This is a genomic window from Prevotella sp. P5-50 (assembly GCF_002251295.1).
Classification (GTDB): Bacteria; Bacteroidota; Bacteroidia; order Bacteroidales; family Bacteroidaceae; genus Prevotella.
The window spans coordinates 1-57671 of record NZ_NPJA01000051.1; the positions used below are offsets into that span (position 1 = coordinate 1).

Annotated in this window: 49 protein-coding genes and 2 pseudogenes (1 of these 51 running past the window's edge); 33 read left to right on the forward strand and 18 right to left on the reverse strand. The window is 44.0% G+C overall.

What is annotated here, in order from left to right; translation table 11 throughout:
- The first annotated feature begins 242 nt into the window (after positions 1–242).
- Positions 243–1406, forward strand: a complete 1164-nt coding sequence (locus tag CIK88_RS10550; RefSeq protein WP_254046349.1) for a glycoside hydrolase family 26 protein — start codon at positions 243–245, stop codon at positions 1404–1406.
- A gap of 671 nt (positions 1407–2077) precedes the next feature.
- On the opposite strand, the gene CIK88_RS10555 is transcribed toward CIK88_RS10550, so the two are convergent.
- The 5 genes from CIK88_RS10555 to CIK88_RS10575 form a co-directional block, all read right to left on the reverse strand.
- Positions 2078–2263: a hypothetical protein gene (locus CIK88_RS10555; protein ID WP_094436347.1), complete on the reverse strand. Its 186-nt coding sequence runs from the start codon at positions 2261–2263 to the stop codon at positions 2078–2080.
- 27 nt (positions 2264–2290) lie between these two features.
- Positions 2291–3853, reverse strand: a complete 1563-nt coding sequence (locus tag CIK88_RS10560; RefSeq protein WP_254046888.1) for a cellulase family glycosylhydrolase — start codon at positions 3851–3853, stop codon at positions 2291–2293.
- A gap of 140 nt (positions 3854–3993) precedes the next feature.
- Positions 3994–5265: a cellulase family glycosylhydrolase gene (locus tag CIK88_RS10565; RefSeq protein ID WP_254046584.1), complete on the reverse strand. Its 1272-nt coding sequence runs from the start codon at positions 5263–5265 to the stop codon at positions 3994–3996.
- A gap of 294 nt (positions 5266–5559) precedes the next feature.
- Complete coding sequence (locus CIK88_RS10570; RefSeq protein ID WP_094436351.1) at positions 5560–7041, reverse strand: cellulase family glycosylhydrolase; 1482 nt, start codon at positions 7039–7041, stop codon at positions 5560–5562.
- Positions 7042–8026: 985 nt separating this feature from the next.
- Positions 8027–8899 carry an ATPase gene (locus tag CIK88_RS10575; RefSeq protein ID WP_254046889.1) on the reverse strand — a complete coding sequence of 291 codons (873 nt, stop codon included), beginning with the start codon at positions 8897–8899 and terminating at the stop codon, positions 8027–8029.
- Between the two features lie 230 nt (positions 8900–9129).
- On the opposite strand from CIK88_RS10575, the gene CIK88_RS10580 reads away from it, so the two are divergent.
- On the forward strand, positions 9130–11457 hold the full coding sequence (locus CIK88_RS10580; protein WP_094436355.1) for a mechanosensitive ion channel family protein: 2328 nt from the start codon (positions 9130–9132) through the stop codon (positions 11455–11457).
- An 86-nt stretch (positions 11458–11543) separates the two neighbouring features.
- Here the strand turns inward: CIK88_RS10580 and CIK88_RS10585 are convergent, their stop codons facing one another.
- Positions 11544–12110 (reverse strand): outer membrane beta-barrel protein, encoded by a 567-nt coding sequence (locus CIK88_RS10585; RefSeq protein WP_094389621.1) that lies wholly within the window; start codon positions 12108–12110, stop codon positions 11544–11546.
- 239 nt (positions 12111–12349) lie between these two features.
- Here CIK88_RS10585 and kdsA point away from each other — a divergent pair, with 239 nt between their 5' ends.
- From kdsA to CIK88_RS10610, 5 genes are read left to right on the forward strand one after another with little or no spacing between them, the layout of a single operon-like run.
- Positions 12350–13111: a 3-deoxy-8-phosphooctulonate synthase gene (gene kdsA / locus CIK88_RS10590; RefSeq protein ID WP_094389622.1), complete on the forward strand. Its 762-nt coding sequence runs from the start codon at positions 12350–12352 to the stop codon at positions 13109–13111.
- A 17-nt stretch (positions 13112–13128) separates the two neighbouring features.
- A complete protein-coding gene (locus tag CIK88_RS10595; protein WP_094436358.1) occupies positions 13129–14076 on the forward strand; it encodes an SIS domain-containing protein in 948 nt (315 codons plus the stop codon).
- Between the two features lie 15 nt (positions 14077–14091).
- Positions 14092–17844 carry a two-component regulator propeller domain-containing protein gene (locus tag CIK88_RS10600; RefSeq protein WP_094436360.1) on the forward strand — a complete coding sequence of 1251 codons (3753 nt, stop codon included), beginning with the start codon at positions 14092–14094 and terminating at the stop codon, positions 17842–17844.
- A gap of 39 nt (positions 17845–17883) precedes the next feature.
- Positions 17884–19143: a phosphatidylserine/phosphatidylglycerophosphate/cardiolipin synthase family protein gene (locus CIK88_RS10605; protein ID WP_094436362.1), complete on the forward strand. Its 1260-nt coding sequence runs from the start codon at positions 17884–17886 to the stop codon at positions 19141–19143.
- Between the two features lie 10 nt (positions 19144–19153).
- Positions 19154–20344, forward strand: a complete 1191-nt coding sequence (locus CIK88_RS10610) for an acyltransferase family protein (protein WP_094389626.1) — start codon at positions 19154–19156, stop codon at positions 20342–20344.
- Between the two features lie 113 nt (positions 20345–20457).
- On the opposite strand, the gene CIK88_RS10615 is transcribed toward CIK88_RS10610, so the two are convergent.
- Both CIK88_RS10615 and CIK88_RS10620 read right to left on the reverse strand, forming a co-directional pair.
- Positions 20458–22605 (reverse strand): M48 family metallopeptidase, encoded by a 2148-nt coding sequence (locus tag CIK88_RS10615; protein ID WP_094436365.1) that lies wholly within the window; start codon positions 22603–22605, stop codon positions 20458–20460.
- A 14-nt stretch (positions 22606–22619) separates the two neighbouring features.
- Entirely contained in the window at positions 22620–23540 is a 921-nt protein-coding gene (locus CIK88_RS10620; protein ID WP_254046346.1) for an ABC transporter substrate-binding protein, read from the reverse strand.
- Between the two features lie 73 nt (positions 23541–23613).
- On the opposite strand from CIK88_RS10620, the gene radA reads away from it, so the two are divergent.
- Positions 23614–24993, forward strand: coding sequence for a DNA repair protein RadA (gene radA, locus CIK88_RS10625; RefSeq protein WP_094389629.1), 1380 nt, complete (start codon positions 23614–23616; stop codon positions 24991–24993).
- 205 nt (positions 24994–25198) lie between these two features.
- Here radA and queC read toward each other — a convergent pair whose 3' ends face one another.
- Positions 25199–25852 carry a 7-cyano-7-deazaguanine synthase QueC gene (gene queC, locus CIK88_RS10630; RefSeq protein ID WP_094389630.1) on the reverse strand — a complete coding sequence of 218 codons (654 nt, stop codon included), beginning with the start codon at positions 25850–25852 and terminating at the stop codon, positions 25199–25201.
- Positions 25853–25935: 83 nt separating this feature from the next.
- Between queC and CIK88_RS10635 the strand changes: the two genes are divergently transcribed.
- Together CIK88_RS10635 and pgk are read left to right on the forward strand one after the other, a co-directional pair.
- Positions 25936–28008 (forward strand): TonB-dependent siderophore receptor, encoded by a 2073-nt coding sequence (locus CIK88_RS10635; RefSeq protein WP_094436367.1) that lies wholly within the window; start codon positions 25936–25938, stop codon positions 28006–28008.
- A gap of 201 nt (positions 28009–28209) precedes the next feature.
- Complete coding sequence (gene pgk, locus CIK88_RS10640; protein ID WP_094436369.1) at positions 28210–29481, forward strand: phosphoglycerate kinase; 1272 nt, start codon at positions 28210–28212, stop codon at positions 29479–29481.
- 231 nt (positions 29482–29712) lie between these two features.
- On the opposite strand, the gene CIK88_RS10645 is transcribed toward pgk, so the two are convergent.
- The gene (locus CIK88_RS10645; protein WP_094436371.1) at positions 29713–31872 is read right to left on the reverse strand and encodes a translation factor GTPase family protein; all 2160 of its coding nucleotides are present in this window, start codon (positions 31870–31872) and stop codon (positions 29713–29715) included.
- Between the two features lie 123 nt (positions 31873–31995).
- Here CIK88_RS10645 and hemW point away from each other — a divergent pair, with 123 nt between their 5' ends.
- The 4 genes from hemW (at position 31996) to CIK88_RS10665 (ending at position 40341) form a co-directional block, all read left to right on the forward strand.
- Positions 31996–33099 carry a radical SAM family heme chaperone HemW gene (hemW, locus tag CIK88_RS10650; RefSeq protein WP_094436373.1) on the forward strand — a complete coding sequence of 368 codons (1104 nt, stop codon included), beginning with the start codon at positions 31996–31998 and terminating at the stop codon, positions 33097–33099.
- A 67-nt stretch (positions 33100–33166) separates the two neighbouring features.
- A complete protein-coding gene (locus CIK88_RS12825; protein WP_371591566.1) occupies positions 33167–36916 on the forward strand; it encodes a beta-L-arabinofuranosidase domain-containing protein in 3750 nt (1249 codons plus the stop codon).
- 40 nt (positions 36917–36956) lie between these two features.
- Entirely contained in the window at positions 36957–38318 is a 1362-nt protein-coding gene (locus CIK88_RS10660) for an MFS transporter (protein WP_094436375.1), read from the forward strand.
- The gene (locus tag CIK88_RS10665) at positions 38302–40341 is read left to right on the forward strand and encodes an amylo-alpha-1,6-glucosidase (RefSeq protein WP_094436377.1); all 2040 of its coding nucleotides are present in this window, start codon (positions 38302–38304) and stop codon (positions 40339–40341) included. The genes CIK88_RS10660 and CIK88_RS10665 overlap by 17 nt, the downstream gene beginning before the upstream one ends.
- 644 nt (positions 40342–40985) lie before the next feature.
- Here the strand turns inward: CIK88_RS10665 and CIK88_RS10670 are convergent.
- The 8 genes and pseudogenes from CIK88_RS10670 to CIK88_RS12650 form a co-directional block, all read right to left on the reverse strand.
- Positions 40986–41747 (reverse strand): 1-acyl-sn-glycerol-3-phosphate acyltransferase, encoded by a 762-nt coding sequence (locus CIK88_RS10670; protein WP_094436558.1) that lies wholly within the window; start codon positions 41745–41747, stop codon positions 40986–40988.
- A 3-nt stretch (positions 41748–41750) separates the two neighbouring features.
- The gene (locus CIK88_RS10675) at positions 41751–42713 is read right to left on the reverse strand and encodes a metallophosphoesterase (protein WP_094436379.1); all 963 of its coding nucleotides are present in this window, start codon (positions 42711–42713) and stop codon (positions 41751–41753) included.
- Positions 42710–43492: a vitamin B12 dependent-methionine synthase activation domain-containing protein gene (locus CIK88_RS10680; RefSeq protein ID WP_094436381.1), complete on the reverse strand. Its 783-nt coding sequence runs from the start codon at positions 43490–43492 to the stop codon at positions 42710–42712. The genes CIK88_RS10675 and CIK88_RS10680 overlap by 4 nt, the downstream gene beginning before the upstream one ends.
- The gene (locus CIK88_RS10685; protein ID WP_094436383.1) at positions 43489–44811 is read right to left on the reverse strand and encodes a dihydroorotase; all 1323 of its coding nucleotides are present in this window, start codon (positions 44809–44811) and stop codon (positions 43489–43491) included. Before CIK88_RS10685 ends, CIK88_RS10680 begins: the two co-directional genes overlap by 4 nt.
- Before the next feature lie 4 nt (positions 44812–44815).
- Positions 44816–45586, reverse strand: coding sequence for a DUF4369 domain-containing protein (locus CIK88_RS10690; RefSeq protein WP_094389640.1), 771 nt, complete (start codon positions 45584–45586; stop codon positions 44816–44818).
- An 88-nt stretch (positions 45587–45674) separates the two neighbouring features.
- On the reverse strand, positions 45675–46076 hold the full coding sequence (locus CIK88_RS10695) for a hypothetical protein (RefSeq protein ID WP_094436385.1): 402 nt from the start codon (positions 46074–46076) through the stop codon (positions 45675–45677).
- On the reverse strand, positions 46060–46413 hold the full coding sequence (locus CIK88_RS10700) for a septum formation initiator family protein (RefSeq protein ID WP_254046345.1): 354 nt from the start codon (positions 46411–46413) through the stop codon (positions 46060–46062). The genes CIK88_RS10695 and CIK88_RS10700 overlap by 17 nt, the downstream gene beginning before the upstream one ends.
- Positions 46414–46637: 224 nt before the next feature.
- Positions 46638–46854, reverse strand: a pseudogene (locus tag CIK88_RS12650) (hypothetical protein); the annotation flags it as partial.
- Positions 46855–46895: 41 nt separating this feature from the next.
- Here CIK88_RS12650 and CIK88_RS10705 point away from each other — a divergent pair.
- The 19 genes and pseudogenes from CIK88_RS10705 to CIK88_RS10795 form a co-directional block, all read left to right on the forward strand.
- A pseudogene (locus tag CIK88_RS10705) lies at positions 46896–47414 on the forward strand (DUF3871 family protein); the annotation flags it as partial.
- Positions 47415–47468: 54 nt separating this feature from the next.
- On the forward strand, positions 47469–47819 hold the full coding sequence (locus CIK88_RS10710; RefSeq protein WP_144269608.1) for a hypothetical protein: 351 nt from the start codon (positions 47469–47471) through the stop codon (positions 47817–47819).
- Between the two features lie 450 nt (positions 47820–48269).
- Positions 48270–48692: a hypothetical protein gene (locus tag CIK88_RS10715; RefSeq protein WP_094436391.1), complete on the forward strand. Its 423-nt coding sequence runs from the start codon at positions 48270–48272 to the stop codon at positions 48690–48692.
- Positions 48693–48704: 12 nt separating this feature from the next.
- A complete protein-coding gene (locus CIK88_RS10720; protein WP_094436393.1) occupies positions 48705–49220 on the forward strand; it encodes a hypothetical protein in 516 nt (171 codons plus the stop codon).
- A 36-nt stretch (positions 49221–49256) separates the two neighbouring features.
- Positions 49257–49859 carry a hypothetical protein gene (locus CIK88_RS10725; RefSeq protein WP_094436395.1) on the forward strand — a complete coding sequence of 201 codons (603 nt, stop codon included), beginning with the start codon at positions 49257–49259 and terminating at the stop codon, positions 49857–49859.
- A 14-nt stretch (positions 49860–49873) separates the two neighbouring features.
- Complete coding sequence (locus tag CIK88_RS10730) at positions 49874–50293, forward strand: hypothetical protein (RefSeq protein ID WP_094436397.1); 420 nt, start codon at positions 49874–49876, stop codon at positions 50291–50293.
- A 480-nt stretch (positions 50294–50773) separates the two neighbouring features.
- Positions 50774–51334, forward strand: a complete 561-nt coding sequence (locus tag CIK88_RS10735; RefSeq protein ID WP_094436399.1) for a hypothetical protein — start codon at positions 50774–50776, stop codon at positions 51332–51334.
- Positions 51335–51432: 98 nt separating this feature from the next.
- Positions 51433–51810: a LytTR family DNA-binding domain-containing protein gene (locus CIK88_RS10740; RefSeq protein ID WP_094436401.1), complete on the forward strand. Its 378-nt coding sequence runs from the start codon at positions 51433–51435 to the stop codon at positions 51808–51810.
- Entirely contained in the window at positions 51807–52985 is a 1179-nt protein-coding gene (locus tag CIK88_RS10745) for a penicillin-binding transpeptidase domain-containing protein (protein WP_094436403.1), read from the forward strand. The genes CIK88_RS10740 and CIK88_RS10745 overlap by 4 nt, the downstream gene beginning before the upstream one ends.
- 7 nt (positions 52986–52992) lie before the next feature.
- The gene (locus CIK88_RS10750; RefSeq protein WP_094436405.1) at positions 52993–53340 is read left to right on the forward strand and encodes a hypothetical protein; all 348 of its coding nucleotides are present in this window, start codon (positions 52993–52995) and stop codon (positions 53338–53340) included.
- Between the two features lie 16 nt (positions 53341–53356).
- A complete protein-coding gene (locus CIK88_RS10755) occupies positions 53357–53692 on the forward strand; it encodes a hypothetical protein (RefSeq protein WP_094436407.1) in 336 nt (111 codons plus the stop codon).
- Positions 53693–53785: 93 nt separating this feature from the next.
- Positions 53786–54181, forward strand: coding sequence for a hypothetical protein (locus CIK88_RS10760; protein WP_094436409.1), 396 nt, complete (start codon positions 53786–53788; stop codon positions 54179–54181).
- Entirely contained in the window at positions 54178–54555 is a 378-nt protein-coding gene (locus CIK88_RS10765) for a DUF1810 family protein (protein WP_094436411.1), read from the forward strand. The genes CIK88_RS10760 and CIK88_RS10765 overlap by 4 nt, the downstream gene beginning before the upstream one ends.
- 29 nt (positions 54556–54584) lie before the next feature.
- Complete coding sequence (locus CIK88_RS10770; protein ID WP_094436413.1) at positions 54585–54944, forward strand: hypothetical protein; 360 nt, start codon at positions 54585–54587, stop codon at positions 54942–54944.
- Between the two features lie 67 nt (positions 54945–55011).
- A complete protein-coding gene (locus CIK88_RS10775; RefSeq protein WP_094436415.1) occupies positions 55012–55629 on the forward strand; it encodes a hypothetical protein in 618 nt (205 codons plus the stop codon).
- 311 nt (positions 55630–55940) lie between these two features.
- Positions 55941–56363 (forward strand): DUF6717 family protein, encoded by a 423-nt coding sequence (locus CIK88_RS10780; RefSeq protein WP_094436417.1) that lies wholly within the window; start codon positions 55941–55943, stop codon positions 56361–56363.
- Positions 56357–56575, forward strand: a complete 219-nt coding sequence (locus CIK88_RS10785) for a hypothetical protein (protein ID WP_094436419.1) — start codon at positions 56357–56359, stop codon at positions 56573–56575. Before CIK88_RS10780 ends, CIK88_RS10785 begins: the two co-directional genes overlap by 7 nt.
- Before the next feature lie 169 nt (positions 56576–56744).
- Complete coding sequence (locus CIK88_RS10790; RefSeq protein ID WP_094436421.1) at positions 56745–57104, forward strand: hypothetical protein; 360 nt, start codon at positions 56745–56747, stop codon at positions 57102–57104.
- A gap of 393 nt (positions 57105–57497) precedes the next feature.
- A protein-coding gene (locus tag CIK88_RS10795; protein ID WP_094436423.1) for a hypothetical protein crosses the window boundary here: on the forward strand, positions 57498–57671 show its start. It continues 192 nt past the right edge of the window; the window shows 174 of its 366 coding nt (coding positions 1–174); the start codon lies at positions 57498–57500; its stop codon lies off the right edge, out of view.

The following is a 57671-nucleotide window of genomic DNA, read 5'->3' on the forward strand; positions in this document are numbered from 1 at the left end:
ATATAATACTATTTCACCACTATGTTAAAAAACACCAAATAATTAACAAACGATTGCACAGTGTTAAGGCGCACAACTAATAAGTGTATTTTTACCACTATATAATTACACAATTTACACTTTAAGTGGTTTTCAACAGCTGCAAAAACATATCTTATAAATAATACTATTTTTCACACACGATATTTGGTCAGTTGGAAGATTATGCGTACTTTTGCGCTCAAAACCCAAACTATCATAAAATGAAGAAATATCTATTGATGACGTTGGCATCTGCACTGATTCTGTCAGCATGCGGACCCAAGAAGGCAAGCGACCCCTTAGCAGACTCAGGTCGTACACAGCGCACGGAGAATCTGCTGACCAATCTGATGGCGTATGGTGACAGTGGTGTATATATGTTCGGACACCATGACGATACCGTCTATGGTATCGGATGGAAAGGGGACTCTGCCCGATCCGATATACATAGCGTATGCAACGATTATCCGGGGCTGTTGAGTTTCGACCTTGGACATATTGAACTGGGCGACTCGGTCAATCTCGACGGTGTTCCCTTTGATCGCATGCGCCAAGAAATCTTCACCCATTTCAACCGTGGTGGCGTAATTACATTATCGTGGCATCTGAACAATCCGCTCTCTGGTGGTACTGCATGGGTTGCCGACTCACTGAAGAACGTCGAAACCAAGACTGTGGCTTCGGTATTGGAAGGTGGACAGAAGCATGAGATGTTCTTAGGATGGATTGATAAAGTGGCAGACTTCCTCAACTCACTGGAAACACCATACGGCGTGAAAGTACCGGTTATCTTCCGCCCATGGCATGAGCATACCGGTTCATGGTTCTGGTGGGGACAGGAACATTGCACCGCTGCACAGTATAAAGCGTTGTGGAAAATGACCACCGACCGACTGAAAGACAAAGGAGTGGTAAATGCACTCTATGCTTATTCACCTGGCACAGAGATGGATGGCAATGAATCCAAATATCTGGAACGCTATCCTGGCGACGACATCATAGATGTCATGGGACTGGACTGTTACTGCTCCTCACCTGAGGCTGACACCGTAAAGATTGCCGGTTATGCTGCACAGTTGGATAAGAACCTTGCCACAGTATGTGCCGTTGCCAAGAAACACCACAAGGCTGCTGCTCTTACTGAAACCGGCTACGAGGGAATAAAGACTGCAGACTGGTGGACCAAGACATTACAACCGGTGCTCGACAAGCATCCCATCTGCTACGTACTGGTATGGCGCAATGCTTACGACAACCCACAGCATTACTTTGCTCCGTTCCCCGGTCAGATTTCCACTACCGATTTCGTAACGTTCGTCAACAACAAACATGTGCTGATGCGTAGCGATGTGAACAACATCTACTTTGTGAAAAAGAAAGAATAAGGCGACTTTCATACGTCCCTCTGCAACAAAGCCATCGTATGGTTCAATTCTGTCCCATGCGATGGTTTTGTTTTTTCTTTTGATTAAACTTACTATCTCACTTCTGCGGTAGGTTCCTTTTCTGACCGTAGTATCTCCCATCATTATCCTATTCCGCTCGTATATTGATTGGGATTTACTTGGGACTCATTTGGGATTCATTCGGGACTCATTCGGGATTCATTCGGGACTCATTCGGGATTCAATCGGGACTCAATCGGGACTCAATCGGGACTCATCACACACATGAATAAATGGAATTATGGGACTATAGCGACGCAAAGTGACAACACTATGTAATAAAACCATACCAAAACTAAAGTCGTTACGCCATTACAATATTACAGTATTACAGTTTTCAAAAACGATTTTTGATGCTCAACGAATAGATTTTTATGATTTTCAAGCGGTAAACAGGCTATAAATCCATATTTTTTTGCTTTTCGAAAACTGTAATACTGTAATATTGTAACAATCACTGCGCAATACACAAGTAAACATTTTTCCAAAAGAGTACATCTGATTATGAAGGTTTATATCACATCAAAGAAACCATACCTAAAACAAATACACTGAATTTGCTATAAATTCAGTGTATTTGCTTGTATGATCAGCACAATGGCTGAGTATAGTCAGTGTGTCTGCTCAGTAAGCGCGGTGGCTATACTGTTTCTGCTTGGTAGCCACATCTGCGAAGCCACCTGCTTGGCAGTTTGTCCGCTAAAACGCCCTTCCTTCTTGCTCTTAGCCTGCACGTCGGCCATAGTACTCCATGCAAGTGCAAGTACTACGAGGATAAAGAGAATTCGTTTGCTCATATCATTTATCGATTATTACAAATGCTATCAATACGGCCACTTTGCAGCAGCGACACCTTCGGTGACACCTGTCATCATATTGGTATTAAATACTTTGATGTTTGAACGATCGATAATACTCATGCCATTGCCAGTATTTACATCCCATGCATAAGGAATACAACCGTTGTTGATTGCATAACTTGTCACAGCAGCATACCAAGCCTTGATAGATGCATCATGGATAGGATCTTGTCCGATGGAGAAACGCTGGTCGGCTCCAAACTCTCCGATGATTACTGGAATGCCGTTGTCAACAAACGCAGTCTTCAGCTTCGCCATCTGGTTTTTGACATAGTTCTCTGTATAATTGCTGTTGGCATTGCGATTGGCATCCGAACCGGTATTGCCTTTACCCCAATAGTACCACATTTTTCCCCAACTCTCATCTTTGTTCATCATTGTGAACTGATAGGGATCATAGAAGTGAACTTCCATCATCAAACGACCGGTATGTTTGTCGTTCAACTTAGAATAATAGTTGTTCTTTACTGTCTTGTCGATATTGGTTTCTGGACCTTGAACCACCAATACGCGATATTCGTTATTACCGCCAGTGGCACGCACAGCATCGATAAAGGCCTGCTCATATTCAGCCAAACGGCTTGCCAACTTATCGTCAGCAATATTCTTGCCGTTGTCCTGATAGGCTCCACCGACACCAGGCTCGTTGAGACCAGCAAAGATAACATGGTCGTCATAGTCTTTGAAAGCCTCTGCAATCTGTGTCCAGATCTTGGTAAGCTGTTGTTTCTTGAGTGCTACGTCAGCATTCGCTGTGAATCCGTCGTGCTCCAGCCAACCGCCATCCCAGTGCTGGTTGAGTACTACGTAGAGATCAGCATCAACACAATAGCTAACAATTTCCTTAACGCGTGCCATCCATTGTGGATCGATGGTGCAGTTGTTGGTATCGGTAATATGTCCCATCACCCATGCACAGGGGATGCGCACACTCTTGAAACCTTGCGCCTTAATGAAATTGATGAGCTCCTTGGTAGTTGTAGTTTTCTGCCATGCTGTCTCTGTAGAAACTCCAACGCTCTTCCATGAATTAGTATTGCTGCCAGCCTCCATGGTATTGCCGAGATTCCATCCGGGATACATCAACTTTGCCACTTGCTTGGCATCATATTTGATATTGCCAGAAGGATCGGGATTAGAATCAGGCTTAGTCTCACCCTTCTCCTGTGTAACACTTACGGTTTTGCTCTCTGCACCGGCTTTTACGGTAATTGTAGCAGTACGCTGTTCGGTAGTGGTATTGGCTTCAACAGTTACATTGATAGGAGTGACCTTCAGCGTAGGAGTTTTCTCACCATTAGTCACCACACACCATGCAGCATCACTTGAAGCTGTAACATTCTGACCGGCACGTGCACTAATAGACTTCTGACCGCCATCTTTAGTAAACGACAGTGAGGTTGGGGTTACGGTTAATCCCTCTACGGCAGGGTCATCATCCGGATCATCATCGCCACAAGCAACAAAAGCCACCGAACCCAACAGGCACATTCCGACCTTCATCAGATAATTTGTAAGTTTTTTCATAGTTTTATTTCCCAATCGTTAGGTATTTTTAGTGTTGCACTAATTACTTATTTTCCGCGAGACAACCAAGCATCACCTTGTCTTTTTTTAAGGCTATTGGGGCATGATTATCAAGGTTTAGAGGTGGAGAAGTCCCATCCTTAAGGTTTGTTTTTTACCTTAGCCATACGATCCACTTGTTCCTTGACCACTTGCAAGGTAGTGGTATCGCCGGCAAAGACTGAGTTGAGGCCTTGTGCCTCTTGTGCAGGATCGTTGGTGTAGGGATCGCCCACCACCCATTGTTCGTGTAGCGGTTTGGCAAATCCTCCCCATCCCCAGAAGTTGCATCCTGCAAATTTTCCGCCGCTCTCGGCATTATCTGCCACAAGCGAGAACACATATTTATAATAGCCATCGCGTCCCTTTGTTGGGGTGCCGAGGTCATATTTCATACCATCGCGGGGATAGCCAAACTCTTCCATAACGAGCGGTTTGCCCAACTTATCGCAGATGGCGAGATGCTTGTCTATATACTCTTTGGTATTCTGACATGCTCGGTCGAGGTTTTCGATGAGTGAGTCGGGCTTTGCCCATCCCCAGTTATAAGGCCATAGGTGCACGTTGCAATAGTCTATATTCTTATCAGCACAAATGCGCTCATAGCAGTCATAGTCGTTTTCGCATCCCCATGAGCCTTCGCTACCTATACTGATCAGGTGATTTTTATCTATAGAACGGATCAGTGCAGAAGCCTCAGCAAGCCACTTCTCAAAGGCAGGCAGTTGTTCTTTAGCAAAGGCGCGAGGTTCATTACCTATCTGCCACGACATGATAGCAGGATCTTCTGTATATTTTTTACCCGTATAACGGTTGGTGCGTCCGAGGATAAAGCGCACGTAATCGTAGAAGAGTTCGTGGGCTTTGGTATTGCTGGCATACTGTGCCACAAAATTCATATAAGCTGGATATCCTTCTTCGTTAGGACGTGGAGCTTTTCCTGCACCGGCATGTTGCAGATAGAAGCTATATCCCCCACTCCATTCCCATGAATTGTTCAGATAGAGCACAGCTACCATATCGCGCTTACCCATCTCCATCAACAGATAGTCGAGGCCTGCAAGAATTGTATCGTTATAAACGCCAGGTGCTTCCTGCAGTGTTGGTTCCACCTTGGTCGTCACACCACGCTCACCATCGCTACCTACGAGGATGCGAAGATTGTCGATACCCATGCGTTTCATCTCGTCGAGTTCCTTGACGAGACGGTCGCGGTCACCTCCTTGTCCTTCGCTACCGAGGATAGCACCATACCAGAAGTTGGTTCCTACGTAATAGTATGGTTTACCATTACGCATGAAGTGTCCGTTTTCAACGCTAATATACTGTGATTCTTGCGCTTGCTGTTTGCAGGCACATAATGCAATAGCCATTACAAAAAGGGATAATAGTTTTCTCATTACGAAGTTATTGGTTTCAGCGAATGCAAAGATAGGAATTATTTTTGAAACCCACAAATATATTTTGTGATATTTATCATATTTTTAACATCTCACACAACAAATCACCATTATTTCTTTGCGTGCTATAACATTTTGTTATCTAGCGTTATAAATGCACCTTAAAATCGTCTATGATATAGATTGGTATTCAACAAAGGTGGGGCATAGAGCCCGTCATGGCCCCAGCCCCACCTCTTTTATTTCAGAGAAACGCTATGCGTATGATTATTTGGCTGCATTGACTATAGCGTCAGCCACTTCTTCCATGCTCCATTTGAAGCTTGATTCCTTACGATCGTTTCCATCCACAATGCCCATCCAGTAGAAGGCTGCTGCATTATACTGTTTGCAAAGGGTAGTCATGTCCGAAGCTTGCTTGCCGGCTTCGAGTTTTTCCTCATGGGTAGAGTTCTTGTTGATGGTGTCTTCATTTTTACCGTTTGAACCATATTCACCTATTACTACAGGATAACCTTGGTCCATGATATACTTTTTGAGCATCGCAAACATATTGGTGATTTCTCTCGTACACTCGTCAGTCCAGTGTTTATTATAGGTATTCACCCAATCATAAGGAGCATAGGTATGTACCTCAACGGCGAGGTGGCTCTGATTACCGCAGGGATCGGTGGGTATTACGAGTTTCTGCAGATTCTTCTCTACAGGTGATGCGGCATAAGTAGTCACGATAAGGTTGCGATATTTATTTTTGCCACCAGTAGAGCGTACCGCATCTACAAAGTCTTGCGCATACTTATTGATATAGTCGAGGTTGGCTTCATTGTTTGGTGTGTTCCATTGGGCAGAGCCATCACTTCCTGTCAACATCTCGTTGTATCCTTCAAAAACGAGTTTTTCACTATAGTTTTTGAAATGGTCGGCAATCTGTTGCCAGAGATACTTAAACTTAGCATTAGATGCTGCATAGGTAGTGCCATCGGCTTTCAACCATGCGGTATTTTCTGATCCTGTATCGTGGTGCACGTTGAGAATACAATACATATTGTTATCCAACACATAGTTGACCACTTCTGCCACACGGTTCATCCATGCCTCATCCACATTGCCTGCACTATCCATGTGATCTTTCCATGTCACAGGAACACGGATGGCGGTAAAGCCTTTTTCCTTCATCTTCTTCATCAGGAAAGCCTCGGTCTTGGGTTGTCCCCAGCAGGTTTCTTGATTCAAACCTGTTGAACCTGTAGCCCATGCATCGAGTGTATTGCCAAGATTCCATCCGGCTATCATATTCTTCACAGCAACCGAAGCCGACTCATATTCGTCGTTGCCAAGGTCAGGCTTTTTAAACATGGTAAAGCTGAAAGATACTGGCTCAGATGGTTTCGCACCATTATTAGATACTACATAACCTTGAGGAATGTTCACACCAATGGTCGCGCCTTCTTCCTGACAATCCAAATCGAATTCGAGTGTTGCCACTGAGAATTTCAAATTTGCTGGAGTTGACGTAGTTCCGGTGATTTTGATGTCATCGGCTCCTATTACGCGCTTTGACGGTGTGCTATAAACCACCTTCACGTGAACATTTCCAAGAGCAACATCTTTCGTTCCATTTGCGGGAGTTACTGAGATTGCTTTAGGAGCTGTTCCCGCAGGTGCAGGGTCTTTGGAATCGTCACCACCACAAGCTGCGACAGAGAGTATGATTCCAAAAAATGCCAAGAGGCACAATACTTTTTTCATAATAATATGTTTTTTTGTTTGTGAATAATCGGGTGTAAGTCTTTCGCTATTTCATTTAGCGCCTGCAAATATACTCATTTTTGCGTCAACTGCCAAGCTTTTCCTATTTAAAATATATTAAGGCGAAATAACTCTGATGCTAATAATAGTATCGGCACAGCAGAGCATCTACCTATACGCATATAGTTTTCAATGTAATGTATTTTTTCACAGAGTAACAATTGTTTCTTCTCGCGCACACGTGCACGCGACATTTTATTTTTGCTACCATCGACCACAACATGTTTCTTAAGCACTGTGACTCATCTACTTATATAATTCTTGATAAAAAATTATGACCACCAATCGACCACCAATCTGCCCATTTTCGTAAGATTCGACCATTATGTGCCTTCAAGATGGTAGAAAAACGAAATGTTGAGCATTTCTCTTTTCGGTAGTAATCTGTAAACTGATTTCACACAAAATGAATACGCTTATAGCTGACTTACTATTTTGCCAGATTGTTTTCCTACATTGCAATACCTTTGTCAAACGTTAGATCATACCTTTACCAAACGTTGAAAAACACTTGTGTCAAACGTTGAATAACACTTGTGTCAACGTTGGAAAATACTTTTATCAAACGTTGGATAACACTTTTACCAAACGTTGGATAATACCTTTATCAAACGTTGGATAATACCTTTATCAAACGTTGGATAACACTTTTATCAAACGTTGGATAATATTTTTATCAGGCATTAGAAAAGAGCTGAAAATACTATGCAGGCTGGGACTACCGCCCATCTACACATAAACCAATGCACATAAGCGGATGATTATATCTTTAGACAACGATGTTCGATGGGTGTTCGACAATTCGGCATTTCAGCCTTCAAACACCGATATAACCAACTGTATGATTGGATGTTACGCAAACAAGATGTTCGATGTTCGATAAAAATCTGAAAACTGAAAATTATGTATGCGACAACGGCAGACATCAGAAGTTTTCTGCCTGATGATAAGCAATCAATCCCTCCAACGGACTTTTCAAGACTGTGCCAACACAGTAACCTTCAGCCTCAGCAGCCACTTTCAACTCGCTACGATAGTGGAATGCCATACTTCCAACAAATCCGACAGGCAAATCTTGTCGTTGATACGCTGTCAGATTACGACGAAAGAACTGCCTGAAATTATCAATCACCATGCTGCGTACACCATCTCTATCAAGGTTTCGATGAATAAATAGTGACAATGATGCCAACCATCGATTGGCTAAAGGTTGGCGATAGACACGATCGATAACATCAGCCATCGTCAAATGAAACTCAGAAAGAAACGCTTCGCGCAAGGCGGATTGAGCAGACTCCTTAAATATAAGGTTGAGAAACTGCCGACCGAGCACTGCCCCACTACCCTCATCGCCAAGAATATAGCCCAACGGCGGAGTGTTCATCACAATATTTTGTCCATCGTACAAACCAGAATTGGCTCCTGTACCAAGGATACAGGCAATACCTTTTGTACGACCACATACCGCACGTGCTGCCCCCAGCAAATCGCCTTCTGCCTGCACATCGGTATGTAAAAATACCGACATAAGCAGTTGACGCATCATCGGTTGCAATTCGGGACGCAAACCGCTACCATAGAAAGCCACATGACCAACCGTAGCCTCTGGCGGAAGCAACGGAAGGAGCTCCTCACGCAACACGCGATCTATGACTTCAGCAGACTGATGAAAAGGATTGATACCTTGCGTCTGACATTGGCAGACAAGGGTTTCGCCTGCCAGCAGTGCCCAGTCGGTTTTGGTACTGCCACTGTCGGCAATGAGTTGGCAATGTGAATATGAGGTGGTCATCGGCATAGTTCTTATATTTCCTTGCAAAGGTACAAAACTTTTGTGATAATCATACGAAACAAAGAAATAATGAAGTTAAAAAGAAAAAATAAACCACTATCCAGAAGGATCTCATTGGATGTTTACGAATTTTTGTAGGCAGAATAGCGTTAAACTTCTTCATTCGCTTTATCGTCTCAACTTTTCTTTGTAACTTTGCGCCAATAATTACCCAATACAGAACCATCCGATTGAATATGAAAAGAATACTGACGGTGCTCATCGCACTGACCATCACGCTCGCCAGCCATGCTGTGCTGAAAGAGAAAGACCTTCCACAGACCCTACATATCCTGCGATCAGAGCTCACTGACTTTCATCGTGAGCTGACAGAACGGTTGGAGTTGAGCAAAACGCAAAACAAGAAAGTGCGCGACCAACTATTTGCAACCATGGAGCGGTCAAACCAAAATGCACTGATGCTCTACTCGCAAAAACAGGATTATGTATTTGACTTGACCTATGCTTGCCATGAAGCCACCGAACAGTATCATGAGTTTAGGCAGCAACAGTTGCCTTTTAACACGTGGATAAACAAGCTTAATAGCAACATAGCACGCTACGATTCACTCATCGTGTCACTTCGATCTATGCCTGTAATGATGCTCGACGACCATGCAAAAACCGACCGAAGCGTATGTCTCACCCTCGCCACCAACATTCGCAACAATTTGGAAGAAAGTCGTGGAACAATGAAAGAATACATCACCTTCTACGACATGACGGAGAAGCGGCTCGCCTATCTCAACGACTATGCACAGAAACGATACAACGACATACAAACCAGCATCTTCCGCAATGGTGGCGACAGCTATATTTCCATTCTTGCCAATTGGCCGCAACAATGGACTACCACCATGCAGACGGTCACAAAGAAATACCAACCCAATGCCAAATCGCAATGGGATAGCCGATGGATTGTGGGACTGCTTGTTTCTATCCTCATCTATGCCATCATCGCAACACTACTCAACTATGTGGTTATCCACTATGTAGTGCCGAAGCGATTCCGCACCAAGGAGTTTCTAAAAAAACAAGCCTGTATCACCATGGCCACCACCACGGTGACTTTCGGCCTCATTCTCGCCATCATGCTAACTGTATCACAGCAGCATTTCTTCATCATGGCATGCGGACTGTTGGTCAATTTTGCATGGTTGATGGGTGCCATCCTTATCTCACTCTTGCTACGTGTCAATGGCAGTCAGATTAAGAGCGCCTTCCGCATCTATACACCACTTTTAGCTGTAAGTTTCCTGGTCATCGTATTCCGTATCATTCTGATACCTAACGAACTCGTCAATCTGATATTCCCACCCATCCTCGTGCTCTGCGCCCTGTGGCAATGGAGCGTGATCAGACGCCACAACAAGAACATTCCGAAATCGGACATGTTCTACACCTATATCACACAAGCGGTATTTATCACATCTGTGGTATGCTCATGGATAGGCTACACTCTATTTGCCGTGCAATTACTCATCTGGTGGACGATGCAGCTCACATGTATCCTCACCATCACCTGTGCGTTGCAATACCTTAAAATTTATGGTATCAAGCACCACTACGAAGAGATGCCCATCTCCAAAACATGGACTTACGACCTACTCTATCAGGTATTACTGCCTGTGCTGGGGGTAATATCGGTCATGATCAGTTTCTATTGGGCTGCAGATGTATTCAACCTGACAGACCTATGCTGGAAGATATTCTATGCCAAGTTTGTTGACCTCAGCAATCTGAAACTCAGCATCGTATCGCTGGCATTTGTCATCAGTCTGTGGTTCCTATTCTCGTACATTTGTACTACTGTACTACAGTTTCTACGCATGCATTATCGCAGTTCCGACCCATCGACAGCAGCAAGCCGAGAAGTAATGGGAAAGAATGTAACACAGGTTTTGGTATGGGGCGCATGGTTCCTCATCACGATGAGCGTACTCGGTGTGTCGCTCGAATGGCTGATGGTAGTGACAGGCGGACTGTCAACGGGTATCGGATTTGCATCGAAAGATATCATCGAAAATATCTACTACGGTATTTCTCTCATGACAGGACGCATCAAAGTAGGCGATTGGATTGAAGTGGATGGAACCATGGGAAAAGTGACTACCATCAACTATACATCGACCATTGTAGAGTCAGTATATGGTGAGGTGATTACCTTCCAAAACTCACAGTTGTTCTCTAAAAACTACAAGAATCTGACTCGCAACCATGGGTATATACTGACAACTATACACTACGGGGTGGCATACGGAAGTAACTTGCAACAAGTGATGGAACTGGTTGACACGGCTGTCAACAATATGCACCACCAATGGACTGACCCTACCAAGACAGCAAAATCGGTTGTGGGCGAACTGGCTGACTCAAGTATCAACCTCAAAATATTCGTATGGTCGGAAGCTACCAAGCGTTCACATGTGACAAGCGATGTGCTCAAAACCATCTACGACACACTCAATGCCAACGGCATCGAGATTCCATTCCCACAACAAGATATACATCTGCACAACAACTAATACTCATACAGAATACAGTTCGCCCGGCAGTTCCGATGGAATTGCCGGGCGAATGATTATTGTAACGTATTAACTGTCGCTATACTTTAAAAATTGTAGTAGAGACCGAAAGTCAGATTGTTGCCATCAAGAGCTACACCATAAGTGTTAGTAGCTTTGGCACCATCGTAATCATCCTTTGAATTCTGATAACCCAACCAACCGAAATGGGTAACAAAGCTCAGTTTATCGTTCAGATTAACTGCTACTCCGGGACGTACACCAAGACCGAAAGTATTGTTCTTCACGCTACCATTATCAGAGTGGATGTAGTCGAGACCAGCATCAACAAAAACATCAACACACTTAAATTTCAGAGCGGTATAGCGCAAATAAGGGCTGATACGAAACTGCTTGTCCTTCTGAGAAACAGTAACTGTAGATCCTGCTACTGTCTTTTCAACAGACACTTCATCCTGAGCATAGCCAAGAACGATACCTACGGCAATGTTATCCTCAAGTTTGAAACCAAGTTCCGGCAGAATTTGGAAGTTGTTCTTGGTTGTTCCATCGTGTGAACTACCAATAAATCCAACACTACCACCCACATAAACCTGGGCACTTGCCACTGTAGCCACTACAAGAGCTACGAGAGTCATGAAACATTTTTTCATTGTTTTGTTGTTTTGAAGTTTAACAATTGAAGGATGGGAAAACCAATCTCCGAGAATAAAATCTGTTGCAAATATAGGGATTCTCACTATAAAAATAGCATATTTTGCTTTTTTTCGAGTGTGGCAATCATTTTGTTGACACAAAATAAGATTATCCGCGTTTTTTTGCTTAACTTTGCCACGTAATATAAATATAAAATAATTTGCTTAACTTTGCGTCTTAAAACATACAGGACAACATGAAAGCAACATTCATTGCAGGGCCTTGCGTTATCGAGTCAGCCGAACTACTCGATACTGTGGCTAAAAAACTGGTGGACATCAACAACCGATTGGGCACCGACATTATTTTCAAAGCTTCGTTCGACAAAGCGAACCGCACATCGATCCACTCTTTCCGTGGACCGGGTATTGACCGTGGACTGCAGATGCTGGCAGATGTAAAAACCAAATATGGCCTACGCCTACTTACCGATATACACGAAGCATGGCAAGCCAAACCGACAGGCGAAGTGGTAGATATAATACAGATACCGGCATTCCTCTGTAGGCAAACAGACCTTCTCGTAGCAGCTGCACAGACCGGGCGTATCGTCAATATCAAAAAAGCGCAGTTCCTAAGCGGACAGGACATGCGCTATCCCGTAGAGAAAGCACGCGAGGCCGGGGCTACAGACGTATGGCTCACAGAGCGTGGCAACATGATGGGATACAATAATCTGGTAGTGGATTTCAGAAACATACCCGACATGCTGGAGATCGTTCCCAACGTCATCATGGACTGCACACATAGCGTACAACGCCCAGGCGGTGCAAACGGAAAAACCGGCGGTGACAGACGTTTCGTACCACAGATGGCTATGGCGGCAAAAGCCTTCGGAGCCACAGGATGGTTCTTTGAAGTACATCCAGACCCAGACAACGGACTGAGCGATGCCGCCAATATGCTGGAACTAGACCGTCTGGAAGAACTGATAACAAAACTTCTGAAAAACGACTAACAACAACCAAACGAGCAATGACAACAAGAGAATACGCCATACAATGTATTAAAGACGAGGCACAGGCTGTGCTCGACATGATACCACAACTGGATGACAACTTCGACAAAGCCGTAGAACTCATCTACGACTGCCATGGAAAAGTGATTGTCACCGGTGTTGGCAAAAGCGGACACATCGGTGCAAAGATTGCTGCCACACTGGCATCTACAGGCACACCGTCGTTTTTCATCAATCCACTCGATGTATATCATGGCGACCTTGGCGTCATGTCGAAAGGCGATGTGGTACTCGCCATTTCCAATTCAGGACAGACCGACGAACTGCTACGCTTCATACCAATGGTACTCCACATGGAGATTCCTATCATAGGAATGAGCGGTAACCCAACGTCATTACTTGCAAAATACTCCACCTGTCACCTCAATGTTGCAGTAAAAAAAGAGGCTTGTCCACTCAATCTCGCACCTACCAGCAGCACAACGGCAACACTTGTTATGGGCGATGCACTGGCTGTGGCACTGATGGAAAAACGCCATTTCCGACCACAAGACTTTGCACAATTCCATCCCGGTGGCGAACTCGGCAAGCGATTACTGACCACTGCACAAGATGTGATGATTACCGAAAAACTCCCTATCCTATCACCCGATATGCATTTGGGCGATGCCATTATACTGGTAAGCAAAGGTAAACTCGGACTGGGAATAGCTATCGTAGATGGACAAATTGCCGGACTTATCACCGATGGTGACATTCGACGCGCCATGGAAAGATGGCAGGCCGAATTCTTCGACCGCACTGTGGCAGACATCATGACACGTACGCCAAAGAAGGTTTCGCCACAAGCCAAAATCTCTGAAGTACAGAAAATAATGAATCAAAACAAAATACATAACGTGCTCGTGGTCAATGAACAAAACCAACTTTTGGGAGTCGTTGACCGTTATGCTTGCGTATTGTAATAACAGATACTGACAATGAAAGTGCTGAAAAAACTATTAATCATCCTCATGCTGGCCATGCCAATCGCAGCAGCCGGCATCTATTTGTTTAAAACGCTTGATGTGCGCAACGGACTGACCAGTAGTCAGATTAACTGCATACTTAAAGACTCAAGAGGATATGTATGGATGGGAACACCTGCGGGGCTATACCGCTACGATGGCTATACCTTTAAGAGTTTTCAGAGCAACTCACAGGATGGTTCATCACTACCCGACAGCTATATCATCAGTCTGCAGGAAGCATTGGACGGTAACATCTGGGTGCAAACCCTCACTGGATTCTGCGTCTATCACCCACAAACAGAAACATTCGAACGAGATATGAAACAGGTTTATACCGCTATGGGCATTGAAGGACAACCCACCGTGGTATATTTCGATAGACACAAAAACCTGTGGGCAGCCATTCCAAACAAAGGTGTGGTAGCCTATAACATGCAACAACAATTGCTCTATGAATTTGGTTATACCAACGACGCACACGGCGTGCCACAGGGAACTATATGTTCAATCGGTGAATGTCGAGATGGCGCAGTCATCGTGTACAACGATGGACGACTGGTTTGCTGCGACGTAATGCACCAACAGCATACCGTATGGCAGACTGACTTTATTGCTCAACAACATCTGCGCCATACCTCTTCACTCAAAGTCTTTGCTGACAAAAACGATGTGATATGGCTCTACGGACAAGGCACACTGATGCGCTACAATAAAACCTCTAACACTTGGGATACTACCATAGGCAATCAACTGGGACTCACTGGTGTATCGGTGGATCACAGCGTCAATGGCATAGTGGGCGACAAAGCTGGAAATATATGGATAGGTACAGACCGTATGGGACTCATCAGAACAAATACTGAGGCACAAATCATGGAACCTGTACGTCCCACAAACGGTATCGATGCACGCACACAACAGGAAACTATCGGCATACAAAGCCTATACGTAGATGATACAGACCTGCTATGGGTGGGAACAGAGAAATCGGGTGTAGCATTCTACGGCGACAACATCTATAAATTCCAAAGCAATTTCAATGGCGATATCACTGCCATCGCACAGGACAACAGCGGTCGCATATGGTTTGGTACAAGTGACCATGGTGTAATAGGCTACGAGGGAACTCTTGCCAGCCAGAAGGTTTCGTGCATGACAACAACCTCTGACGGAAGCCTTTGGGTGGGTTCACGACAGAACGGACTGACTCGCATCAAAGATGGATATGCTAAGATCTTCTCTGTTGCCCGTGATAGTGCAAAGACGCTGATCGATGACCATGTCAATGCACTAACCAGCGATAAGTTCGGCAACGTATGGATTGCAACCAACGGTGGACTGCAGGTGTTCAACCCACAGATGAATACCTTCTCCTCATATACACGTGAAAATGGTATGCTCAACACCAACAATGTGACCTGTCTGTTCTACGGGAAAAACAACACAATGCTGGCAGGAACGGCAGAAGGTCTTATCGTATTGAACCTCTCTACACGTGACAAAACCGTGCTGACAGGAAACAAATCAAATCTAAAAACGTTTACCAACAACTATATCACACAGGTATACGAAGACTCAAGAGGATTGATCTGGGTTGGAACACGCGAAGGTTTGAATATTCTGAACTTGGAAAACGACACGCTCAACTATCTCACAGAGAAGAACGGACTCTGCAACAATTCTATATGCGGTATTACAGAAGATAAAAACCACAACCTATGGGTGACCACAAGCAATGGTATTAGCCGTATCGTAGTGCAGCGTAACCATGAAAATGGTACATTCAACTATGGTCTCTACAACTACAATACCAGCGACGGACTGCAAAGCAATGAGTTTAATATGGGTGCCATACTCACTAAAGCAGACGGAAATGTGCTCTTCGGAGGTCTCTATGGAGTGAACTGGGCAAGACAATCGGGCAAGAACGACCAGGAACGTTTACCAAAAGTGATGCTCACACAGCTCTTTGTAGGAGAAGAGGAAATACAGATAGGTCATGAATACGATGGACATGTGATTCTCGTACAAGCTCTCAACGAGAGCGGGCGCATTGAACTGAAGAATGGTCAAAACAACTTCACCATCAAATTCGCTGCAGGTAACTACAACCAAGGCGAGCGCCTGCAGTTCATGTACTGGATGGAAGGACGCGACAACTACTGGCGCAACGGCGATGCACTGCTTCACGGTGTGAAATTCCGCAATCTCAGCAGTGGAACATACACCCTTCACGTTAAAGCAGTAAGCGCCAATGGTGCTGTCAGCAATAAAGAGCGTACCCTCGAAATTGTTATCGACCGCCCATGGTGGTTGTCATGGTGGATGCTCACCATCTACGTTGTCATCGCCATCATCATACTATGCACTTGGCGATATGGATTCAAGAAGATGAGAACACTGATGCTCCACAAACGCACCGTTATAGACGAACTGAAACGACAGCGTGAAGAAATAAAACTGGCAAGTGATGACCTACGTCAACCTATGGCCAGAATGACAACAATCATCGGAAATCTTTCTGAACAAGAACACTCTCTTGAAGGAAAAGAACAACTCAACTCTCTCCACTTCCAAATGCTACAGGTCATCACCCGTATCTCAGAAATGCAAACTACACTGGAGCATCCGGAAGAAAAAGCCGAGAACAAAACCCATGACAGACTGGAGTTGGGTGCAAGAGGTAGTCTCGATTTGTCGCAAGTAGAAGCTCCTGCACTGACGGCAGATATCAAGCCTATACGCATCGAAACTACCACTCAACAGGATATTCACGTGATGATAATCGATGATAACCACGAGTTTTTGTTGTTCCTCAAAGCCCATCTGCGCGAAATTTACCATCTACATCTCTATGATGATATTAAGAAAGCACGGGCTGAAGTGGAAGCATTGCACCCTGACCTCATCGTCTGCAAAGATGACATGAACTATATGACAGGTAGTATGCTCTGCAACCAGTTGAAGAGTAATCCACGTACCGAGCGCATCAAATTCGTACTATTGACAGATCAAGTGATGTCTCAGGAAGATATGAACAACAATAATATCACGCTCTCGGCTGACGATTATATTGCTAAACCGTTTAACGTACAAGAGGCTGTCTCACGTTTCAACGTACTGCTCGGACTGGGTGCCGCTCTGGTAGATCACGACACTATCGAAGGCTATGAAACACGCCGACTGGAGAGTCAGAACTCCAGCATGACGACAGCTACGTTGACCAGCAAACCCAGTAGAAAGCCGATTGATGAAGAAGCTACAACTCCTGAGCCGTCAACAACTGACGAGCAAGAGCAGAAGCAAGAAGACAACCCCGTACAGAGCGGCAAGGAAATTGCACGTCAATACTATGGGGACGGTACTATCGGCGACTACTCTATGAGTAGCATCATGGACCAACAACTCATGAGAAATGTGGAACAATATGTACTGCAAAATATGAGCCGCGGACAAATCAGCGTAGAAGAGATGGCTTCGGCGATGGGTATGGGACGTGTACCTTTCTTCCATAAGATACGCAATATCACAACCAAGACACCTGCCGAACTGGTTCGCGAAATTCGACTGAAACATGCCTGCACATTGCTGGTCAACACCAACCTCAACCTCAATGAGCTGGCTATCAACATCGGATTCATGACTGCCGAAAACTTTATCAATATCTTCCAATCCAAGTATGGCATGACTCCACTGGAGTACCGAATGAAACACAGCAAGTAATAGTAACAAAACAATCCAGCAAGCAGCAAGAAAACAAACATGTTACGACATAAGGTTCTAACCCTGTTTTTCCTACTATCACAATCAGCGAGTGCTCAAACGAGCGACTCGCTGATTGTTCGTACACTCAAAGCAAACGGAATACGCTTCTCCCACGACAATAGTGTAACACTACTCATGTCGGGACAGGAGAAATTCGACGATATGTTCAAAGCTATCCGACAAGCAAAAAGCAGCATCCACCTGGAGTATTTCAACTTCCGCAACGACAGTATCGCATCGTTACTCTTTGATATTCTCAGAGAGAAACGTCGCGAAGGTGTTGAAGTAAGAGCCATGTTCGATGGATTCGGCAACGACTCCAATAACCAGCCGCTACGCAAACGTCACCTTAAGAAATTGCGTGCCGACAGTATCAATATCGTAGAATACTCCCCTATCCGCTTCCCTTGGATTAACCATATCTTCGGTCGCGACCATCGAAAAATTGTAGTTATCGATGGTAAAGTGGCTTATACAGGTGGAATGAATGTGGCAGACTATTATATAAAAGGTACGAAACAAGTAGGGGAATGGCGCGATATGCACTGTAGAATAGAAGGCGATGCCGTCAACGAACTGCAAGCCATATTTATCAGAATATGGAACCGTACTACTGGCGAAAATGTACATGGCGCAAAATACTATCGTGGCGGTACAGACACAAAATTTGCAGGACTCAAGCCCGATACGACAGCAACAGCAGGCCGAAAGACAGTAGCTATTATCAACCGTGAGCCCTATCGTACGCCAGCAATTATGCGTACCTTTTATATTAATGCCATCAATCAGGCACAAGATTCTATCAAGATTATCAATCCCTACTTCACACTCATTCCCAAAGTGACAAAAGCATTGACACGTGCTATCCGCAGAGGTGTAAAGGTTGAAATCATACAGTCAGCGAAAAGTGACATTCCCCTTACACCAGACTGTGCCTACTATCAGGCACATAAACTGATGAAGCGTGGTGCCACTGTATGGATGTATAAACCCGGTTTCCACCATTCTAAAATCATGATGGTTGACGGACGTTACTGCACGGTAGGTAGTACCAATCTCGATGCCAGAAGTTTGAAATGTGACTTTGAAGAGAATGCAGTCATCGTAGATCGTTGTACCACACGCGAACTTGATGAGATGTTTATACGCGATACAAAAAAGAGTTTCTTACTAACTCCAACAACATGGAAACAATTCCGTACCCCATGGCAGAGATTCGTTGGTAAGTTTGCCCATCTCTTAGCTCCACTACTCTAACTCCATTTCTATGCCACATAATACTGTCATATCCATTTGCAAAGCATTGGCCATCATACTGATGGTCATCGGACATGCCGACTGTCCCGATGCTTTAGGAGCGTTTCTTTATGAATTCCACATGCCACTGTTTTTTATAACAGCTGGCTATTTCTTCTCTGTGCGATACATCAACGACGAGGCGACCTTTGTCAAAAAACGCTTCAAAGGACTATATCTTCCTTTTGTCACATGGTCGGTATTCTTCCTTATCCTCCACAACACGATGTTTGACATCGGTATTCTCAATGAGCAATACGGCAACTGGACCGGTGGAGTGACCCATCCCTATAGTCCTCATCGCATACAACAAAACCTTTGGACTATCTTTACTGCTATGGGGGGATATGATGAGTTTCTGTGTGGAGCATTCTGGTTTTTCCGTGGTCTGCTTGTAGCAAGTATCGGTTTCTTGGTTTGCTATAAGATTTCAAATAGAATTATAGGTTGGACAGACAGCACGCTGCAACAGCATACAGCGGGCAATACAACTGACAATACTACATGGAGTTCAAGAATAAGGCTGGTAATCTGTAACCACCGAACAGTCATTACCACGCTCTTGGTATGCTTGATTGCATTACTGCTTGCAGGATGGAAAGCCTATGAAGGCCTTCGCATTATCACTTTGGTACAAGGAGGTTACAGAGAATTGATGGGTATGTTCTTCTTCGGATGCGGATTTCTGTTTCGCCAATGGGAAGGACATTATAAAGCCACATGGTGGTCAACACTTGTGTTTGGTGTTGTAGTATGGTTGTTTTCCCATTATCTCACTGCCAACATGAACTGGCGTTCCACCTACACACAGTTTTTATCACTTCCGATTCCAGCCTTTTGTGGTTTTCTTATGACCTATAATATCGCACGATGGCTTGACCGTCATCCTGGACGTATCCATCGTTTTCTTGTATATTGCGGTGACCACACCCTGCCCATCTTCGTATTCCATATCATCAGCTACAAGGTTGTAAGTCTATTGAAGATTGCCTACTATGATTTGGATTTCGCACAAATCGGTTGTCACATGGTAATCCACTACAATGCCAAGGAAGATTATTTCTGGATACTTTATGCCATAGCAGGAGTTGGCATCCCATTAGGATGGACCTGGTGTTACCATAAGTTGAAACCCGTATTAGACGGTTACATCAACCGATAACGGGTATATCCATAATCCCTATAATATAACACAATCAAAATAATCCAAAATGCTGTCAGGAGAAACGCTGACAACATTTGGGACGAATATACTTAGCTTATGAATATCTGTTGTTAGGAGAATACAAGGTCGAGCATAAACTGTATCTCCGTATGGTCAATACCTCTTTCGCCTAACATCTGTCGGTCGAAATAATCAACATCATAGATTTTCTTATCTATCAATGAAAGATGCTTTCTAAAACTATCGACAGCATCCTTTACCTTTCGTTGCAACCAAAGACAATAACCATGGTTCAGATAATCGTCTGCTTGCATCATCTCCATCTTTATCAGCCGTTGGTAGAAAGTATCAGCCTGTTGCTCCCGATGGTCACAAACCAGAGTCCATGCCAATATGCGCATCACGGCAGCATCATCGGGGTGTTCATAGTTGAGGCGATAGAGTAGTTGAAGACTTTCTTCATATCGTTTCTGATATAACAGACACACAGACTTATTGAGCATATAGCCCATTTTCTCTGGGCATTGTGCAATCAGTCGATCGTAGAGTTGTTCTGCCTTCTCATAGTCGGCATTGCCAAACAACTGTCGGGCATAGCCTGCTTCAGCGCGTTCATTATTGGAATCACACTCATAAGCCTTCTCGTAGTCACCTATCCACAGATAATACTGCAATCCGCGATGACTTTCTGCATAACTGTCGAGCAATATTCTGCTACTTTCCGCCATCTTGCGTCGGCGCAACAGTTGCACTACATCATCCTTAAGCGGCTCTATCTTTGTGTCTCTAAATACCTCTCGATCCATAAAGAGACATTCACCCATTTCGTGGTCATCGGTTACATGAAATGGGTTGCGATATTCGCTACGATAGGAATAAAGGCGGAAAAAACGATAAAGGTCCATAAGATATGATCGGCGCAATCGTTCAGCAGTGGGCTTAATACCCTGGTTGAGCATATCCAGCGGAACATCTCCCTGGTCCATAGTTTTCAACACTTCGGCAGGCATTGCATGGACAAACTTCTCAAAACCTAATGCCATCGAGTATTTGTCACTATTGCAAAACTCGCCATTTGCCACTATCTGTCGGAGGAATGGATGCTTATCGCATGCCGCTTTGAAGGATTGCAACTGCGGATGGTCTATAAAAAAAGGTACAAACCAATTGCTCATATCTCGGAAGAAATCGAAACGTTTCATCTGTGAGAAACCACCGAAGAATACATCCGAGCCTTGTTTCTGCATATCCACCATGCGTCCAAACGATTCTTCCATCTTCTGCATTTTATCATCAAACTCTTCCGGATGGATCATCTCTTCGATATCTTCCTCTTCAAGCGCCTCAGGTTTGATGTGTAGCGGTTTATTTTTCAGTATATCTGGAATTATTTCCTGTTGTATTTTTGTTGCGTCGCGCTCCGTACCCATACAATAGACCATCTGCATCTGCAGTTCGGTAAGTTCACGACATATGGTGTCTGACTGCAAGAGTTCTTCTATCATTTGGCGCTGTTCCGGATATACCTTATTCCACTGTTCGTCCATTCCCAGTACCCATCCCACAAGTGCTCTTTGCCGCACAGCCTCGTCGGTGCCATGGCGATAGACACGAATCATGGTTTTGAATTTTACAATATCAAACTGGATGAGCAACGATAGCGTAATTGCCGATACCAATATCTGCTGATCGTTTGTATCAACTGCAGGCGAGAGCAACAGTTCCTCTATATCTTGCCCCACCGAAGCTGGCCATGAATTGGTAGTCAACAAGAAGTTGAAAAGATTATTTATACGATTTTGGTGCTCCGCATAGAGTTGTCGGCTCTTCTGTTCTCTGACATGCGGCTGTTCGAGCGACAGCATGGCGGTATCTGCCACAAAGGATTCCAATTCTTGTCGCATTTGCCCAATAGAGAGTTTTGCTTTTTGGCTTCTTACCTCTGCGTGTATGGCTGCGAGATTTTGTGTATTGCTAATTTTATCATACAATGCGAGATTGGCATAAAGCACAAAGACACGTTGCAACAATTTCTGATAGATTTCCTTATAGACGGGCACATCCATATTGTCCTGCCAATCAGTGCACAGTTGACTATATTCGTCCTTAATGGCATCAAGTTTTTGGGCAGTATGCACCTGTGGCCACGCTGCCAGCAAATTCTCCATTTCTACAATGGCCATACCTACACTTCCGTATCTAAGTGGTATGGCGACCCTTGCCAAATGGCTGCCCAGCAAAGAAGTTTTGTCGGTCATCGGCATTTTTATCGTTAATGTTTTTTCTTCCACCAATTCTCCGCACGTGCCACATCCTTGTCTCTGACACCAGCAGCATGGCGATATTTCATTTCTGGTAGAGAGTCAACTACCTGCTCGGTTGTCCTGCAGTATTTTACTATCAGCGGTTTATAGTGCTTCACACCATATTTATTGATAGAGTCACATGCTGCATTATAGGCTTTCATAAAGAGTTCAAGCTGACGATGGCGCTCTGGACGACGCATCTCCACTTCTCTGAAAGCAAGTACACCCATCCATGCATCTATCTTCCGCGTATCAAGCAATACATTGTTTTTGCCAATCCTTGCTGCCGTAGCCTGCGGTTCGGTCATGAAAAAAGCATCGAGTTCATTGTTGCGAAGCATTTGCAAACGCACATCCACATCGTTGATTTGCACTCGGAAGAGCTTTTCCGACTTGATTTTAGTTGAATCAACCACATAGTCGCAAAGCCAGTCAGTAACAGAATAGCGCGTCATTGCCACCATTTTATCATCCAGCTGTTTGAGATGTTTGAGACGTGCATGACGATTGGCTACAAGTTGCCAATAGGCATTAGTAGCCGCCATATATCTCAATGCCGTACCTTGACGAGTCATACGGGTTGCTCTTATCAAATCGGTCATTACACCTTCCACTCTTCCACGCTCAATGGCTGTATCACAATCCATCTGCGCCATAAAGTATTTCAATCTGACACCGCCGTTCAGCGTATCATATAATTGGTGGTGTTGGGCTACAAAGAGAGGCAGACAGTCCATGGTGGGCATAACTGCAATCTTCAGCGCTGCCGAATCTTTGCGCATTGCTTCAACACGCTGTTTGCGTGTCAGTTTCTTCGTTTCCTCATACGATTGTCCACATGCTGCTACAAGCAGCACAAGAACCAAAGCGGGTATAATTGTTCTCATGTTAATCATTTGCATGCAAAAGTACGAATAAATTTTGTAACACCGAAAAAAAATCACTAACTTTGTGCCTATTATGGCAAAGGATAAGATAGCATACGTCTGCTCTAACTGCGGACAAGAATCGGCAAAGTGGATTGGCAAATGCCCATCATGTGGACAGTGGAACACATTCAAGGAAATCCGTGTGACTGACACGCGCCAACAGGCAGCGTCGGCTGCTGCGTCTGTAGGACATCAGTTGCGTAAAAGCAAAACACTGACCCTGCGCGACATCAGTGCAAAGGACGATCCTCGCATCGATCTGCACGATAACGAACTGAACCGTGTACTGGGTGGCGGTCTTGTACCAGGTAGCATTGTATTACTGGGTGGCGAACCGGGTATTGGCAAATCTACCTTATCCTTGCAGACCATGCTCCACCTGACCGATCGCCGTGTGCTCTATGTCAGTGGTGAAGAAAGTGCTCACCAGTTGAAAATGCGCGCTGAACGTATTCCACATGAAGAAAGCGACAATTTCCTGATACTCTGCGAGAACTCATTGGAGGCTATCTTTGAACATATTCGTGATGTACAACCCGAAGTGGTCATTATAGACTCCATACAGACTATTTCCACCGAAGATGTGGAGAGTTCTGCTGGTAGCATATCGCAAGTTCGTGAATGTGCCTCATCGCTACTTCGTTTTGCAAAGACCAGCGGTGTGCCTGTCATTCTTATTGGCCATATCACTAAAGAGGGCACACTGGCTGGACCAAAGATTCTCGAACACATTGTAGATACAGTGGTGCAGTTTGAGGGTGACCAACATTATATGTATCGCATTCTTCGCAGCATAAAAAATCGCTTTGGCAGCACCAGCGAACTGGGTATCTACGAGATGCAACAATCTGGTTTGCGCCAGGTGGCAAACCCTTCCGAACTGTTGCTCACCGAAGACCACGACGGTCTTTCGGGTGTTGCCATTTCATCCGCCATCGAGGGTGTTCGCCCATTTTTGGTTGAAACACAGGCTCTGGTTTCATCGGCTGCATACGGCACGCCACAGCGCTCTGCCACTGGTTTCGACCAGCGTCGTCTGAACATGCTATTGGCTGTTTTAGAGAAACGCGTAGGCTTTAAACTAATGCAAAAAGACGTTTTCCTGAATATCGCCGGTGGTCTTCGCGTCACCGACATGGCTATGGACCTATCAGTCATTGCCGCTGTACTGAGTAGCAATGTCGATACACCAATAGAAGAAGGTTGGTGTATGGCAGGCGAGGTAGGTCTTAGTGGCGAAGTGCGCCCAGTGGCTCGCATCGAACAACGCATTTCCGAGGCTGAAAAGTTGGGATTCCAACATATCATCATCCCCCGCTACAACCTCAGTGGACTGAATCAAAAGAAATTCCACATAGACCTTGTCCCGGTGCGCAAAGTAGAAGAGGCATTAAGAGCCTTGTTTGGATAATACAGAAATTTGAGTTTTAGAAAAATTTCGACCACACGGCCATACAAAAAGCATATTCACCTATATAGCAAACACTTACATTTGTGATCGAGTGGTCGAATATTTTAAAAAATCGAATTATTTGTATCTTCGCCTAATAGAATCACAATAGATTCAACAGTTGAATATCTCTATATCACTATCGCATGGACATTTCCACATCATATCAGTCATCATAAACGGTAGTATCCTCAATACCAGCCTCTGCTAATGCTTCGCGACGCTCCACACAAGTACCACATTTCCCACAATGGTGCTCAGTACCCTTATAGCAACTCCACGTTTCTGAATAATCTATGCCGAGTTCTTTTCCACGTCGGGCAATATCCGCTTTGGTCATGTTGGTATAAGGCGAACGCAGCCTTACGCCAACAAATGTTCCTGCCTTAGCAGCTGCATCGAAAGCCTCAACAAATTCTGGACGACAATCGGGATAGATAGTATGGTCACCGCCATGATTAGCCATCATGACATAAGCCAACGAGTGACTTTCTGCCACACCAACGGCAATGGAAAGCATGATACCGTTGCGAAACGGCACTACTGTCGATTTCATATTGTCATCATCATAATGACCTTCAGGAATAGCATCGGCACCTTCCAACAAAGAACTCTTGAAATACTTCCCCATAAAGTCGAGGGGAATGATTACATGGGGTATACCCAAGCGTTTACAATGCAGTTGGGCAAACGGAATCTCCTTGCCGTTGTGGTTACTACCATAGTCAAACGAGATGGCAAGCGCTATGCGTTCGTGCTCATCATATAATAAGGTGACGCTATCCATACCGCCACTCAAAATCAATACTGAATCTTTCATTCCTTTATCTGTTTTACACAATTTGGGTGCAAAAATACAAAAAAAAATAGTACCTTTGCGCCGTTTTATTTTTTTTTCACACAATGTACAAACCAAATTACAATCAGTGCAAGGCCATCCGCTTCCGTCATTTTTCACGGAAGGGATACGCTCTCTTTGCCTGTGTTGGACGTGTGGTTACCATCGGAATGCTGAGCGTAGCGACCTTGCAATCTGCAAGTGCTGCTGAAGTTTCAGCAAAAGAATCCGATACTGCAACCACCGACTCTATCCCAACCACCAAAGAGGCTCAGCTCGACGATGTTGAGGTGACTGGCTCACGCGCTCCACTTGCCAACGGGCAAGCTGCGAGAATGGTTACTGTACTGAGTCGCGACGAAATTCAAGCGGCGCCAGTACAAAGTATTAACGACTTATTGAAGTATGCCGTCGGTGTCGATGTGCGTCAACGCGGACCTATTGGTGCGCAGACCGACATTGGTATTCGTGGCGGAACGCAGGAGCAAATTGCTATCCTGCTCAATGGTATTAACATCTGTGACCCACAGACTGGCCACAACGCATTCGATTTTCCTGTAGATATCAGCGAGATTGAGCGCATTGAAGTGCTTGAGGGTCCTGCCGGCCGTGTCTATGGCACGTCATCTCTGGCAGGTGCCATCAACATCGTGACAAAGCGCGAGAAACAATCGTGTGCCGATGTACATGCCGAAGGTGGTTCGTTTGGTTATCTCACCGCCGGTGGTCGTTTGGTGTTACGCCCCGATAATTCGCCACTCACTTCGAGTCTGTCGGCCAGCATGACACGTTCAGATGGCTATAGTCGCTCTAAAGCTGGAAGTCTGAATAGCGACTATCAAGGAGGAAAAGTGTTCTATCAAGGACGGTACGACAGCAATCTATTGAACCTCAACTGGCACGCAGGGTTGAGTTCCAAAGGTTTTGGCAGCAACACATTCTACAGCGCCAAGTTCGATAACCAGTATGAGCGTACCACCAAATTCTTCACTGCACTGCAAGGAGAAACACGTTGTGGCGCTCTCAATTTCCGTCCTTCGGTATATTGGAACCGTAGCCAAGACCGCTTCGAACTGATTCGCGGTTCGGAAGAAGCTGTGCCCTACAACTATCACAGAACCGATGTGTTCGGACTAAGTCTCAACAGCTGGTTTGATTCACCACTTGGTCGTACTGCTTTCGGTGCAGAATTCCGTAATGAAGACATCATCAGTGGTAATCTTGGCGAACCACTCAATACACCCATACACATCCACGGTACAGAGCGTGACTACAAATATGGACTCAATCGTTCAAACCTCAGTTTCCACTTAGAGCATAATATCTTGCTGCGACAATTCACGTTGTCAGCAGGATTCATTGCATTCAAAAACACTTGGAACGAAATGCCGTTCACACTGTATCCCGGTGTCGATGCCAGCGTGCGCTTGGGTGATCACTGGAAAATCTATGCCAGCTACAACTCATCGCTACGTATGCCTTCGTTCACCGAACTCTATTATAGTGTAGGCGGTCACAAGGCAGACAAGTATCTCAAACCCGAAGAACTGCGTGCCTTAGAAGGCGGCGTCAAGTTCTATTCTGCAGCACTTTTGGTTCAAGCCAGCATATATCACCACCACAGCCGTAACCTCATCGACTGGGTGCTTGACCCCACAGCCGAAGAACCAATATGGCAGAGTGTCAACTTCACCAAGGTCAACACCATCGGAACGGAAATTTCTGCTCGACTCGATTTGGAACATCTATTCCGTCTGCCACAGTCCTATCTGTCGGTAGCCTATAGCTACAACGACCAAGACAAGGCCGACGAACATCAGTTGGAGAGCCAGTCAAAACTGGAATATCTGCGCCACAAACTGGTAGGAACACTTCAACTGACTCCTATCGACCATTGGAGTTTCCTTGTCAACTACAGAATGCAGAAACGTACAGGCACATATCTCACGGTAGATGGCGTCACCAAGCCCTACCATACCTACGACCTCGTTGATGCAAGACTGACTTGGAGTCAACCCACTTACAGCATCTATGCCCAAGCCAACAACATCTTTTCGCGCAACTATGTCGATTACGGCAATGTAGAGCAACCCAGTGCATGGATTGTGGTAGGAGCACGTCTGCACATCAATCTATAAGAAACAACAAACTTCCTTATAAAATATAGCAAAAAGGCGGAGTTGACTACATTTTGTCAACTCCGCCTTACATTATATCAGTAAATCGTCTAAAAAACTTAAAATTATCTATCGAAACAACCGCAATGTTTAATCTTTTTCGTAACTTTGCGTGCGATTAAATGGAAACATTAAATTCAACTAACAATATTATAAAGCATTATGAAAATCAAAGATTACAACTTTGCCGGTAAAAAGGCTATTGTCCGCGTAGATTTCAATGTACCCCTCAAAGAGGGTAAGATCACAGACGACACTCGTATTCGCGGTGCTGTTCCTACACTGAAGCTCATCCTCGACGAAGGTGGTGCACTCATCATCATGTCACACATGGGCAAACCCAAAGGAAAAGTAAAGCCCGAACTTTCACTGGGTCAGATTAAAGACGCCGTTGCTGTAGCACTCGGTGTACCCGAAGTAAAGTTTGCTCCCGACTGTGCAAAGGCTCAGGAGGCTGCTGCCGCACTGAAGCCCGGCGAAGTGCTCCTGCTCGAAAACCTGCGCTACTATCCTGAAGAGGAAGGCAAACCCGTAGGCATCGACAAGGAGGATCCCGCATACGAAGAGGCTAAGAAAGCTATGAAGGCCAGCCAGAAAGAATTTGCCAAGACTTTGGCATCATACGCTGACTGCTATGTTATGGACGCTTTCGGTACTGCACACCGCAAGCATGCCTCTACCGCTGTTATCGCTGACTATTTCGATGCCGACAACAAGATGCTCGGTCTGCTCATGGAGAAGGAAGTAGCTGCTGTAGATGCCGTTCTCGGCAACATCAAGCGCCCATTCGTAGCCATCATGGGTGGTTCAAAAGTATCTTCAAAAATCGGTATCATCGAGAATCTGCTCGGCAAAGCCGATAAGCTCATCCTCTGTGGTGGTATGACCTATACCTTCGCTAAGGCACATGGTGGCGAGATCGGTCAGTCTATCGTTGAGATGGATAAGCTCGATGTAGCGCTCAACGTAGAGAAGCTTGCTGCTGAGAAGGGTGTAGAGTTGGTAATGGCTCCAGATGCTGTTTGCTGCGACAACCTCGACTTTGCTACCATGACCATTAAGCCCAATTCTAAAATTGAGGTATATCCTTCAAATGCTATCCCTGCTGGTATGGAAGGTCTCGATGCAGGTCCAGAGGCACAGAAGAAATTTGCAGAGGCTATAAAGGGTGCTAAGACCATCCTGTGGAATGGTCCTGCTGGTGTATTCGAGTGCGATGAGTTCACCGCTGGTTCAAAAGCTATTGGTGACGCCATTGCTGCCGCTACAGCAGAAGGTGCATTCTCTCTCATTGGTGGAGGTGACTCTGTTGCATGCTGCACCAAGTTCGGTCTCACCGACAAGGTATCTTACATTTCTACTGGTGGTGGTGCATTGCTCGAAGCCATCGAGGGTAAGGTTCTTCCTGGTGTTGCAGCTATTCAGGGCGAGTAATCCGTCGAACAACATCATATCAAAATGGCTGGACTTTGGTTCAGCCATTTTCTTTTGTGTATTCATCAGATTCAATCTATACAATAAGTATTTTTACCATTATCGGATAATAACGAAGTAAATACTTGTTTACGTTATCTAACAAAGAAAAACAGCGGACTTACTCCCATTCAAGAGCAGTATCCGCTGATTAATTGTTCTTATAAAAAACTTATTATATCCGTTATAATATTATTCTTCTTCCTTAGTTTCAGCCTCATGCTGTTGGATAAGCTGCTGCTGAATTTCGTTCGGAACAAGCTCATATGACGCAAACTTAGTGGTGAACGAAGCACGACCGCCAGTGATAGAACTGAGAGCTATAGAGTAGTTACTCAGCTCCTTCAAAGGAATCTTAGCAGAAAGCTTCTGATAACCAGCTTCGCTGTCCATACCCATAATAAGTGCACGACGGCCTTGCAGGTCACTCATGACATCACCCATATAGTCAGCTGGTACATATACCTCGAGGTCATAGATAGGCTCAAGAACTTTTGGTCCTGCCTCACGGAACGCAGCCGAGAAAGCATTGCGAGCTGCGAGCATAAATGAGAGTTCGTTAGAATCTACTGGGTGCATCTTTCCGTCATAGACAATAACACGTACATCACGAGCATAAGATCCTGTCAGCGGTCCACGCTCCATACGCTCCATTACTCCTTTGAGAATTGCAGGCATGAAACGAGCATCGATAGCACCACCTACTACAGAGTTGATGAATACGAGCTTACCGCCCCATTCCAAGTCAACAACTTCCTGGTTTTTGACGTTGATACGATATTCCTGACCGCCAAATTTGAATACTGTAGGAGCAGGCATACCGTCGGCATAAGGCTCTACGATCATGTGAACCTCACCAAACTGTCCGGCACCACCCGACTGTTTCTTATGACGATAGTCGGCACGTGCAGCCTTAGTAATAGTTTCACGATACGGAATCTTCGGTTCAATATACTCAATCTTGATCTTCTCGTTGTTTTCCATACGCCATTTCAGTGTACGTAGGTGGAATTCACCCTGTCCACGAACGATAATCTGACGCAATTCCTTTGACTGCTCAACCACCCATGTAGGATCTTCTTGACGCATCTTAGTCAGGGCTGCCATCATCTTTTCGGTTTCTGCCTCGTTAATGGCTTTAACTGCACGTGAATATTTAGGATTTGGATATTTGATAAAATCAAAACGATTGTCGGTATCCTTGTCGTTGAGTGTGTTACCAGTCTTCACGTCCTTCAGTTTGACGGTACAACCAATATCACCAGCGTGCATTTCATCAACAGCAATACGGTTGGCTCCTGCACAAGCATATATCTGAGCAATGCGCTCCTTCGAGCCACGATCAGCATTCTGCAAATCTGCACCAGCCTTAAGTGTTCCGCTCATTACCTTGAAATAAGACACCTCACCAATATGCGGTTCCATACCAGTCTTGAAGAAATAGATAGAAGTAGGACCTGCGGTATCTGGAGAAATTTCCTCACCACGTGTATTGTGCAGTTTAGGCATTTCGCTAACAAAAGGTACTACATTGCCCAAGAATTCCATCAAGCGGCGTACACCCATATCCTTGCCTGCACAAACGCAGAACACAGGGAAGATGCTGCGAGTAACAAGTCCCTTGCGGATACCTTCACGCATTTCATCTTCTGTCAGTGATTCACTCTCGAAGAATTTCTCCATCAGTGTATCATCGTTGGCAGCGGCAGCCTCTACCAAGGCAGCATGCATTTCCTTTGCTTTATCCATCTCCTCTGCGGGGATGTCTTCAATGGTTGGTGCACCACCTTCGGGATTCCATGAGTATTTCTTCATCAGCAGCACGTCAATTACTGCATTGAAGCCAGGACCAGTGGCAATAGGATATTGCACAGGCACACACTTGTCGCCATAAATCTCCTTCATATTGGCCAACAGCGAATCGAAGTCGCAATGTTCGCGGTCCAACTGGTTAATGAGGAAGATAACAGGCTTGTTTAATTTGTCTGTATAACGGAAGGCATTCTGTGTGCCAACCTCTGGACCATACTGTCCGTTGATGAGAATCACAGCCTGATCGGTAACGTTGAGGGCGGTAATAGCACCTCCGACGAAGTCGTCAGAACCTGGACAATCGATAATGTTCAGCTTTTTGTTATTCCACTCCACATGGAAGACGGTTGAAAACACCGAGTAACCATACTCCTGTTCAACAGGGAAATAGTCGCTAACGGTATTCTTTTGTTCTACCGTTCCGCGGCGTTTGATAATACCGGCTTCGAAAAGCATACTCTCGGCAAGGGTGGTCTTGCCGCTACCCGCACTGCCGAGCAGTGCAATGTTCTTAATTTCGTTAGTCTGATAAACTTTCATAGGACTATAGTTTTATTAGGTTTTTACGTTTTAAGTTATCGGAGGCTAAAGTTATGAAATTATCTGCGAAAAACAAGCGTTTGCTTTTAAATATTAAACTTTATTAGTACTTTTGCACCCATTATGGCTGGTTTATATCTGCATATTCCGTTTTGTGCGAGCCGTTGTATCTATTGCGGTTTCTATTCTACTGTTGGTCTTGACCTGCAGCAGCGCTATGTTGATGCGCTATGCAAAGAGATGTCACTTCGTCCTACCGAAGAAACCATCACTACCATCTATTTGGGTGGAGGCACACCGAGCCAACTCAGCATCCAACAACTACGTCAGTTGTTCTCATATATAAAAAAGGTGTATCGCCTCCAGTTAGAGGAAGTGACCATCGAATGTAATCCTGATGATGTGACAGCACAATTGGCAGAAGCACTGAAGTCACTTCCTGTCAATCGGGTGAGTATGGGTGTACAGACCTTCGACGACCATAGATTGCAGTTTCTTCACCGTCGCCATAAAGCCAGTCAAGTAAGTACAGCGGTCAAACTACTACGGCAAGCGGGTATTGACAATATCAGTATCGACTTGATATACGGTTTCCCCAAGCAGACTTTACCAGAATGGGACGATGACATCAACCAAGCCATTGCACTCAATGTGGAACACTTATCGGCCTATGCCCTGACCTATGAGGAAGGTACCCCACTCTATCGCATGATGCAACGCGGTGAAGTGGAAGAAATTGATGAGGAACTGTCGAGACAGATGTACGAGCGTCTTATAGACCGTCTGACCGCAACAGGTTTTGAGCACTACGAGATTAGCAATTTTGCAAAACCCACACGTCGGTCGCGCCACAACAGCAGTTACTGGCAAGAAAAGCCATACATTGGATTAGGAGCCGCCGCCCACTCCTTCAATCTTTATGAACGTCTATGGAATGTGGCAGATATCCGACAATACATCGATAGTATAGAGAATGGGAATTTGCCTGTTGAGAGTGAGTCCATCGACGGAGATACCCGTTACAACGACCGCATCACCGTGGCCCTTCGCACCTGCGAAGGACTCGATCTTAACATCCTCACACCGCAACATCGTCAATATTGTCTCCAAGAAGCACAACCGTTTTTAAGCGATGGCCTACTGGAGCTTACCGGCCATCACCTGCATCTTACCCGTCGCGGACTGTTCGTAAGCGACTTAGTGATGAGTTCTTTGATGTTTGTCTGACGACAAAACAAGCCTTTGTCCGTCTTAAATATAAAATAGATATTAAGACTGACAAAAAAACAAGTATATGAAGAAAACGCTTTGTGCATTCCTCTTGACAGGATGCACCATGGCCATACAGGCACAAGGACTGACCGACACACGCAACAGCCAGCAAACCCATGCCCATAATTTGCCTATTGGTGCTACCCGATGGACAGGAGGTTTTTGGGGAGACCGTTTCAATGTTTTTGCATCAACCGGTATTTGGAACATGTGGAACACTTGGAACAACCCCGATCTTTCTCACGGCTTTCGAAATTTTGAAGTGGCAGCAGGAACCGTCAAAGGAGTACACCATGGACCGCCATTCCACGATGGCGACATGTATAAATGGCTGGAAGCTTGCGCTGCTGTCTATGCTGTGACCAAGGATAAAAAGCTCGACGAACTGATGGATCAGTTTATCCAACAGGTAGCTTTGGCACAGCGCAACGATGGCTACATCCACACACCAGTAGTTATCTCAGAACGTAATGCCGGCATCGACTCACATGCTGGCGACCATACCAATATCGGCATTGAAATAGGCAACGACCATAAAAAGGCCTTTGCCTCAAGGCTGAATTTCGAAACCTACAACCTGGGACATCTGATGACAGCAGGTATCATACACTGGAGAGCAACGGGAAAGAAGACACTTTTCAACTGCGCACAGAAAGCAGCCGACTTCCTTTACGACTTTCTTACCAACGATGCCGCCGAACTATCGCGCAACGCCATCTGTCCGTCACACTATATGGGTGCCGCCGAAATGTATCGTGCCACTGGCAATCCAAAGTATCTGCATCTCGCCAAAGGGCTTATTGCCATACGCGATTCGGTAAAAAACGGAGAAGACCACAACCAAGATCGCATACCTTTCCGTCAACAATATGAAGCCATGGGACATGCCGTACGTGCCAATTATCTCTATGCAGGTGTGGCAGACCTCTATGCCGAGACCGGAGAGGCACAGTTGATGAAGAACCTGACAGCGATCTGGGATGACATTATCCAGCATAAAATCTATATCATGGGAGGATGCGGAGCGCTCTACGATGGAGTATCGCCCGATGGCACAACCTACGATCAGCCCAGCATCCAACAGATACACCAGGCTTATGGTCGTCAGTTTCAGCTGCCCAATGAGGCTGCCCACAACGAAATATGTGCCCAGATTGGGCAACTGCTTTTCTCTTGGCGTATGTTTGAAAACACTGCCGATGCCAAATATATAGATAATGTGGAGAACGAGCTCTACAATGGTATTCTCAGTGGCATATCGCTCGACGGCAAGCGTTTCTTCTATACCGAGGCACTGCGTCGCACCGCCTCATTCCCCTACACCATGCGCTGGCCCAAAGAGCGACAGGAATACATATCATGTTTCTGTTGTCCGCCCAACACCCTGCGCACACTATGCGAAGCTCAGGAATATGCTTATGCTGTAAAAGGCGATACACTTTATGTCAATCTCTTTGGCGAAAATCGTCTGAAAACCGACCGTATCGACATCGAACAGCATACGGCTTATCCCTACGACGGACAGATAGACCTCCATATCCATCAGGCTAAAGGCATCCACACATTGATGGTACGCATGCCGTCATGGGCAAAGTCTGCCACGATAAACGGTCAACAGGCTACAGCCAACAGCTACACGGCAGTAGCTATAGACCAAAAGAAATCACAGACTGTCAGCATCAATATTCCATTGCGCCCACGCTTGATGGAAAGCAATCCGTTGGTTGAAGAAAATAAAAACCAAGTAGCCATCATGTATGGTCCATTGGTATATTGTTTGGAAAGCAACGATATTGAGGGTGGACATCACATCAACGACATCATCATTCCCGCTGACATCCTACTGACTCCCGTCAAGATGACCATCGACGGTCATGAAGTGACAGCCTTGGAAGGAGAGGCTTTGTTGCGCCAAGGCGAAGCATGGAACAACAATACCCTTTACCGAGAAATCACACAACCAGCCACAAAGACTGCCAAGATCCGTCTGATTCCATATTATGCATGGGACAACAGAGGCAAAACCGATATGAGTATCTGGTTGCCGCTGGACCGTACAGCACCTGTCAACCGCCAACAAACAGCCCATATCGCAGTAGGCCAAAACGAGTCGTTGACAGATGCCATCAGACAAGCCAGAGAGATGCATCGGTTGGGACAAGCCTCCAATGTCACACTGCAGTTGGCTGATAGTGCCACCTATTATATTGACCAACCCATCACCCTGCGACCAGAAGACAGCCATCTGACCATCACTGGAAAAGGAACTACCATCAGTGGAGGTCTCAACCTGTCCGTATGGAAACGGGAGGGGAAACTACTTGTGGCAGATGTTCCCGAAGTGAACGGTCGCCCCATCGATTTCCGACAGTTGTGGACCAACGGCAAGAAAGCTGTTCGTGCACGCGATGTGGCAGACTTTGAGCAGATGAACCGCATCATGACCTACGACAAGAAACGTCAAGAGTTGTGGATTCCGCGACAGGCAGCACAACGCATAGCCAAGGCGTCACATGCAGAAATGGTGCTTCATGAAATGTGGTGCACCTCAAATCTCCGCATCAAATCCATACGCTATGAGGGCGATTCAGCAGCAATCACCTTTCACCAACCCGAAGCACGCTTGCAGTTTGAGCACCCCTGGCCTTCGCCCATGACACCCGACACCAAACATCCATCGCCTTTCTATCTGACCAATGCCAAAGAACTCATTGACCAGCCCGGTGAATGGTATCACGACATACAGACCCACAAACTCTACTACATGCCCCGACAGGGCGAGACAGCCTCGTCATTGAAAGCCACCATTCCCCTTTTGGAAACATTGTTTCGTGTGGTTGGCACTGCCGAACATCCAGTGGAAAACATCACAATCCAGGGTATCAACTTCTCACATACCACATGGTTGCGTCCGTCAACACAAGGTCATGTGCCCTTGCAGGCAGGAATGTATCTGACTGAAGCCTACAAACTGCGACCACAGATTGACCGTCCCAACAACCACAAGCTCGACAACCAAGGATGGTTGGGACGTGCAGCCGCTGCTGTAGAAATCTATCACGGCGATGATATTAGTTTTAGCGACTGCCGCTTTGAGCATCTGGGAGGTTCTGGTCTCGACTATCAAATCGGCTGTCAGGGCGGTCGTGTCAGTCAATGTGTATTTACCGATATTGCCATGAACGGTTTGGTCTGCGGTTCGTTCTCACCTGAAGGACTGGAGACCCACCGGCCCTACAAGCCAATGGACCAACGAGAAGTATGTAGCATGCAAACAGTAGCGCAGTCAGAATTCTATGATGTGACCAATGAAGACTGGGGCTGTGTGGCTATTGCCGCCGGATATGTCAACGGAATGAATATCGAACACAACACCATCCACGACATCTCATACACCGGTATCTCGCTGGGATGGGGATGGAATCGCAACCGCACCTGCATGGGCAACAACCGAGTGAAAGGCAATCTCATCTATAATTATGCCCAACACATGTACGACTGTGCTGGCATCTATACCCTGGGCAACCAACCAGGCACTATCATTGAAGAGAATGTAGTGCGCGACATTGCACGCCCTTCCTACGTACACGACCCTGCCCACTGGTTCTATCTCTATACCGATGAAGGATCAAGCCATATCACCCTGCGCAACAACTGGACACCAGAAGAAAAATATCTGAAGAATGCCTGTGGACCGGGCAACACATGGGAGAACAATGGTCCATCAGTAAGCGAATCCATCAAACAGTCTGCTGGACGTGCCAAAAACTAATAGTAAATCCAATAACAAACACTTATAACACTTCGAAACAATGAACAAGAAAAACAGTTTAAAGAGTACTATCGCTGTATCACTGACCAACTATCTCGATGCGGGAGCCATTGTGGCTGGAGCCGCAGGACTGACACTCTGGAAAGACTATTTGCAACTGACCGAAGGTCATCTCGGATGGCTCAATGCCATCAGTGCCAACTGTCTGGGAGCAGCCATTGGTGCCATTATCGGCGGTGTACTTGCCGATAAATATGGCAGAAAAGTGATATACACCTACAATATGCTGGTATATATGACCGGTGTGCTGCTCATTCTCCTGTCCACCAATTTTCCCATGCTGCTGACAGGATTTCTCATCACGGGTGTCAGCGTAGGTGTGGGAGTGCCAGCCTCATGGACCTATATCTCAGAGAGTAGCGAGATAGGCAACAGAGGTCGCAACATCGGCATTTCACAGATGGCATGGGGTGTAGGTCCTACTTTTATCCTGCTGTTTGGAACCCTTTTGGCGCCACCCACAGCAGGTGCAGGAACAGAAGGAATCTGCTTTTATTTGGTAGAAGAACTGGCTGCCATGTTTGGTGTAACGGGTAGCGGAGCCGAGCTCAACGTGTATAGCTCACGTATCGTATTCGCCTCCTTGTTTCTCGTTGCACTGGTAGCATGGCTTTTACAGCGCCAACTCGACGAGTCGGCAGAATGGAAAGCCGCACAGGAACGCGAACAAGAGAAACCTTCAGTGGGTTCGGCATTCTCATTTGCCAGTTTGTTGACCAACCGTGTCAACATAGTGACCATCGCATTCCTTGCTGGCATGTATCTCACTTGGAATCTTGTGGCATCGGTGATGGGATTCTTCCAACCCCATATTTTCGAGACAGCCGGTGGCTTGTCTAATGCCGATGCCAACCTATTGACCGTAGGCCAATGGACGTTGATTATCATCACCACTTTCATCTTCTCCATGCTTGTAGATCGTGTCAATCAGCGCTGGCTGTTCTTCATGGGCGGCATATTTGCTATTGCTGCATGGGGAATGGTTATTACCGTAGGGGTGACAAGCATCTGGGGATTGATTATCTACACCGTATTGTGGGGCATACAGGCTGGTTTCTCTGCACAGGCTTTCTATGCGTTGTGGGCATCAGAATTGTTCCCTGCCAAATACCGTGCCGCAGCACAAGGAGTGATGTTCTTCATCGTTCGTAGCCTGTCGGCAGTATGGGGCCTGTGCTTCGTATATATATATGGTGAACATGGCGAAGGCTTTACCGTAGCTGCCTACTGCATGGTTGCCCTACTTGTCATCTCACTGCTCATAGGTACTATCGGTGCACCTGAGACAAGAGGAAAATCACTTGAACAAATCACACACGAACGCTATGGCGATGACATCTAATCCTATGCCGCACGCTACATGGATATGGTATCCTGGTGATTTTGAAGTGTGGCTCGGCAATCAATTCAATAACCGGCGAACAGAACGGGGGGCTATGTTTCCTCCGTTCTGGAAGCAGGATTCCCATTGGCCCACGGTAGAGTTTTCCACTACTGTAGAGTTGGCGGAGGCAGAAACCATCCACATCAAGGCCGAAGGACTGTTCAACTTCATGCTCGATGGCAAATTGCAGTTTGGCATGCCTGATGAATTTCTGATTCCGGCAGGAGCCCACCGACTGAATTTCAAGGTGTGGAATCAATCTACCCCACCCGCACTCTTCATCAAAGGTATGACCATACACAGCAATTCATCATGGTTGGCTACCTATGAAGATAAGATATGGATTGATGAAAACGGAGTAGCTCACGGTTCTGGAATCTATGTTCCGGCTGCGCAATGGAACTTTGACCGCATGGACACTCCACCGTCTGCCTACCGTCTGCCTACACTACGACAAGAACCTGTAGCACAAGAAAGTATTGGCGAAGGCATGCTCTACGACTTCGGACGGGAAACTTTCGGCTACGTCCGTCTGTCTGGACTGGTTGGTGTGGCACATCTATACTATGGTGAGAGTCGTGAGGAAGCACTCGACAAAGACCACTGCGAAACGCTCGACATTGTATCGCCCCATCAAGAACTGGGTAGCAAGGCTTTCCGCTATGTCTATGTGGAAACTGCAGACAATAGCCATTACGACAGTTTATCGATGGACTATGAATATGCGCCGTATGACGAAAGCCACAGCGGTACATTCGCTTGTTCCGACAAACTGCTCAACAAGATATGGGAAGTGGGCGCTTACACGATGGATCTCACCACACGAGAATTTTTCTTGGATGGTATCAAACGCGACCGATGGACATGGTCGGGCGATGCCATACAGTCTTATCTGATGAACTATTATCTGCGTTTCGACACCGAATGTGTGAAGCGCACCATCCGTCAGTTACGGGGCAAAGACCCTGTCACTGCACACATCAATACCATTATGGACTACACCTTCTATTGGTTTAAGTCCATTCTCGACTATTACCAATATACGGGCGACCTCACTTTCATCAGCGAGATGTATCCGAAGATGTGCACACTCATGGACTATGTTTTAGAGCGTACCAATAGCGATGGACTGGTGGAAGGCAAGGCTGACGACTGGATTTTTGTAGATTGGGTGGATTTCCCCATGCACAAACGAGGGGTATTGGCTTTCGAACAGATATTGTTCTACAAGGCTCTGATGACCATGCACACCTGTGCTACTCTACTCCATCAGACAGACCCCTATCAGCAACTGGCTGAAAATGTAATCGGCAAGACGCGAAAACTCTTATGGAACGATGATCGGCAGGCTTGGGAACATGCCATTGAAGAAGGCGAGATAAACCATCAGATTACGAAGTTTCCCAATATGTTTGCCATTCTCTACGATATTGTAGATGATGCTACGAAGCGCAATATCGTGGACAGCGTGATGGAAAACAATAAAATAGATCCTATCACCACACCCTATATGCGCTTTTACGAACTGGAGGCACTGTGCATGATGGGCAGGCAAACACAGGTTTTACAAGAGATACGCAACTACTGGGGTGGTATGCTTCGAGAAGGTGCCACTTCGTTTTGGGAAAAATACATTCCTTCTGAACAAGGCACAGAACATCTGGCAATGTATGGTCGCCCTTACGGTAAGAGTCTGTGTCATGCTTGGGGAGCGTCGCCGGTCTATCTGTTAGGGCGTTATTTTCTCGGCATACAGCCCACCCAACCGGGTTATGCGACATGGGAAGCACGCCCCAACTTGGCTGATTTGGAATGGATGGAGGGTCGCGTGCCCACGCCAAATGGCGTTATTCATATCCGGATGGAACGCCATTATGTCTGCATCAGAAGTGATGAAGGACGCGGGCGACTATACCTTGGCAACCGATGCTTCGACATCGAACCCAATACGGATTACCACATTCCCATCACATCTGTTTGATAACAGCAAAGCAATCCCACCCATCGGCCATCATACCGAAAGGTGGGATTGACTTATACTTATAGACTACCAAAAAATTAAGTTTTCACATAATCTTCGTGTGTTTAAATGATATGAGTTAATTATGACTGCAAAATTAGCAAAAAACGATAGCGAAAGCAAATCTATACATACCCCATAACTACCCTATCAATATTGTTTGGGGCAGCAAATCAATTTGTTTTCCTCAGCAAATCAATTTGTTTTCCTCAGCAAATCAATTTGTTTTCCTCAGCAAATCAATTTGATTTGCTCACCCACACACCATCTAAAGCGCACCAACAGCCTTTGTCTCTGCTTGTTACACATGTTCTGCAACCTATTGGCAAATATCACTTATACTTGTGTCAGACGTTGGATCATACTTTTGTCAAATGTTGGGCAATACCCGTGGCTAACATTGGGCAATACCCTTGTCAAACGTTATCAAAAGAAAATTGCTCAGTTTATTTCTGAGCAATATTCTTAATTCTTGATGGCTATATATGAGCATCGCGCATACGCTTACCATTTGGTAGTCGAGTGATCGAATATTTTTTAAAAATCGAATTTTATGGGTCTCCGCCTGCGCGTTACTGATTTGATGTCAAAGAGTCGCTTCAAGACTATTGGTCGGGATTTTCCACATAGCCCTGATATTCTGGAGTCAATGACGACATCACCGAATCATAGGCCTGGTGCATCGTGGCTTGAATATTCTGAGAACCCTGTCCAATAGGATAAATGGGCTGATGGATAGTGAGTTTGAGCGGATGCCATGTAGCAAAATGACAATCTTTCATGCGAGGCATGACATTGAAAGAACCATTGATAGTCAGCGGAACTACTGGCAACTGGAGTTCATCAGCCAATGCAAATGCACCTTTCTTAAACTTACCCATGTGTCCGGTGAAGCTACGCGCACCTTCAGGGAATACCACAACACTACAATTGCCATGCTGCAAGGTTTCGCGTGCTTTGTCGTAGGTGGCTTTCACATGACTCGGACCGCGCTTATCTACAAAGATTTGGTGAGACTTTCTGCAGGCATAGCCCACAAAAGGAATGCGGCCCAACTGATATTTCATCATCCATTTGAAATTACGACCGAGGAAGCCATAGATGAGGAAAATGTCGAAAGCACCCTGATGGTTGGCAACAAAAACATACGACTGGTTGGGTTCCAAGTGCTCACGTCCCTCTATAGTGACGGGCAACAGGAATATGCGGGCAATGACTTTTGCCCACCAGCGACCGGGGTAATAGCCCCAATAGTGACCATTGCCTAATGTGCAACCTACGCCAACAAGGAATGCTGTCCATATAGTCATCAGCACAGTAACGGGAAGTGCTACCAGGATTTGGTATATACGATAAAGGTATTTCATCATTTATAGTGTTTTCTTTAATGTGATTACTACTATTTCGCCTGATATGCCAAGGCGGAAAGGAATGAGTCCGCCAAGTCCTGTGGATACAAACAAGTGGCGACGGCCTTCATGGTAAAGACCTCCCCACTCATCGTATGTGAAGGATACAGGTGACCACCCGAACAGTCGGAGTTGACCGCCATGGGTGTGTCCGCTAAGGGTCAGTTGTGCCCATGATTCGGGCAGTATGCGCGCGCGCCAAGCCGACGGGTCGTGCTCGAGCATAACAACAAATGCACTGCGCTGCAGTCCAGCGAGTGTCTTGCCTACATCGCCACGATGGGGCATGCGCTTGGCAACACCCCAATTTTCCATTCCTGCAACGATAAGCGAATCGCTGCCACGACGTATCGTGCGGTGTTCGTTCAGCAACAGTTGCCATCCGGCACGGCGCTCGTATTCGCAGGTCAACCGGCAGTTGGCGGCTTTTGTTGCCGAATCTGCCTTTTGATAAACAGCATAGTCGTGATTGCCCAAAACCGAATAGACACCATCGGGAGCCTTCAGTCGCGAGAGCTGGGCAAGATGTTCGGGGAGTTCGTGTGATTCGATATTTTGCAAATCACCCGTAAACACGATCATGTCGGCTCGTTGATTCATGATACTGTCCACCGCTCGTTGAAGCATGGCTTTGCGCCAACCCGTCATCGTTCCGACATGGGCATCGGAAAACTGCACGATGCGATAGCCGTCAAAGGCCTGGGGAAGGTCGGAACAGACTATCGTCACAGGACGTACTGTCAATTGTTGCGAACCAAATGTCCAGCCATAAGCAGTCAAGAGGATGATCACTGCCGCACCGACGACGCCTATCTTGCATCGCCAGCGTCGTGGCAACAGCCAGCGGCAGACGCCATAACACAGCAAAGGTGCAATGACGAAACCTATCAGCAGGAATATCCCATTAACGTATTGAACCATCATAGATTAGAACTCAAGAATTTTCTTACTACCTCGACAGGAAGCCCACGCCTTTTGGCATAGTCAGTCAACTGGTCATGGCCTATACGTCCTATAGAGAAATAATGTGCTTGGGGCAGGGAAATCATCAGTCCGCTTACACTGGCATGGGGCTTCATCGCCCCACTCTCTGTCAGTCGGATGCCTATCTGCTTGAGGTCTATCATTTCGTCCAACACGAAATTGACACTCGTGTCAGGCAATGACGGATAGCCGATAGCCGGACGAATACCTACAAAACGCTCGGCATGAAGTTCGTCTATCGACAATTGTTCGTCGGGAGCATAGCCCCAATAGGTGCGTCTTACCGACTCGTGCATCTTCTCGGCAGCAGCCTCAGCCAATCGGTCAGCCAACAACTGCACCATCATTTTCATATAAGGATCGGTATCGAAATCACGCTCTAAACCATGGTCAACACTGGTGGCAAAGACACCAATACGGTCTTTCACCCCAGACGAAGACGGACGGATAAAATCGGAAAGACACAGACAATCGCCCGACTGCTGTCGCAATAATGGGATACGATGACCTCCTGCCATGATGTCATCGCCATCGGCATTGGCTTCCAACAGTTCAAAGAGCGCATAGACCTGATACTTTCCGTTGAGTTCTGCCAACACGGCTTCGGCATCCTTGCGTTGCCGCTGTTGAGCCTCAGCATCGCGCAACTGCCATGCATAATAGAAATAAATCCAATTGATGTATGGCACCAACTCACTTATCTCGTAGGTCAGCTTCATCGGAATGCAATCTCTTCTCCTATATAATCTGTATCAACCTTACCGTTGGCATACACCGTATGACCATTGCACAGGGTGCGTTCCACCTGCCAGAGATAGGTGTGTCCTTCCATGGGACTCCATCCACACTTGCTCTGTATGCAGTCGCGAGTCACCGTCCAGGCATGATCGGGACGTACCAATACCATATCGGCATGATAGCCCGGACGCAGGAATCCACGTTGACGAACGCTGAAAAGGCGCGCAGGCTGATGACACATCAACTCCACCAGTCGGTCGATGGTGAGTATGCCTTGATTGACAAGTTCGAGCATGGTGACCAATGAGAACTGTATCATCGGCATTCCACTGGCAGCCCGTTTGCATCCGCCTTCTTTCTGACTCAACAGATGGGGCGCATGGTCTGTACCTATAACACTGATGCGACCATCGGTCAATGCCTGTTGTAAGGCATGTCGATCGCCAACGGTTTTGATGGCTGGGTTGCACTTAATACGGGTACCAAGGGCATTGTAGTCGCGGTCACAGAAGTAAAGATGTGCCACAGTAGCCTCTGCGGTGATATGTGGATAAGCCACAGGATCGATAAGAGTCAGTTCCTTGGCTGTAGTAAGGTGTGCCACATGGAAATGAGTATCATACTTGCGAGCCAGTTCTACAGCGAGACGGGTACTCTCGTAGCACGCTTCTTCACTGCGTATCTCTGGATGATGCGTCACTTTGGGGTCAGGCCCATAAAGGCGCTGTGCCTCCGCCATGTTACGGCCAATGATTTGCGTATCTTCACAATGTGCCATCAACGGCAACGGTGACTCTGCAAAAATGCGCTCCAAGGCCGCCCGCTTATCTACCAACATATTACCGGTAGAAGAACCCATGAAGAGTTTGATACCCGGTATGCGGTGGATATCGAGCGAACTGAAAGTATCTACATTGTCGTTGGTAGCACCATAGAAGAAGCTGTAATTGACATGGCTTTCTTTACTGGCGCGTGCAAACTTATCGGCAAGAGCCTCTGGTGTGGTGGTCTGCGGAACGGTGTTAGGCATGTCGAAAAACGAAGTAACACCTCCGGCTGCAGCGGCACGGCTCTCACTGTCGATATCTGCCTTGTCGGTCAGTCCGGGTTCACGAAAATGCACATGGTCGTCAATGACACCTGGTAATACGTAGCATCCCGAAGCATCGATACACTCGTCATACGATGCTTCGGGATGATGGTCTGTCACTTCAAGGATGCGCCCGTCGCTGATGATGATATCAGCATCAAATACGCGTCCTTCATTAACAATGGTTCCTCCTGATATGATTGTTTTCATACTGTTACTTTTGTGGCACAGTAGTCAGCCGTGCTGACGGTTGCTGCGATGCAGGAGGGGCTGGAGGAGTTGGCGCTTCTTCCAGTCCATTCATGCGCTGCTCGTTTTCCTGTGCGGTCTTATAGTAGTTCTTGACATAAGGATCTTCCTTGAAAACCTTTGTGGCTTTCGACATCAAGTCTTCAATCTGCGGGGTAAGGATAGGATAACGATACTGGCTGGTAATCATCATAAACACACCAGGACCCAGCACATTATCGAAGTTAGCCTCTATGAATTTGGTGACAAGACGGTCTTCGTCGCTGGCTATCTTGGCGGCTTCTACCGATAGTTGCTCATTGATCGCAGCCTCGTCTATGCCGTCAAGCAACATCTGACTCTGCTTGTGCGAGAGCTCGTTCATCTGGTTTGACAAGCGGTTGTGTTCTTCTATAAACACATAAAGTGAATCGTTGAGCGGAGTGCCACTTACGATCTGGCGACCAGCCTCAATCTTCACTACGATGTCGCCCTTCTCCAGTACGATGGGCATCACACTCTCATCGTCCATATACAGACTGGCCATGCGAATACTGTCGAGTGTACCCGAGAAGTGAAATTCACCATGTACCACCTCACACGAGTCGAGATTTTTCAGTTGATTGTTCTTGATAGCTTTCAGATAAAGTTTACTGCCATCAAGGGCGGTAATCGACGATGAACCTTCCACATTATACGATCCGACACACGAAGTAAGTGCGGCCGCAAGAGCAAGAGTATATAGAATTTTCTTCATAGACAATTTCGTTTGTTGCTACAAAAGTACTACGATGGTATGAAAACACGGAATATTTTTGCGCAATTTAATATATTTGTGCAAATATTTAGAGTTTTTTTGCCTCTTTTTCCAGTTCGTGAGCTATTCTATGGGTTGTATAGAGTTGCAGTATGGCACCCAAAAGCACCAAAACAATCCAGTTGTTGTGCACATATTGCAAATAGACCAGGAAATCGAGACCGAGGAAATTGGAATTATTCGCCAACATCATCAAGCCTGCCAACAAAAACAGCACATCGCTGATGAGCATGATGCGGCGAAGGCGGCGCACAGTGATATTGGTTCCGTCATAACGCTGCTGCATCTGCATCGCAGCATACAAAAGTGCACCGGGGGCAAAGGCATAAGCCGCCCACGGCTGCAAAAAAAGGCTGGCGCCAGCGCCAACCACCATCAGCATACCACCTGCCAAAAGGAGGTAGCTCTCTATCTTATTCAGTTGTCTCATTATTACTATTAAATGGTGATTGCGTCCGCGGATCGTCACTCAACACAAAGATATCCTCATCGTCAGCCTTCATAAAATAGCGTTCACGGGCTATCTTTCTCATTGCATTAGGGTCACTGTCCAACAGGCGTATCTGCATCTGGTCATTATTATATCGGTCAGTATATTCTTTGATTTCGTCTTTCAGTTCAACGATACGGCGTTTATTGCGGTGAACATTCCACAAACTATTCTCGCCGACGACACCCAGCAATAGTATTGCGACTATCGTTACGATGCCGTATTTCAACCACTTACGGTGGTACAAACTGATCATTATCTCTTTCAGATGCTTCATCGGGAGGCAAAGTTACGAAAAAAAGTTGTAACTGATTACAGATTTTAGAAGATTAACGTATTTCCTCCTAAAATATCCGTAAACCCATCCCACTGCACTGCTCGATATAAGTGTTGGCGTCCCCCCTGTGGAGATTATAGAGAAGGAGTAGAGGGGAATGGAAAGGCATAGGCATGGCTTGCACCATTTGTTACTTGTTACTTGTTACTTGTTGATTTATCGAGCTATATTTGGCTGGTTCGTATATTTTCGCTGTCTTTACCCCAAATGATAGAATATATGAAGAAACTACTATGTATTATTGCGTTGGCATTGGATGTCCTGATCCGCTTGGCTGGTATAGAGACAAACCTGAAGACAAACGCTTTTATGCGACTTGTTGTATTGAGTCCGAACCTCTTTACGTCAAAGTCTTTGGATAATGGTCTTGTAGAAGTTACGTCAATGACCTCTTGACATGTTGGGGGTGATGCCATGGACCAGTCCCCGTGACACGACGCGTTGCTATCGGGTTAAAAAATACAGTATGTTGCAATATGTGTATTTTCACTGACGGCTACAAAGGAGAGTTAAGAGTTAGTAGTACAAGAGAACTGTATCAAAGAGATATGGAACTGTTTAGCATGTTCAACCCTGCAAAACAAATCCATTTGATGCAGCAACTGTGCAACTCTTCACTTTCGGAGCATCAATTTTGCCAGATTCTTGGTTGTATGCGTCTTTATCAGTATCTACCCATGAGACTGCAAAGGGATATACCACGTTTATTAATTACTGATACACAGATTAACAACGTGGCAAAGTCCTATATCTCAGATGAAGACTTTGGGAGCTATGGAACAGATATAAATATGTGGAACTTTTATAACCTTCTTACAGGTGCAAATAAATCCTCATATATTGATATGTTCTTAGACCGCTCACTTAATGCTTCAGAGATTGCTATGGGTATTAACGGAGCACTACACGGAGAAGAGCGTTATAAATGGTTCATTGATTAACTAACTTGAGGAATATCTCAGAAATGAGGTGTTCCCCTTAAATTTGGAAAGATTATGCAAACAATGAGTTTTAAATGGTGTTCCAAAGGTTGCTTTATTGAAGCTATCGAGGTTTTCTTAAATCCATACTTCTACCTAATTAATAATAAAAGTCCTAATTATAGCGGTTGGGAGACACATAAAATACAGTATGGCTTAAAAATCATATATGTAACGTTAAGAGCCAAAGAAGTAGATTATGACAAAGAAATGATTAAAACTGTTAAACAACCTTGGTTCGCTTACAATTCTGTGAAGTATGAGGTTAAACCAAACTCATACGGAATAGAAGAGATTTGGTTTCTTAGGGACAAAGGTTGCTTTGTTGTTGGTGAGAAGTTGGAACTATGGAGAGTTTATAGTTAATAATTGGGTGGGGCATCAAAAACGGTGCTCTACCTTACTGTTTTAATGCCGTTCTTCTCCGATCCAGAATCAATTTTATTAAAAATTGCTAATAATTTGTAGGTTTTGTGCTAAATATGAATTTCTTTTTGTATATTAGCGGCGAGTTTCAAGTGCTCCGTAGTGTTGGGGCGCGTTTTAATGGCTCAAACTTATTAAAAAAAGAGCGATTGTTGCTTATCCTTTACTGAAATCTGGACAATTTCGGCTACTTGGGATAAATACAATATGCTCACACTGTTTGGATTATTGTACCCGTATGGGAATGGTATATCTAAAAGGTGTGGGCTTTTGTCTATTATCAAGTAGCAGGTAGTCCAGAACCTCAATAAGATAGTTTTCAATAGTCCCACACTCTTTAACAATAATCCGCTTTTATCTTGGGAACTGAGAGCATAAATTGGAAACGACATGAAAAAGTTGATGATGATTTTTGTTGTGCAGTTGGTAACAATGACAGTTTCTGCACAAGTCCCTTTAGTTGGGTACAATCCCGTTATCGTTGATAACAATGGAAATCGTGTAAATATTGATGGTTCACCGTACAATCAAGAGTACAACAACCAGTATAATCAGTATCAGCAGGCTCCCTCAGAAGTTACAACAACACGTGGTATTTTTTACAGTAAGGCGGATAATGATTGGTTTCAAATTCTTATTAAAGTAGATTACTCTGGTCGCTATCCGAGATTAGTAGGAGTTAAGGGTAAATATGGCGAATGGGAAAAGTATAATGACAAAGCACGGGAGGTGTCATTTACAGATGACGAGTATTTAAGACGTAATTTCTGTCATAAAGTATATCTTCTACAATATGGTTGGATATATTTTTAGAGTCAATAAGTTATGAATAAGAAAAGATTATTTCACTTCGGACAAGTGGTAATAATATCACTTGCTCTACTGTTCGCCCCAACTATAAGTTACAATGTAGATGCTGCAACACAACAGGGTGGGGTAATGTATAGTTATGGTGTGCACAAAATTGACAAGTCAAAACTTATCAGGAATTTGCGTGGAAACGCTTCCTCTTATATAGATTATATGCGAAATCATGGATGGTCTTCCTACTATGTAGAAGAGTTCCAACATGCTTATACAAGATTTATGGCGGCATTAGATGATCCAAGGAATCCTTATAGATTTTATTCAGATGATTTCGGAAATATGACAGATACCAAAGGTGAGTTTAATAATCAGGATTATGATGATTATTGGTATGATAATAGAGGACAGAGGATTAGCGGATATGAATATAGCAACTTAAAAGAAAGCAAGAAGAAAAATTTCCACAAATTCAATGCTAATATGCAGTTTGTGAAATTTTTCAACCAAATAGCAGAGGAGATGATTAAGAAATAAAGTTGAGAGCATTATCATCTTTATAACTGTCATATTATGAATGATGAGATAAAGGAATGGATATGGTGGGGTATCTTGATAATTGTTGGGGCAATTATCTGGAGATCGTGTGAGTCTTGCGGTAAAACTCAGAATTCAAGCCAAGAGACCAATTCCTCTCCTACAGTATTTCAGACGCAAAAGAATCAGAATGCACCGGTAACGAGGAATAATAGCGCACCATCAAATAGTAGCGTAAATGAAAGCAACTCCACTATAACAATAACAGAGAGTTCAAGTTATTCTATTTCTTCGACTAACAATGACTCAAATAAAAGTTATGTTAATTATGAGGAAACATCTGACTGTGTCGATGGCATCGTAGTATATGAGGGAGAAAATGATTACTATATTGTTGAAACACGCAAAGGCTGTTCTATTGTTGAAAGGTATTCTGGAAGACTGAATGAGGGTGATAAAGTAAGAGGTGAATTAAATAAATACAAATATCATTATCTTATTAATTTTGAGAATGATTCCGAAACAAAAATCTATGTTGAAGACTACATGCTTTCGGATGATCGTGCAATAGAATGGATGGGAGAGCACAGACAATTAAAAGTAGAAGATCAAAGGCAATATGATTTAAATGATGACTAATAAATGAAAATAGCATGAAAGGATTTCTTTGTTTTATTGTTGCCGCTGTTGGTTACTTAATTTTAGGGCTTATTGCGTGGAATATCGTTTGCTCAAATTTAGAGATTGGCAGTAAAACGCTTATAGAGTTGGCAGACTATAAATTGTACACTAATTCAGCTTTGACAGTTATTGTTTCTTGTTGTATTTGGGCTTTAACTGATAGTAACAAGTTCGTTTCAAGAAAAGATTATGATGCTTATCTCTGGATGATATTCATAGTTGCAGGCGTTGACTTAGGAATAGCTATTGCTGTGAATCATTGGGAAACGGTGTGGGACACGGTAGCGATAATTTTTACACTTTTATACAATGTAATCAATATCGGTCTAATAGCTCTTTATCTATTTATTCCAATGTCTAATGTTAAAAAGGACGGTTCAACAGATAGTTAAAACGGTAAAATTGAGGATAACAATTAATGATCCGTTGACTAATCTACTGAATAAAAACAGATATTATAAGGTTCGGCATTCTCGATAAACCGTATGTGTTGAGAATGCCATATCTCGAATGTGAAGTAAAAACGTTGATGGAATTAAGATCCGAAGTCATTCTTTGATAATGCTGGTTCTATTTCATACAACCAGACGCATATTTTATACAAATCTACATATAGTTTTATGCCTATTCAAATTATTTTTGTAATTTTGCCGAACTAAAAAAGGAATATGAAAGAATTAAATGAAAGAGCTAAAAGCCTTGGGATATTCCTTCAAGATATACAAAAAAGGTGGTCGGATTTGCCTAACTACCTCGAAGAGGCGAGGACCGTTTTAATCCGCCTGGACAATGAATCTACTTTCTGGTGAAAGTCAGTCAGTTAAGCACCTGGACTGCTGGAATAAATACAGGTGTATTTTAAAAACTCTCATATGATTATAATTAAAAACAAAAAGTGTTCAACTGACAAAATCAAGAGAGAATATCCTGATTGCGTCATTATTGATGTAACGAGTAAGGCTCAAGACGAGTTCCGAAAGCTTAGTCCTTTTTATCCACACAGTGGTATTCCTGTTAATCCTACCTCTGAACAGTATTTGTTTGGAGCATCAGTGGAAGGAATCTGGCAAGGTTTAAAAGTATTTGAAGATGAAGGACCTGATTTATATAGTCTTCATAATTCTTCAATGCGTGGATTAAAAAGAACAACTCGTGTACATGGTCGCTGCTTGGGACATGCTTATGGTGACATAATTGGTAAGAAATATATTTTACTTGGTTATGTAGAAGCTCGTAAGAAATTATATGTTCCAGCCTATAAATGGGTATTAGAGAATAAATGTGCCGATTTAGTTAATAAGATTCGTATTATTGCTCAACATAAAACAGTAATACTTCTTGATTATAATACTAATGAGGATATAGAGAGAGCAAGTAAACCTCTTTCTCATGCCTCAATCTTAAAGAGGTATATTGAAAATACCCTCGTATGACAGATTTCATACAACCAGACGCATATTATATACAAATAAAGCACATTCTTCATTGATATTTGAACCAAATCTATTAAATTTGCCGAAAAATTCAGATAGTGAGCAACAAAGTACTGATCATATCGAATGCCAACGAAATCGTTAGGGTAAGACCTGAGAGGATCGTTTACGTGGAGTCAGATGGTAACTACTCCACTATGGTGCTGCATGACAAAACGGAATATGTGTTTACGATGAATCTGGCTCATTGTCAGCAGATGATGGAAGATCAGCTTGGCAAAGAGGCTATAACATTTATCCGAATTGGTAAGTCGCTGATTGTTAATCGTGCGTACATCTTTAAGATTAATGTCAACAAGCAACAGTTAGTAATGTCAAACATGGACGTGAATCAGGCGTTTACACTACAAGCTTCAAAGGAGGCTCTTAAACAGTTGAAAACTCTGATTGAATCGGAAAAGGAGGGCAAGCTATGAATAATGACGAACTACAGGTACTCGGAACTGAGAATAGAAAAAGAAATACATGGAAATGGATAGTAGCTGCTGTTTGTGTGGTACTCTCTATTGTCAGCTATCTTATATATAATAGGTGTAGCTCTACGGATCGTTCATTACCGATGTCGCAAGAAAGATCGACTATCTCCCCTGCATTGCAATATGTCGCAGACTCTCTTTTGAATGACAAGCTAACAGAGATTAACGGCTTGCAAGGTCAGGTGATTATTATGAATGTTCAAACAGGAGAAATACTTGCTATGGCTGGTCGTGAACGTAACTTTGAAGGTAAGTTCCAACCATGCCAGAACTTTGCCTATCAACAGGAATTAGGAGCATTAACTATGACAGTATCATTATTAGTAGGATTAGAATCGGGGAAAGCTCATCTATCAGATGTTGTAGATACTGGTAATGGTGTGTGGCAGATAGATGATGATCGGATAATGAAGGATCATAACTGGCGTAGAGGCGGTTATGGTGAAGTGACATTGGATCGGGCATTAGGGGTTAGCTCGAATATCGGAATCAGTAAGATGATTTGGAGTCTTTTTAAAGGACACGAACAGGATTATTTCAACAAGCTTGACTCTATGAGTTTCGGACAGCCAAGTAGCATTGAAGGAATCGAAGGTTTGCGTCCTTCTGTCTATAGTTCCCCGAAAGATTCCGATTGGGTAAACAAGGATATTCTCTGGAGTGCGATAGGCTACAATAGGAAAATCGCCCCAATCCAGATGCTGACTTTCTATAATGCCATAGCTAATAATGGTAAGATGGTAAAGCCAACATTAGCGCCTGGCACTGCTGAGGTAGTCAATGAACAGATTGCTAAAAAAGAGAATATTGCTCTTATGCAGCAGACGTTAGAACATGTGGTTAGTCAAGGATTGGGACATAAAGCAGGTTCTGCCAAAATATTAGTGGCAGGAAAAACAGGCACTTCACAGGTTAATGAATATTATGAAGGTGACAATACTGTTTCCGAATATCAAGTAGCATTTTGTGGCTTCTTCCCTGCCAATAAGCCTAAATACAGCATGATTGTGAGCCTGAACAAAATAGGACTTCCCGCAAGCGGTGGCGGCATGGCTGGCGATGCTTTCCACAATATTGTTGAATGGATGATCGATAATGGAATGTTGAATAAATAATACTAGTATGGTAAACGATACGATTGTTAACGCAAGAAATTTCTCGGATAGGCTCTGTAATGAGGTTATCCTTTGGAGTAATGACTTCGCACGTGACCTCGGTGTTTCATATGGGGAACTATGGGCAGGTATCACCATCTTCGTAGTATTTATGATAGTGTTCTACAACGTCATTCTGTTGCTCTCATTGTACTGTCCGAAGGTAAAGAAAACCATCAGGTACACTTATTGGACGACACACGGGTTAATTGTTCTGTGTCTCTTGTTTATCTTTCTAATGGTAGGTGTTGCTGCAAAAGCTGATGCCGAATTAGATAGACCATTTATCGGAACTAAGAAGATGATTATCAAATAACGGAAACAATATTGATATGAAAAAAATAATAACAAGCATTGGTGCAGGTGATGAACTTTTCCAATTCTATGAAAATAGTTGGAAAGATGAACCTGAAAATGGGCTGAATCGCATAAAAATCCGCTACCCTATTGCCACAAGCGAAGAAAGATGGAAAGAAATTACAATGAGTGGTGAATGGTTCTTGGCTGGATATGTAGAGACAGTCTATGATTATGGTAAGTTCTTATTTGAAGAATTTACGGACGCTATGATGGCTCATTTACGTGAGGCCATTACTTCTTATACTAAATATTCTGATAATCCTATTTACAAAAAAGCATTAAAAGAACTTGGATGGGTCATAGAATAGATCATTTTAAAGAGCTCAAGAGCACGTTCTTGAACAAGCTGTAAAATAATCAGGAGTTGATTTTTTTTCATATCTTATTAGGAACTTATAATAATGAAGAATAAATATTTTGAAAAATTAAAAGAATTCCATGATAAATTAAATGTTCCTGGATTCATGTGCTATTATGAGTGTTTTATGGGAGACTTTGATGGAGATATACCATTTGATGATCATATTCAATCTCAATTTCCGGTTTTAAACAGCGCCAAATATGCTAATGGAAATGCTATTAATTCAGAAGTAGCTAAAGTATTAGGTGAATTATCTCAAATTCCTGAACCATCGGAGAATCATTATAATAAGAAGATTGAGCAAATCTTAAACTTACCTTTATCTAAGGATTTGTTCAGAGAACACTCTTTATTTCTCATGAAAGAACATTGTAAATTGTTCTCTCCTTATAGTGAAAAGGCAATTGAACTTTTAAAGAAACTTGAAACTTTATGAAGAATTATAGGATAGATCATTTTAAAAGAGCTCAAGAGCATATTCTTGAGCAGGCTATCAAGGAAATCAGAAGCGGGAAGAAAACAGGTCATTGGATCTGGTATGTATTTCCGCAAATGAAAGGACTTGGTAAAAGTGCAATGTCACAGACTTATGCTATTGAAGATAGACAACATGCATACATTTATATGAATAGTCCAGTTCTTTGTACTAACTATAGATGTTGCTGTCAAGCTATTCTCGATTCTGGTAAGACTGTATATGAAATCTTTGGGGATGATGCCGTCAAAGTTCATTCTTCAATTATGCTGATGAATTCCGTTTGGGATGATCCTGTTATTAAAGAAGTTATAAGAAGACACGGGTGGAAGTAAGCAAACTAAGAATAAATATCGTTGGTAACATGAATAAAGAATCAAAAATAATTCCGATAAACAGTACAACTGATGCGTTTAGAAATCAAACAGCGTTATTTCTACAACGTATGCTTGATGTCAATGAATGGATATTATCTTTTCCGCCTATTAAAGGAAATAAAGGGATTGATGATATGTGGATGATTGATGCAAGCCTTCCTGAATATATGCGAACTTGTAATCCAGAATGGTTTAGCTGTTATGAATACAACTGTAAAGTAATGCTCAATACGATGCATAAAGATTTGTTCAATGAGAAATCACTTGGTTGGTTCAGAGAACATCTTGAAGCATTTGCACCATATAGTGAAGGAGCACGTAAGTTATTAAAAGTTATAGAAGAGTGATAGATTTTATATCAAGGGAAATGATTTACAGGTGACATTTTCTTAATAAAATGACATTATATAGGCAATGAAACAGTTACTTTGCATATTATTCATTGGCATACTATTTTTTTCATGTGGTAATGGCACAACAAAAGGGGATTATATCGAGGCTGACACCTTATGTTCAACTCCGCAATGTGTTATCGTATTACAACCTTATGAGGATTTTAGTAAGAAAGAAGTAGAAAAACTGCTTCCCAAACTACAAAAAGCATTTGGTGAATGGTTATATGGATATTGGGAATTTAAGATTGCTAACCCAATCCGTTTACCCCAGAATAGCTATGTCAAAGAAAGGAATAGATATAGGGTCACTCCAATACTGAATTATGAATCAAAGCAGCTAACTGGATATGAGGTAATAATTGGCTTGACACATAAGGATATTTGCACAGATATTCATGGCCAGAAAGATTATGGAATAGTAGGTATAAGCAGACCACTAAAACAAGTGAGTCTCGTTTCTGATAAGCGACTTAAAGAAAAATCCTTGATGTGGAAACCTATATTGCATGAGTTTATCCATACCTTTTATGGGGCAAAGCATTGTCCCAATGACGATCCAACATGTTTCATGAAGGATGCTAAGGGGCATGGAAATTTTGAAATACAAGATAAGCTATGTGATGCATGTAAACAATAATCCATTTGGAAGATGAAAACAAGCATAATCTTTGCGGATATTGCAAGAAAATCTATGAGGGTGACATTTTATTGAAAAAAAAGATATTATATACTCTTTTCTAAAAATGTCCTTCCCGATAAAAGTTGGACTTAATTTGTGGTTTTACAGCATTTTTCCTACTCATAGCTGAATGATAGCAAAAAGTGTACCAATGTATCAAATGTCTAATAGTCAGCGATTTAATAAGATTTGGAGATTTGAATTATTCTGTTTAATTTTGAAGCGCCAAAAGGGAAACTCCCATGAGGCGATTAACTTAAAATCAATTTATGCTAACAAACTTCATTTCCTATCTCAAACTTGCATGGCGGTACATCAAAGGTGTCTGTAGCTTTCGTCACAGAGAATATGATCTTCAATTCGTCTATGATGACAACATGTGGTACATCGATATGCCGTGGCCAGGCGATCGTTATAACCTTGCCATGGTTGCAGGCTCTAACCATTTGCTGACATACCTTGATTCCAAGAAAGAAAACCGTGTGCGTGTGCTTGTACGTCCGAGTAAAAAACGCATTTCAAACTTGGAAGGTTACTTTGAGTGCGTGAAGCAATACTCTGGGTTGTTTGCAGGAGCTACTTATAAAGTCAACGGGCTTCCAGACTTTACCCGTGAAATATGGATTTGTCCCGTTACCCTTACTGTCTTAGGTCATTATCCCAACTACATTTATATTAAACAGATATGGTAGATACATTTATTAAGTTGATAATCAATATCGAAGAGGGCTGGGGAAACCACTTCGTGTATGATGTAATGCCGTTGAAGAAAAAGAGACCCGATTTGTTCCCGATGGTGCTTGCAGCCTTTGCCAACCATCCACGCTGGTTTATCAATCATCTTAAAGAAATAGAGACAATATTGGATAGATTTGATTACGTGTTTGATAAAAAAACTAAATAATTAGCATCTTCTTGCAACACTTTGCATCTTTATTACTATATTTGTGGTGTTAAAGCGACTCTATGGAGTTAGCTGCGACAGGGCGTTTAGCATATTAAGCTAAAGTTCCCACGTCCTTTTATTATTAACTGCTGATGTCTGGGAATTGGTTGGCCTATATTATGTCAACATGAAGGAAAATGTGTTTTTAGTAATTGCTTCATTGTTAAGCATTATTCTTTTTATCTCTTGTGATAATAAGAGTGAGAAAAAAAATGATGATGGCGAGAGAATTATATTTGTTAATAGTGCAGAAGATATTGGTACTAAAGGAAAAGGACACTATATTAATACTAATAAAGAATACAGGGATCGAGATGGCGTGAGATGGTCTAAGGATAACATATGGGCTCCGGGGCCAAATGAATCTTTAAATGACGCAAGTCACAAAGAAAAAATGAGAGCATTTGAAGGATCTGGACAAGAAGACCAATATGAAGAAGGCTATAAGGATGGCTATAATGCCGCAAAAAGCGAGTTGGAAGACTAACAATCTAATGTTATGGAATCAGTTTCTAAAAAAGTGCTATTAGGAGCTTTCTGTTTTCTACAGCTATCGGTTTATGCTTATAGAGACAGGCCAGTAGATGATAGTGATTATGTTTCACCATATCCAATTATCATCAGTATTGTGATTCTTGCCTTTTTTGGCATCTTATGGTTATTTGATAAAATCAGAGGTAAATGATGAATAATTAGCGCATGCCCATTTCGGAGGAAATAATAAAGGTAGATAATCTCCCGATTTAAATGGGATTATTTCTTCAATGCATGTTTGACGTCAATGAATGGATATTAATATGAATAATAAAGAATACGACAAACATAATTGCATCGTCTGGCCACAATTTTTAATTAATAAATAACTAAAAATTATTAAGCTATGGTTTATAACAAAGTAAGTTTCGAGGGAGTTGTCAAATACAATTTTAGTGATGTAGAGACAAACTCTGCCATGAGATTTGAAAGTAATACTCTATATTTTAGAGGTGTTTCTATCCCAATAAGGAAAACATTATGGAACTCATTCATTAGCGAATTCAGTTATCGTCACTTT

Excerpts from the sequence above, each read along its gene's own strand:
- CIK88_RS10770 (WP_094436413.1), top strand. The coding sequence starts at position 54,585 with ATGAATAAAGAATCAAAAATAATTCCGATAAACAGTACAACTGATGCG.
- CIK88_RS10760 (WP_094436409.1), top strand. The coding sequence starts at position 53,786 with ATGAAGAATAAATATTTTGAAAAATTAAAAGAATTCCATGATAAATTA.
- radA (WP_094389629.1), top strand. The coding sequence starts at position 23,614 with ATGGCAAAGGATAAGATAGCATACGTCTGCTCTAACTGCGGACAAGAA.
- CIK88_RS10765 (WP_094436411.1), top strand. The coding sequence starts at position 54,178 with ATGAAGAATTATAGGATAGATCATTTTAAAAGAGCTCAAGAGCATATT.
- CIK88_RS10670 (WP_094436558.1), bottom strand. The coding sequence starts at position 41,747 with ATGAAATACCTTTATCGTATATACCAAATCCTGGTAGCACTTCCCGTT.
- CIK88_RS10775 (WP_094436415.1), top strand. The coding sequence starts at position 55,012 with ATGAAACAGTTACTTTGCATATTATTCATTGGCATACTATTTTTTTCA.
- pgk (WP_094436369.1), top strand. The coding sequence starts at position 28,210 with ATGAAAATCAAAGATTACAACTTTGCCGGTAAAAAGGCTATTGTCCGC.
- CIK88_RS10690 (WP_094389640.1), bottom strand. The coding sequence starts at position 45,586 with ATGAAGAAAATTCTATATACTCTTGCTCTTGCGGCCGCACTTACTTCG.
- CIK88_RS10685 (WP_094436383.1), bottom strand. The coding sequence starts at position 44,811 with ATGAAAACAATCATATCAGGAGGAACCATTGTTAATGAAGGACGCGTA.
- CIK88_RS10785 (WP_094436419.1), top strand. The coding sequence starts at position 56,357 with ATGGTAGATACATTTATTAAGTTGATAATCAATATCGAAGAGGGCTGG.
- hemW (WP_094436373.1), top strand. The coding sequence starts at position 31,996 with ATGGCTGGTTTATATCTGCATATTCCGTTTTGTGCGAGCCGTTGTATC.
- CIK88_RS10565 (WP_254046584.1), bottom strand. The coding sequence starts at position 5,265 with ATGGCTATTGCATTATGTGCCTGCAAACAGCAAGCGCAAGAATCACAG.
- CIK88_RS10605 (WP_094436362.1), top strand. The coding sequence starts at position 17,884 with ATGTTACGACATAAGGTTCTAACCCTGTTTTTCCTACTATCACAATCA.
- CIK88_RS10635 (WP_094436367.1), top strand. The coding sequence starts at position 25,936 with ATGTACAAACCAAATTACAATCAGTGCAAGGCCATCCGCTTCCGTCAT.
- CIK88_RS10700 (WP_254046345.1), bottom strand. The coding sequence starts at position 46,413 with ATGAAGCATCTGAAAGAGATAATGATCAGTTTGTACCACCGTAAGTGG.
- CIK88_RS10730 (WP_094436397.1), top strand. The coding sequence starts at position 49,874 with ATGAAAGGATTTCTTTGTTTTATTGTTGCCGCTGTTGGTTACTTAATT.
- CIK88_RS10790 (WP_094436421.1), top strand. The coding sequence starts at position 56,745 with ATGAAGGAAAATGTGTTTTTAGTAATTGCTTCATTGTTAAGCATTATT.
- CIK88_RS10665 (WP_094436377.1), top strand. The coding sequence starts at position 38,302 with ATGGCGATGACATCTAATCCTATGCCGCACGCTACATGGATATGGTAT.
- CIK88_RS12825 (WP_371591566.1), top strand. The coding sequence starts at position 33,167 with ATGAAGAAAACGCTTTGTGCATTCCTCTTGACAGGATGCACCATGGCC.
- CIK88_RS10555 (WP_094436347.1), bottom strand. The coding sequence starts at position 2,263 with ATGAGCAAACGAATTCTCTTTATCCTCGTAGTACTTGCACTTGCATGG.
- kdsA (WP_094389622.1), top strand. The coding sequence starts at position 12,350 with ATGAAAGCAACATTCATTGCAGGGCCTTGCGTTATCGAGTCAGCCGAA.
- CIK88_RS10595 (WP_094436358.1), top strand. The coding sequence starts at position 13,129 with ATGACAACAAGAGAATACGCCATACAATGTATTAAAGACGAGGCACAG.
- CIK88_RS10645 (WP_094436371.1), bottom strand. The coding sequence starts at position 31,872 with ATGAAAGTTTATCAGACTAACGAAATTAAGAACATTGCACTGCTCGGC.
- queC (WP_094389630.1), bottom strand. The coding sequence starts at position 25,852 with ATGAAAGATTCAGTATTGATTTTGAGTGGCGGTATGGATAGCGTCACC.
- CIK88_RS10600 (WP_094436360.1), top strand. The coding sequence starts at position 14,092 with ATGAAAGTGCTGAAAAAACTATTAATCATCCTCATGCTGGCCATGCCA.
- CIK88_RS10755 (WP_094436407.1), top strand. The coding sequence starts at position 53,357 with ATGAAAAAAATAATAACAAGCATTGGTGCAGGTGATGAACTTTTCCAA.
- CIK88_RS10560 (WP_254046888.1), bottom strand. The coding sequence starts at position 3,853 with ATGAAAAAACTTACAAATTATCTGATGAAGGTCGGAATGTGCCTGTTG.
- CIK88_RS10660 (WP_094436375.1), top strand. The coding sequence starts at position 36,957 with ATGAACAAGAAAAACAGTTTAAAGAGTACTATCGCTGTATCACTGACC.
- CIK88_RS10745 (WP_094436403.1), top strand. The coding sequence starts at position 51,807 with ATGAATAATGACGAACTACAGGTACTCGGAACTGAGAATAGAAAAAGA.
- CIK88_RS10580 (WP_094436355.1), top strand. The coding sequence starts at position 9,130 with ATGAAAAGAATACTGACGGTGCTCATCGCACTGACCATCACGCTCGCC.
- CIK88_RS10575 (WP_254046889.1), bottom strand. The coding sequence starts at position 8,899 with ATGCCGATGACCACCTCATATTCACATTGCCAACTCATTGCCGACAGT.
- CIK88_RS10550 (WP_254046349.1), top strand. The coding sequence starts at position 243 with ATGAAGAAATATCTATTGATGACGTTGGCATCTGCACTGATTCTGTCA.
- CIK88_RS10720 (WP_094436393.1), top strand. The coding sequence starts at position 48,705 with ATGAATAAGAAAAGATTATTTCACTTCGGACAAGTGGTAATAATATCA.
- CIK88_RS10675 (WP_094436379.1), bottom strand. The coding sequence starts at position 42,713 with ATGATGGTTCAATACGTTAATGGGATATTCCTGCTGATAGGTTTCGTC.
- CIK88_RS10695 (WP_094436385.1), bottom strand. The coding sequence starts at position 46,076 with ATGAGACAACTGAATAAGATAGAGAGCTACCTCCTTTTGGCAGGTGGT.
- CIK88_RS10610 (WP_094389626.1), top strand. The coding sequence starts at position 19,154 with ATGCCACATAATACTGTCATATCCATTTGCAAAGCATTGGCCATCATA.
- CIK88_RS10735 (WP_094436399.1), top strand. The coding sequence starts at position 50,774 with ATGATTATAATTAAAAACAAAAAGTGTTCAACTGACAAAATCAAGAGA.
- CIK88_RS10750 (WP_094436405.1), top strand. The coding sequence starts at position 52,993 with ATGGTAAACGATACGATTGTTAACGCAAGAAATTTCTCGGATAGGCTC.
- CIK88_RS10780 (WP_094436417.1), top strand. The coding sequence starts at position 55,941 with ATGCTAACAAACTTCATTTCCTATCTCAAACTTGCATGGCGGTACATC.
- CIK88_RS10680 (WP_094436381.1), bottom strand. The coding sequence starts at position 43,492 with ATGAAGCTGACCTACGAGATAAGTGAGTTGGTGCCATACATCAATTGG.
- CIK88_RS10725 (WP_094436395.1), top strand. The coding sequence starts at position 49,257 with ATGAATGATGAGATAAAGGAATGGATATGGTGGGGTATCTTGATAATT.
- CIK88_RS10615 (WP_094436365.1), bottom strand. The coding sequence starts at position 22,605 with ATGACCGACAAAACTTCTTTGCTGGGCAGCCATTTGGCAAGGGTCGCC.
- CIK88_RS10620 (WP_254046346.1), bottom strand. The coding sequence starts at position 23,540 with ATGAGAACAATTATACCCGCTTTGGTTCTTGTGCTGCTTGTAGCAGCA.
- CIK88_RS10570 (WP_094436351.1), bottom strand. The coding sequence starts at position 7,041 with ATGAAAAAAGTATTGTGCCTCTTGGCATTTTTTGGAATCATACTCTCT.
- CIK88_RS10585 (WP_094389621.1), bottom strand. The coding sequence starts at position 12,110 with ATGAAAAAATGTTTCATGACTCTCGTAGCTCTTGTAGTGGCTACAGTG.
- CIK88_RS10710 (WP_144269608.1), top strand. The coding sequence starts at position 47,469 with ATGCAAACAATGAGTTTTAAATGGTGTTCCAAAGGTTGCTTTATTGAA.
- CIK88_RS10715 (WP_094436391.1), top strand. The coding sequence starts at position 48,270 with ATGAAAAAGTTGATGATGATTTTTGTTGTGCAGTTGGTAACAATGACA.